This is a genomic window from Paenarthrobacter sp. YAF11_1, assembly GCF_052113445.1.
Taxonomy (GTDB): Bacteria; Actinomycetota; Actinomycetes; order Actinomycetales; family Micrococcaceae; genus Arthrobacter.
The window spans coordinates 56529-114199 of sequence record NZ_JBFRDF010000005.1; the positions used below are offsets into that span (position 1 = coordinate 56529).

Below are 57671 nucleotides of genomic sequence, written 5' to 3' on the forward strand. Positions count from 1 at the left end.
TCTCGCCGATATCCACTACCGGAACCCTTCTTTCCATCCGTATCCGCCGCGAGAACGTGTTCACCTTGCAGGAGTTGCGGCAAAGCGGCATGTTTTCCGAGCAAGGCGAGTGGGTTCTCAGGGCCATCATGAGCCAAAGACTGAGTTTTCTGATCAGCGGCGCTACCGGCTCGGGAAAGACCACTCTGCTCTCCACCCTGCTCGGCTTGAGCCACCCGACGGAGCGCTTGGTCCTGATCGAGGACGCCGCCGAACTCAACCCTGTCCACCCCCACGTAGTGACGCTTGAATCCCGGCACGGAAACCTTGAGGGCGGGGGTGCGCTGGATCTCGGCGAACTGGTCCGCCAGGCGCTGCGCATGCGGCCGGACCGGCTGATCGTCGGAGAATGCCGTGGTGCTGAGGTCCGTGAACTGTTGACGGCCCTCAACACCGGGCATACAGGCGGCGGAGGGACCATCCACGCCAATGCGGCAGAGGCCGTGCCCGCGCGGCTGGTGGCCCTCGGAGCGTTGGCGGGGTTGAACGCTGAGGCCGTGCGGCTGCAGGTGTCCAGTGCCCTGGACGTCGTCATCCACGTGGATCGGACCCCCAAGGGGCGGAAAGTGGCTTCGATAGGGGTACTGACTGATACTTCCGAGGGACAGAGGGTGGTTTCCGCCCTTCACTGGCATCCGACAGGAATGACCTGTGGGCCCGCTTGGCCTGCCCTCGTTCGCCGGCTTGCTCCGGCGTTGTCTGCCGGGTTCGACTGGTCAGTCTTCGGCGGGGCACCGGGTACGTCAGCTGAGACGTGGTCAGTGGACGGGGTATCAGGATCCACTGTGCCGGACGCCGTGCCGGACGCTGTGCCGGACGCGGTGCCGGACCCACAGCAGGACGCGCAGCCGGACGCGGCGCCGGGCGGGGGCTGGGCGCCCCTGACTGGTTCGCCGAGCCACTGGCCCACGTCGTGATCGGCGCATTCGTCCTCGTTGCAGCACTCGCGGCCTGGCAGCACTTCCGTGGACGTCGTGTTGATGGCCGACGTGTGCGGAAAAGCTTGGGGGAGCCGGGAGGAGGGAGTGGTGCTGCCTTCCGCGTCCGTTCTGGTTCGAGGTTCCGTCACCCATGGCGGCGAAAGCGAACTGAGCCCTTACCGCTAGTGGTGCTGGTGCAACAGCTCGCGGCCTTGCTGCGTGGTGGGCGTGGAACGTCGCGGTTGTGGGACGAGCTTTGGATGGTCCATGGCTCGCGGTTGATCAAAGATGGCGGCCCGGACACGGTGGCAGAACCGGTGACTGCAGCACTCAGCCGGGAGTCGCTGCTGGTTGTGGCCGCAGCCAGGTCGGCATCCAGCCTGGGAAATTCTTCGGCTGAAGCAATTCGGAATGCTGCCGCACGGGCGTATCCCCGGCGCGGAAGCTCTGAGCGACGGGTGTGGATGGAACTGGCGGCATGCTTGGAGGTTGCAGAAACCAGCGGTTGTCCGCTGGCTGACCTCCTCACCCGTTTTGCCGCCCAGTTGGAAGCCGAAGAAGACGCAGAGGCCGCACGGCAAACCGCGCTCGCCGGACCAAAAGCCACAGTCAAGCTGTTGTCGTGGCTTCCCGTATTTGGGCTGGTGCTGGGGATGGCGTTGGGCGTGGACCCGCTGGGAATCCTGCTGGACAACGTTCTGGGAGTTGCCACCTTCGCGGCCGGACTCCTCCTGACGGTGGCAGGCCGCGTTTGGTCCTCACGGCTGGTGGCCTCTGCAGCCGGGAGTGCTTGATGCCCGGGGCGCCGGCGCTGGTGATGATCGTCGTCCTGGGATTGGCGGCTTTCGTGTGGTTCACGGGGCCGACTCGTGCCAGGGCGCGCGTGCTGATCCGGAATGCCGACGCCGCCTCGCTGAGGCGTTCTTCCCGCCGTGGTCCAGCCGGCGCCGCGGACATCTTTCAGGGGTCGGACCTCCGAAGGCAGCCAGATTCCGGGGAAGGGCTGGCCCTCAAGGATCCGCCTGATCCAAAAGGTCCGTCCGACGGTCTCCGAGATACCGCGATGATGCTGGAACTGGTGGCGTCAATGCTCGACGCCGGTGCTGGAATCGGGCGGGCACTCGAACTCATCTCCGCGTGCGCATCGCCACCCATCAGGCGATCGCTCAGGCCAGTGGTAGCCGCGCTGGCCATCGGCGCGGACTGGGAGACGGCGTGGCGGACCCCCACCCAGCACGTGCCTGAGGTGGTCCGCCTTAAGGAGGCACTGGCTTTCGCAGCTTTAACCGGCGCCCCCTCGGCATCGATCCTCTACGCGCAAGCCGCCAGGGAACGGCGTGAACAGTTCCGGTCTGCCGAGAAGCGAGCCGCTGCCTTGGGCGTGAAACTGGTAGTGCCCTTGGGCCTTTGCTCGCTGCCGGCATTCATCTGCTTGGGGATCGTACCTGTCCTGATCGCCATGCTTCCTGCCGGATGAACTGTCCAAGGAGATCGGCGCAGAGTGGGCTGCGAACAGCGCCCACTCTCCCTCCACATCGTGTGATCGCCGGGTTTATCCACTTGGAGGAATCCCCTTCTTACGGGCAGCGCCGAGCCACGGAAGAGTCGAATCAGTCGGCGGACCCGCTGGCTTTTTTGAAAGGAACCCCATTGTGAGAACACTATTCAGGGCCGAAACCGGCCGCCGTCAGGGCCGTCGTGCTGCTGGCCCGGATCGAGCCACGCCGGATCGATCCGCCCTTATCGGGAAGCCTGGAACGAGGATCCTTGGCATTGAGCAGTTTGAACTCGAGGAATTCAAGGATTCAGGGTTCGGCGAAGCCGGCTTCCGGGCCACCGGAACGGACCTTCAACTCACTACGTCGCACGGTGCCCTGGCCGTGCGGAACCGGGAAGACCTCCGGGACAAGAGTTCGCTGCGGAGGCGGCCATGGCGGCATCATGGGAGGAAGCTGTGGGGGAGCCATGAACGCCTCCGCACACGGGGAATGGTTCCGGGCTCGGAGAGCGGAATGGCCACGGCCGAGTACGCCATTGCTACCCTCGCAGCAGTGGGCCTCGCAGGCCTGTTGGTGGTCCTCCTTCGGAGCGAAGAAGTCCGCGGCTTCCTGCTCAACCTGATTCGCACGGCCCTGTCCTTGCCATGACGCACGTGCTGCCTGCCGACGGGAGGTCATCTGCTGCCTGCGCCGGACCACCATCCAGCCAGATGGTCGGGCCACCATCCAGCCAGAAGGCCGGACCATCATCCAGCCGGATGGGCGGATCATCATCCAGCCAGCTGGCAGGACCACCGTCCAGCCAGAAGGCGGGCGAGGAGGAGTCGGGCGCCGTGACTGCGGAGTTCGCCGTTGCCTTGCCGGCCGTGGTCTTGCTCTTGGCATTTCTGCTGGCAGGCGGCGCTGCGGGACTCACACAACTGCGATTGGAGGAAGCCGCTACGGCAGGAGCACGGGCCTCCGCGCGGGGCGAGACGGGTGGTGCCGTGGAAGGAATCGTGAGGCGGCTTGCCGGTGACGGCGTCAGCTCCTCCGTCACCGACGACGCCGGGTGGCTCACGGTGACAGCCACGTCGCGGGTAGGCGGAGGCTTGGGGTCGCTGATCCCCTGGACGTTGTCGGCCACGGCTTCCGCCCGCGCAGAGTCAGCGGGTTCGGGGGCTGGTGCCGAATCAGGCGGTTCAGGGGCTGGCATCCCATGAACCTGTTTCCACGGCCTGTCCATCCTGAGCGCGGGGCGGGAACAGTTCTCGCGCTGACGCTGGGTGCAGTAGTGATGGCATTGCTCGTTGGTGTACTCCTGCTGACCCAGGCGGGGGTCATGGCGTCCAAGGCTGCGTCCGCTGCAGACCTGGCTGCGCTCGCGGCCGCCGATGCTGCCAGGGGCCTCACCTCAGGGGAACCGTGCGCGGTGGCATCCGATGTGGCAGCGCGGCACGATGCAACAGTCACATCCTGCACAATGACCGGAGGGACCGTAGCTGACGTGGTTACCGAGTTGGCGCATCCCTTCGATTGGGGAGTCGCCACGGGACGGGCGCGGGCAGGGCCGCCCCCCGTAGCCGCCAGTGTTCGCAGGGCTGACCTGTGGGGGCCTAGCTGGCGTCCTTCAGCAACACACCCAGCAGCGTGATGGCGGCTGCCTTGTCCAGCGGATTGTTCTTGTTGCCGCACTTGGGGGACTGGACGCAGGACGGGCAGCCGGCCTCACACTCACAGGCCTGGATGGCTTCTTTGGTAGCCGTCAACCAGATCTTGGCTTTTTCAAAGCCCCGCTCAGCGAATCCGGCGCCGCCTGGATGTCCGTCGTAGACGAAAATCGTGGGCACACCGGTGTCGGCGTGCAGGGCAGTGGACACGCCGCCGATGTCCCAGCGGTCACTGGAGGCAACCAGGGGAAGGAGCCCAATGGCAGCGTGTTCTGCCGCATGAAGTGCCCCTGGGAACTCTGCTTCCACCAGACCTGCCCCGTGAAGCGAGCGGTTATCCACTACGAACCAGACGGCCTTGGTAAAGAGGTCCCGGGCACCCAGCTCCAAGGGTTCTTCACCGAGGATCTCGTTGGAAATCAAAGCCTTGCGTTGGAAGGAGACAACTTGTGTAGTCACTTTGACGTCGCCAAAATGCACGGTGATGTCGCCCCATTGGACCGAGCGCGACGTTTCGAGGACCTCGATCTGGGTGACGTCGCGCGCAGTGGTGTAGAAGTCGGGGTTGACCCGGCGCACCATGACGCAGTGGTCGGCCTCGTTGAGGTCCTCCACCAGGTAGCTCTCACCTTGGTGGACGTAGATCGCACCTGTGTGGGCCTGGTAATGGGTTTGCGGAGAATCCATGGTCCCCAGAAGCGATCCTGTTTCAGCATCAACGATGCTCACCGGACCGCCTCCGTCCGCCCGGAGGTTCACCATCCCGGCAGCACTCTCCGGATGGGTCCAGAACCATCCTGCGGGCCGTTTGCGGAGGTACCCCTGGACCACAAGACGGTCAAGCAGCCCTTCGGAGGTGGGGCCAAAGAGGTCAAGCTCGGCCGGCCCGATCGGCAGCTCAGCGGCCGCGGCACACAAGTGGGGACCAAGCACGTACGGATTGCCGGGATCAAAGACTGTGGCTTCCACGGACACGTCAAAGATGGCCTCGGGATGGTTCACCAGGTACGTGTCCAAGGGGTCGTCGCTGGCCACAAAAGCGGCGATGGCATCCTGCCCTGCCCGCCCGGCCCGTCCAATCTGTTGGAAAAGCGAAGCCCGCGTGCCCGGCCATCCAGCCACGAGCACAGCATCGAGCCCCGAAATGTCGATGCCCAGTTCCAAGGCCGAGGTACTGGAAACGCCCAGCAGTTGACCGGACCTCAGGGCTTGCTCCAAGGCCCGCCGCTCTTCGGGCAGATACCCGGACCTGTAGGCAGCAACCCGCCCTGGCAAGCTGGGGTCCACCTCGTCCAGGAGTCGCTTGGTGATGGAGGCAATGGACTCGGCCCCGCGGCGCGACTTGATGAACGCGATGGTCCGCACTCGCGAGGAAACGAGGTTTGCCAGGATGTCCGCTGTTTCGGCAACGGCGGTCCGCCGCTGTTTAGCTCCGTTCTCCCCCTTGACGTCTGTGAGCGCCGGCTCCCAAAAAGCAACCGTGGTGGAACCATGAGGCGAGCAGTCCTCGGAAACCTCCCGGACGGGGGCGCCGATGAGCCGCCCAAAGGAAACCCCGGGGTCAGATGCCGTGGCAGATGCCGCAATGAATACCGGCTCGGGGAACGTGTTTCCTGCACCGTAGTAGGCACAGATCCGTCGGAGGCGCCGCATCAGGTTGGCCACGTGGGAGCCGAAGACACCACGGTAGCTGTGGGCTTCGTCCACAATCACGTAGCGCAGCCGCCGGAAAAACTTTGCCCACCAGGTGTGGTTGGGCAGAATTCCGAAGTGCAGCATGTCCGGGTTGGCCAGGATGAAGTTCGCGTGATCGCGGATCCAACGGCGCGATGCAACGTCGGTGTCGCCGTCGTATGTCTCTGCCCGTACTGTGGGCAGTTTCAGCGCGCGGATCGCCGCGAGCTGGTCGGCCGCCAGTGCCTTGGTGGGGGACAAATACAGGGTGACGGCACCGTCGTCGTGGATCTTCCCGGGGTCGGCCAGGACCCGCAACTCGGAACGGTGTATCGCGTCCAAAGCCGGCAGTTGGTAGGCGAGCGACTTTCCGGAGGCGGTTCCAGTGGCGATAACCACGTGCTGTCCGGAGTGGGCGAGGTCCGCGGCCTGGACCTGGTGCCGGTACGGTTCGTGGATACCCAGGGCCTCATAGGCCCCCACGACGTCGGGGTGGGCCCAGTCCGGCCAAGGCTCGTTGACGGCCTTCCTTGCGGGGATGGTGTGGACATGGCGCAGCTGCTCCGGGTCCGGCGTCCGGCCCAGCAAGGAGATCAATGAATGAGGTGCAGCCACCGAATCATTCTGTCACTGCGCGGGCAGGCCGACGGCGGCACCCGGGGGCGCCGCCGTCGAACCTGGCTCAATCAGCCGTCGGACCGGGAAGTTACGCCCCTGAAAGGTCGGACCCTTCAGTGCCGCTGGAGGACATCATGAGCACATGGCACACCACGTCCCAGCCAAGATGGGAGTAAAGCTTCTGGCCGTCAAGGGATGCCAGCAAAAGCCCGTTCTCCACATCATGCGAGAACGCTTGGGCGGCGAGGGCCTTCATGATGAAGCTTCCCAGCCCACGGCGCTGGAAGTCCGGTTCGGTGACGATCTTGTCGAAGACGGCGGTACGGTCCACCACGAAGACCCGTCCGCTGGCAGCCACCTGCTCGCCGGAATGGACCACGGCGTAGTGGACTCCGTTGGATTCGGAGGTGGCGAGTTCAAGGTCGTCGTCGGGCAGCCACGGATCCTCGGAATCCTGGGTTTCCATGTCCACGATCATCATGGTTTGCGATGCCGACGTCACGGTCAGCCCGTGCTGTTCAGCCAGGTACTTGTAGCGTTGGACGTCGTTGGTGAGGACCGTCAGGATCCGAGTGGGAGCCTCTGCGGTCTTGCCCGCCAGGGCAGTGAACTCTTCGTCCGAAGGATCATGGGCAAAATACTCCCAGTCACCGGTTTTGTCGGCACGAAGTGCAGCTGGGAAGCGGCCCTCCAGACGTGATTCATAGCCGCGGCAGCCGGACCAGCCGGCTACCCAGACTTCCAAAAGATGCGCAATATCTTCAACCAAGGCGTCTGGACTCATGTAGAGAGAGTATGCCAGCGCACCATGAAGCAACAGAGCCGGATCAGCCCCGGAATGCTTGCTTATGGAATTGTGACTTCTCCTACCGGCAGGCGCTCCGCCGGCCGGTCAGGAAGTTGTGTCCGGCCGGCGATTTTACTGCACCAAGTACCCTTGAATAGTGGCTTTGAACCGAATTGTGCTCTTCTATGGCTTTACTCCGATCGCCGACCCCGACGCCGTGCGTCTGTGGCAGCGCGCCCTCTGCGAAAAACTGGGCCTCACCGGCCGGATCCTCATATCGAAGGACGGCATCAATGCCACGGTGGGCGGCGAGCTGAACAACATGAAGCAGTACGTGAAGACCACGCGTGAATATAAGGGCTTCCATGGGATCGACTTCAAGTGGTCCGAGGGCGGCGCCGCAGATTTCCCGCGCCTCAGCGTCAAGGTCCGCGATGAAATCGTGTCGTTCGGCGCTCCCGGGGAACTGAAGGTTGACGACAACGGCGTGGTGGGCGGCGGCAAGCACCTGCAGCCGGAGGAACTCCACGCGCTGGTGGAGGCCAGGAAGTCCAGTGGCGAGGACGTGGTGTTCTTTGACGGCCGCAACGCCTTCGAGGCACAGATTGGCAAGTTCAAGGATGCGGTCGTTCCGGACGTAGACACCACGCACGACTTCATCAAGGAACTTGACTCGGGCAAGTACGACGACCTCAAGGATAAACCGGTGGTCACCTATTGCACCGGTGGAATCCGTTGCGAGGTCTTGTCCAGCCTGATGGTCAACAGGGGCTTCAAAGAGGTGTACCAGCTGGATGGCGGGATTGTCCGCTATGGAGAAACGTTCAAGGACAAGGGGCTCTGGGAAGGTTCCCTTTATGTCTTCGACAAGCGCATGCACGTCGAGTTCAGCGAGGACGCCAAAACCATCGGCGAATGCGTCCGCTGCGCGGCTCCCACCAACAAGTTCGAGAATTGCTCCAACCTCAGCTGCCGTACCCTGACGCTGTACTGTGCCGAATGTGCCTCAAGCCCGGAAACGCTGCGCTGCCCCGGAGGCTGCGAAGCCGCGTAGTGCGGCCTCAAAGCCTGCTTACCCGGTAGGCAAAATTGGCATCGGACCTGGAACCGACGGTGATGGACAGGACGGCGTCCTTGTCCAGCTGAACCACGCTTACCCGCGCGTTGGCACACCCCAACGTCAGGTCCACCAGGGCCACATCGTTCAACGTCACGGCGAACGTCACCCGGCGGGTACCACGGCATGCCAGAGTCACGGCGTATGTTCCTCCGGGCAGCTGCACCGTTTGCTCGGACTTGGACTCACCGGGGTTAAGGTAGCCGCTGCTCGAGTAGAACGACTGACCTTGCGACTCAGGCAACGCAGCCTTCGCCCATTCTTCAAGGGCTTCGCCGGTGACCGTTTCTTCCAGGGCCGGATCGGGCGGAAGTGCGACGTTTCCTGCAGTGGAGGTGGGGGTGGCCTCCGGCCTGCCACCGTCCTCGTAGGTATATTCGCAACCGGCTATGCCGCCGCACAGGACAACGAGAAGCACGACGGCGGCCCTCGCCAGCCGCTGTGAGATCACCGAGCAAGCTGCCTTGCTGCCCATGGACTGACTTTACGCCCGGGCGGCCATTGTCTGAAGACTTGTCGGTGGAAGAATCCGGGGCCTTCTAGACTGCCGTCGGAGCCAGGTGATATGCGTAGATCAGTGGGGCATCGACGCTGTTTGTCGAGATGTTGAGAGGGCCGGCGGCAGGTACTTTGATTTTCACCACATCGAGGCTGCCGTTGCATGCTGCAGCCGCATCGGCGATTTTGTTTCCGCTCAAGGAGACTGCGAAGTAGGCCTTGCCGCCGCCGTCGCACGCCATGGTGAGGGTATAGGTCCCGGCGGGCACGCTGGGCGATTCCTTGACCAGGGGGTCCCGGTTGAGGATCTTGCCGGAGTCCTCAAGGACCGCACCGCTTGCTGCCGGGAGGACCTTTTCCTTCCAGGCGGGAACGTCTGCGTCTGCGATGTTGACCGGCGCCTGGCAGGCGCTGACCCCCAGCAGGACAGCAGCGGCCAGGGCACCAAGGCCCGCGCGGCGCCTTGTGGAGGAGAAGTTGAGCATGATTCCACGCTACCGGGTTCCAGCGGCGTCCTTTGTCCACATAGCCCGGAACGGCACCGCCCGGCCCAGCGGGCCGCACCTACACTTGCAGGGTGACTGACACAGCATTCTTGTTTACCGCCGGCAACACTGACGATGCTCCCCGCAGCGACCAACCCGGGCTGCTCCAGGTGCTTGCCGGGGACCTTCGCGCCCTCTCCTACACCGTGGACGGCGTGGCTGCCCTGCTGGGGGAGCCGGCCTCAGCAGCGCTCAGCAGGGACCAAGTGGTTCCGGCACTCCTTGCCACAGAGCGGCTGCTGGACTCGCCGGATCCTGCTGTCCGGTCACTGACTGTGATTGTCCGTCTCTGGTTGCTCGCCATCCCGCAGTCCGTGGCTGACGTCGACTCCGCCCTGCCCGGAATCCGTACCCAAGGACTCGTGGAACTCGGCCTGGCCGCCGTGGATGCTGGGGTCGTCCGGGTCACGGTGGACTTGCGCCCCTACGGTTGGGATGCGAACGCAGACGGCAGTGGCGGTGCCGAGCTCTGGGTTGCCAGTGACCTCGCAGCCCACCAGCAGCCGGGAGTCCTGCGTCATGACCACGTCCTGGGCATCGGGCGTGCCTCCACAACGCTGGTCCAAACCACCTTCAGGCAACACACCAAACGCGCCCTGGACCTGGGGACCGGGTGCGGGATCCAGACCTTCCACCTCCTGCACCATTGCGAGCACGTTACAGCTACGGACATCTCCGCGAGGGCTCTGGCCTTTACCCGGTTCAACCTGCTGCTGAACGCGGCGGAGCTTGAGCTGGATCCCCAGGATTTGGAAAGCCGGGTGAGCCTGCGCCTGGGATCGCTCCTGGAACCTGTGGAGGGCGAACAGTTCGGCTTGGTGGTGTCCAACCCTCCCTTCGTGATCACACCCAGGACGGGAGGGGAATCATCGTCGGACCAGTTCACCTACCGTGACGGCGGACTTCCCGGTGACGGGATCGTGGCGGCGCTGGTGCAATCCCTCGCCAACGTCCTGGAACCTGGGGGCACAGCGCAAATGCTGGGCAACTGGGAGGTTTCCGAGGGGTCGGACTGGAACGACCGTCCCACTGCGTGGCTTAAGGACTCGGGGCTTGACGTGTGGTTCATCCAGCGCGAGCAAGTGGATCCGGAACAGTATGCCGAGACCTGGCTGCAGGATGCCTCGCAGAACCGTGACCGTGAGCAGTACAAGGAGTCGTACGCCGCCTACCTTGATGACTTTGCCTCCAGGAATGTCGAGGGGGTTGGCTTCGGCATGATCTGGCTGCGCCGTCCCGAGCCCGGACACCGACCCGTCATCAACCGCTTCGAAGAGATCACCTATCCCCTTGAACAACCCATCGGGCCACATCTGGGCGCGGCCGTGGAACGGGCCGATTGGGTGGCCGCCAACCCGGTGGCCGAAGCACATCTGGTAGTGGCGGAGGACGTGACCGAAGAACGCCACCAGCGACCTGGAGCTGCCCACCCCGGTGTCATTCTCCTGAGGCAGGGGGCAGGCCTCCGAAGGACCAATCTGCTCAGCACGGAGCTCGCGGGTTTCGCCTCTGCCTGCGACGGACAGTTGTCGGTCCGCCAAATCGTCGCGGCCCTGGTGTCGCTGTTGGGCGGGGGCGAGGACTTTGACGAGGATGCTTTCAGGGAGGGCCTTTACCGGGACGTGACCAACCTCGTCCTTGAGGGTTTCCTGCTCCCGGACCCAGCGCAGACCCACGAATGAGCAGCGAATGAGCAGCGACGCGACGCCGCCGGAGACGAACTCCGATGGTCCCGCAAGTGACCCTGACTACACTGATCAAGTGATTGCGAACAACGAGACATCCCAAACGTCAGGCGACGTTCCGCGGCGGAAGCGGGCCGAGACGACGGTTGAGATCACCGATCCCAAGGCCATCCGTGCCTTGGCGCACGCTGCCCGCATCGAGGTCATCTCAGAGCTTTACGCCACCCAGGTGAGCCACACAGCAACCGAACTCGCTGCCCGGACCGGCCTCACCCCCAGCGCCATGAGCTACCACCTCCGCGCCCTCCAGAAATGGGGAATCGTGGCACCGGCAGAAAATGCCGGCGATGCACGTGAGCGGCGTTGGAAAGCGGCCGGAACGGACTTCACCATTTCGGGAGGCAGCGTCGCCAGCCCCGAGATTGCCGTGGTTGACCTGGAGCTCGATGCATTCCGTCGACGCGCTTCGGCCTTCGCCAAAGCCCGGGGGGAACGCCGCCAGCGCGGTGAAGGGGGAGACGAGCCGGTATCGGTGGTCCTCTCCAGCAACCTGCTTTATCTCACCAACCCGCAACGGAAGGAACTGGCGGACAGAATCCGCGAGGTAGTAAGGGAGTACGAGCTCGAGGATCCCACGCAGATTCCCGAAGGTGCCGAACGTGTGGCAACCTTGTGGTCAATGATCCCGGATGACCGCGTGGCACCCGGGCAATAACCCTCCGGCCCGGTCACCGAATGACCGCCCTGGTTTCCGTACCAAAACGCAGGATTCTGCAAACTATGGTGAACTAGGCCAATATGGGCAGCAGCCCAATTACACATTTTTTCTGTAGGAGCACCGTGCCCAGCAAGGCAAAAACCGGCAAGAAACTCGTGATCGTGGAGTCTCCCGCCAAGAGTAAGACCATCGCCAAGTACCTTGGCGAAGGCTTCATCGTCGAGGCTTCCATCGGCCACATCCGGGACCTCCCGCAGCCGTCTGATCTCCCTGCAGAACTGAAGAAGACCTCGCTGGGCAAGTTCGCCGTCGACATCGAAAACGACTTCAAGCCGTACTACGTTGTCTCCCCGGACAAGAAGAAAAAGGTTGCCGAGCTCAAGGCCCAGCTGAAAGACGCTGATGCGCTCTACCTCGCAACCGATGGGGACCGCGAAGGCGAGGCCATCGCGTGGCACCTCCTGGAGGTCCTGAAGCCCAAGGTTCCCGTCTATCGCATGACCTTTGGTGAAATCACCAAGGAAGCCATCCACCGTGCCATGGATAACCTGCGCGATGTAGACACCGCTTTGGTGGATGCCCAGGAAACCCGCCGCATCCTCGACCGCCTGTACGGCTATGAGATCTCTCCTGTCCTGTGGCGCAAGGTTGCCCGCGGGCTCTCGGCTGGCCGTGTGCAGTCCGTGGTGACCCGCATGGTGGTGGACCGCGAACGTGAACGCATGGCCTTCCGGGCAGCGTCCTATTGGGACCTGACGGGCCAGTTCGGTGCCGACTCGGGTTCCTTCAAGGCCAAGCTTGCAGCTGTGGACGGTTCCAAGGTTGCCAGCGGCCGTGATTTCAATGACAACGGCCAGCTCACCTCCTCTACCGTGGTGCACCTCAACGAGGAACTCGCCACGTCCTTGGCCTCGGGCCTGGAAAACGCCGAATTCCGCGTACGCTCCGTAGATACCAAGCCGTACACCCGCCGTCCGGCTGCACCGTTCACCACGTCGACGCTGCAGCAGGAAGCCGGCCGCAAGCTCCGCTTCTCCTCCAAGAGCACCATGCAGGTAGCCCAGCGCCTGTATGAAAACGGCTACATCACTTATATGCGTACCGACTCGTCGGCGTTGAGCGATGAGGCCCTGACGGCATCCCGCCGCCAGGCGGCAGAGCTCTACGGCCCCGAGTACGTGCCCCAGAGCCCGCGCGTTTACGCCAACAAGGCCGCCAACGCCCAGGAAGCGCACGAGGCCATCCGTCCCGCAGGAGACTCCTTCCGCACCCCGGCACAGGTGGCCAAGCAGTTGAGCGGCGATGAGTTCCGGCTGTACGAGCTCATCTGGAAGCGCACCGTCGCCTCGCAGATGGCCGACGCCAAGGGCTCCACCGCCACCATCCGCCTCGGTGCGGTGGCCGCTGACGGACGCGACGCCGAATTCTCGGCTTCCGGTACTGTCATCACCTTCCCCGGCTTCCTGGCCGCCTACGAAGAGGGCAAGGACGAGAGCCGTGGGGACGAGGAATCGGACGAAGCACGGCGCCTGCCGAACGTTGCCAAGGGCGATTCCCTGAAAGCGTCGGACATCCTGGCTGTTGGCCACGAAACGTCACCTCCGCCGCGGTACACCGAAGCATCGCTGACTGCTGAACTGGAAAAGCGTGGCATTGGCCGTCCGTCCACCTATGCCTCCACGATCTCCACCATCCAGGACCGCGGTTATGTCCGGAAACAGGGTTCCGCCCTGGTACCGAGCTGGATCGCTTTCTCGGTGATCCGTTTGCTGGAACAGCACTTCACGGACTACGTGGACTACGAGTTCACCGCGGACATGGAAGGCGACCTGGACAAGATCGCCAATGGCCAGGCCGCAGGCGCTGCCTGGCTCAAGCACTTCTACTACGGTGAAGACGCCGATCCCGGCCTGTTGAGCATCGTGAACAACCTCGGCGAAATCGACGCCCGCGAGATCAACTCCGTGCCCATCGCCGAAGGCATCACACTGCGCGTCGGCAAGTTCGGGCCCTACCTGGAAAGCTCGATCCCGACCATCGACGAGAAGACCGGCGAGGTAGTTGAGTCCTCCCGGGCCAACGTCCCCGAGGAACTTGCTCCCGATGAGCTCACGGCCGCCAAGGCCATTGAGCTCATGGAGACTGCTGCCCCGGAGGAACGCGTCCTGGGCGCTGATCCGCACACCGGGCACACCGTGGTGGCGAAGAACGGCCGCTACGGAGCCTACGTCACCGAGATCATCCCGGAGATGACCGAGGAACAGTTGGCCAACCAGCCCGTTGAGTACTACAAGAACGGCAAGCCGAAGCCGCCCAAGAAGCCCGTCAAGGCCAAGCCGCGCACAGGTTCGCTGTTCGCGTCGATGAGCGTGGACTCGGTCACCTTGGACGAGGCGCTGCAGCTCATGAGCCTGCCGCGCGTCCTCGGTGAGGATGCTGAAGGCAACCCCATCACGGTGCAGAACGGGCGGTTTGGTCCGTACCTGAAGAAGGGCACGGATTCCCGCTCCATCGGATCGGAAGAGGAAATCTTCACGATCACCCTGGAACAGGCACTGGAGATCTATTCGCAGCCCAAGCAGCGGGGCGCCCGTGCGGCTGTACCGCCGCTTGCCGAGTTCGGCCCGGACCCTGTTTCGGAAAAGAACATCGTGGTGAAGGAAGGCCGCTTCGGCCCCTACATCACAGACGGCATCACCAACATCACGGTCCCGCGCACCACCTCGCTGGAGGAACTGACCCGGGAACGCGCCGTCGAACTTTTGGCAGAAAAGCGGGCCAAGGGCCCGGTCAAGCGGACCACCACCCGCAAAGCACCGGCGAGGAAGACCGCAGCCAAGAAGTAGCTTCACCGAAGGCCGGGACAGCATGCGCGAATTGCGTCCCGGCCGGCATCGTGGTCGAGTAGAACCATGACTGAACAGACCGTTTCACCGGACAACGAACCCTTGAACGACCTCGAGGCGAAGCTCGCCTCGGCCGAACAGCCGGACGCCAACCCGGTGGATGTCATCCTCGCTTTCCTCAACAACGAGGTCTACCTGGTCAGCTCCGAAGCCGTGGACGGCCCGGACTCGTCGGTGGAGCCGCTGGTGCTTTCCAACGCCGACGGCCAACCCGTCCTTGCAGTCTTCAGCCACCCGAGCCGCGTCGATGAGCGCTTCCTCGAAGCAGCCCCGCACGTCCTGGGCACCATGGGCTCGGCGATCCTGGGCAACATCGGTGATGAACTGGGCATGGTCATCAACCCGGGCAGCGAGTTTGGCTTCGAAATTGATCCCGAAGGCATCGCCAATATCCGCCGTGACTTCAAGCGTGCTGACGAAGCAGGGCAGCCCGCGGAATAGGGCCGGCCCCACCGTTCGGCCACCCTTCCGTCGACGAAACGTCGTCGCCAAGTTGCTTCGCGGGCTTCGAATCGGTGAATAATGGCAGAATGCGTCTTGGCGTTCTAGACATCGGTTCCAACACCGTCCATCTGCTTCTTGTGGATGCTCATCCGGGCGCGCGCCCGGTGGCTTTCGCATCCCATAAACGTCCGCTGTCCTTGGTGCAATACCTTGACGGTGACGGCAACATCAACGACGCCGGCCAGCACGAGCTCATCGAGTTCGTGCTGGAAGCCTGGGAGTTCGCGGCCAGCCACAAAGCGGAGGACCTCCTGGCGTTCTGTACGTCGGCCATCCGCGAGGCCACCAACGGCCCGGAAGTCCTGGCCAGGGTGAAACACGAAACCACGGTGACCCTCCAGGAACTGACGGGCAGCGAAGAAGCCTCGATGACCTTCTTCGCCGTCCGCCGTTGGTATGGATGGGGCGCAGGGCCCATCCTGGACCTGGACATCGGAGGCGGCTCGTTTGAAATGGCCTACGGAACGGACGAACTCCCGGAGTTCGCCACCTCCGTTCCCCTGGGTGCCAGCCGCCTGACGCGGGACTGGCTGCACGATGATCCTCCAACAGCCAAAAGCGTCAAGGAACTGCGTCGCTACATCCGTTCCACCCTGAAACCTGTGGTCCGCAATTTCCACGAACTGGGCCGCGCGAACCTGGTAGCGGGCACCTCCAAGACCTTCCGTTCGCTGGCCCGTATCGCCGGTGCCGCTCCCAGCGCAGCCGGACCATACGTGAAGCGCGAACTCCACGCAGCGGACCTCGGTCTTTGGGCCCAGCGCATTTCCGCCATGACGGTGGAGGACAGGCTGTACCTCCCGGGCGTCTCGGATGCCCGTGCCCGCCAACTCTTGGCGGGCGCACTGGTGGCCGAGGCCGCGCTGGAGCTCTTTGAGTTCCCCACCATGGAAATATGTCCGTGGGCGCTGCGGGAAGGCCTGATCCTGCGGCGGCTTGACCAGCTGGTCTTCGAAGAGGCCCTGGATCCCGCTCCCCACGTGGGCAAGCGGAAGAAGGACAAGTCAAAAAAGAAAGCAGCCAAGGACGGTGCCAAGACGGTGGATACTGATGATTCCCACCCCGGAGTCAGGGAATTTCCTGTCCCCGTAAATACCCCGTCCCCTGCACCAATCCCAGCCCCTGTGGCAGGCGGGCTGGCCTCCTGAGATGAGCAACGACGTCGAACCTGAAGTGAATGACCGCCAGATCCCCGTAGCGCTGTCCAGCGCGTCCGTCTACCCCCTGAGCGTCCACGACGCTTTTGCCGTGGCGCAGGACCTGGGTTACGAGGGCGTGGAGGTGATGGTCACCAACAACGCGGTGAGTCAGAACCCGGACGCCCTGATCCAGTTGAGCCACCGCTACCACCAGGAAATCGTCTCCATCCACGCGCCCACCTTGCTGCTGACGCAACAGGTGTGGGGCACTGCGTGGAACAAGATTGAGAAGTCGTGCCAGATGGCCGCGGATGTTGGTTGCGACACCGTAGTGGTCCATCCCCCGTTCCGCTGGCAGTTCAACTACGCAGAGAACTTCGTGGAAGGCGTCCGGGAGATCGCGGCCATGTACCAGGTGCATATCGCCGTGGAGAACATGTACCCATGGCGTGTCCGCGGCCGGGAAGCGGTGGCCTACCTGCCGCACTGGGATCCGCTGGGCCAGGATTACGACGACGTCACGTGGGACTTCTCGCACGCAGCCACTGCCGGGGCCAACAGTTTGGAAGCCATCAAGGCCCTGGGCAGCAAGCTCCGGCACGTCCACCTCACGGACGGGTCGGGGTCAGGCAAGGACGAGCACCTGGTGCCCGGTACCGGTACGCAGCAGTGCGCGGACGCCCTCCAGCACTTGGCATCCACGGGTTTCGACGGCGTGGTGGTGGCGGAGATTTCAACCCGCAAGGCGAAGGTAGCGGGGGAGCGTGAGGAAATGCTGGCGGAAACCCTGCGCTTCGCGCGGCAGCACCTCAGCGTTCCGCTCCTGCGCAGCGTAGACAACTAACGGCGTCGAACGCTGGTCCTGGGGCTTGTTCGCCTGACGCGCCCACACCGGTGTGTCAGGCGGGCAACTGCGGGTTTGGCGCGGCCGCGGCAGTGCTTAAAAGCGAAAGCACCGGCGGCCGAATCGGGAAATGGGGGAAAACCCGCCCGGCCACCGGTGCTTGTGGCGGACATCCCCATGCCCGCCTCATCACTCGCACCCTCAATGAGGTAACTACTAAGTTACGGACCAACCATGAGTGCTGCCTGCAATAACCTTGTGAGCAAGCTGTGAATCTGGAATCCGTTAGACCCCGTCCAAGGCCAACTGCAATGATGGAGCCATGAGCAACCGAATCGCATTCCTTGGCTGTGGATCCATGAACGAGGCAATCCTGGGAGGCCTGCTCGCCGCAGGGACGGACCCTTCAGACATTGTCGCCACCGTCCGCCGCGCTGAGCGGGCCGACGAACTGGCCCAGCGTCATGGCGTCATGGCCATCGCAGGCGAAGAGGAGCCGGACAACAACAAGCTGGCCACCAAGGGCTCGGGCATGGTCATCCTGGGCGTCAAGCCGGTGGGCATCCTGGACCTGGCACGGGAGATCAGCCCGGCCCTGGGGAAGAACACGATTGTTGTCAGCGTAGCCGCAGCGGTTTCCATCGCCCAGCTTGAAGCAGCGCTGCCGGACGGCCAGCCGGTGATCCGGACCATGCCCAATACGCCCTCACGGCTGGGCCGCGGCGTCATTTCTGTCTCCCCGGGAACCCACTGCACGCCTGAGCAGCTCGAAAAAGCCAAGACGGCGCTGGCAGGTGCCGGCACGGTGGTGGAGATTCCCGAAGAACAGGTGGACGCCCTGTCCGCCATCAGTGGTTCCGGCCCGGCCTACGCGTTCTATCTGGCAGAGGCCATGGCTGCTGCCGGCGTCGAACTCGGCCTGGACCAGGAACTGTCCGTCATGCTGGCCCGCGAAACCGTGGCGGGTGCCGGCTTCATGTTGGCCGAACCGGGAGCAGATCCCACCGCACTTCGCGTCGCCGTCACCAGCCCCAAGGGCACCACGGAACGTGCCATTGCCACTTTTGACGACGGCGGGATCCCCAGGATCATCGCCGACGGCGCCCGCGCCGCTGCCGCACGGGCAGCAGAAATCACCAAGCAGCTCGGCTAACCTCGGAGTTTTGTACAGCTGATGCCGCTAAGAGCGCGTCCAAAGGGCGTTAGCTGTACAAAAACTCCATCAGCTAGGGGCGAGCTGCGAAGCGCTCCAGCAGGTCCACGTGTCCGGACACGATCAACATGTCGTGGCCGGACACTTTGGTTTCCGGCCGCGCGTACGTGAAGTCCTCGCCCGGGGTTTTCACGCCGACAATGGTCACGCCGTATTTGGAACGGACCTTGGATTCCTCCAAGGTGAAGCCCACGGTTTCCTTTGGCGGGTACATTTTGACGATCGCGTAGTCGTCGTCGAACTCGATGAAGTCCAGCATGCGCCCGGACACCAGGTGCGCTGCGCGGACTCCAGCGTCTGCCTCGGGATAGATCACGTGGTTGGCGCCGATGCGGGTGAGGATCTTGCCGTGCGAGGGCGTGATGGCCTTGACCCACAAATGCTGGATGCCCAGGTCCACCAGGTTCACGGTGATGAGCACCGAGGACTCGATGGACGTGCCCACGCCTACTACGGCTGAGCTGAACTCCTGGGCGCCGAGTTGTCGGAGGGCGTCGATGTTGGTGGCGTCGGCCTCCACCACGTGAGTCAGCACGGGTGCCCACTTTTGGACGAGCGTGCGGTCACGTTCGATGGCCAGGACTTCACGGCCCTGCTTGACCAGCTGCTCAGCGGTGGCGGATCCGAACCGGCCGAGGCCAATGACCAGCACTGGTGCGTTGTGTGCGGGGCGGTTGCCAGCCCCCGTGGTACTAGCCAATGATTGGCCTCTCTTCCGGGTAGTGGTACAGCTGGCTGCGCTGGCGCAGGGCCAGACCGGCRGCAAGGGTTACGGTGCCGACGCGGCCGGCAAACATCAAAGCGGTGAGGACATAAACGCCCGACGGCGGCAGCTCGGCACTGAGGTTGGTGCTCAGTCCCACGGTGGCGAAGGCGGAAATGGATTCGAAGAGCACCCGGTCCAACGACGCTCCGCTGATGGAGAGCAGCAGGAACGCGGCCACCGACACCAAGGTGGCGCCGGCGACGATCACCGAGATGGCCACGCGCATGGTGCCCTGGGGGATGGTGCGGCCATAGACTTTCACGTCGGCGTCGCCGCGGGCTTCGGCCATGATGGCCAGGAACATGACGGCGATGGTGGTCACCTTGATGCCGCCGGCCGTGGACGCAGAGCCGCCGCCGGCGAACATCAGGGCGTCGGTGAGGAGCATGGTGGTGGATTCCATGTGGTTCTGGTCCACCAGGTTGAAGCCGCCCGATCGCGTCATCACAGACGCGAACAGCGAATGGGTGATCTTGTCGCCGAGGTCCATGGTGCCGATGGTCCGCACGTTGTCCCACTCCATCAAGCCCCACAGGACCGTGCCCGCTGCCAGCAGGATGAACGAGACCTGGATGGTGAGCTTGGTGTGGAGGTTCCACTTCTTCCAGTTGAGCCCGTTCTGCTGGAGCACCATCACCACAGGGAAGCCGAGGCTGCCCAGGAACACGCCCAACATCAGCGGGATGAGGATCCACAGATCGGTCTCGTACGGGACGATGCCATCGGAGTGCGGCGTGAATCCGGCGTTGTTGAACGCGGAAATCGAATAGAAGACGCCGTGCCACACGGATTGCCAGAAGCTCTCACCGAGCACCATGAAACGGGGAATCAGCACGATGGCCAGGGCGGCCTCAATCACCACCGAAGTCACGATCACGATCCGGAGCAGGGTACCCACTTCACCGAGTCGGCCCGCGTTGTTCATGGCTTCCTGGGCGATCAGCTTGCCGCGCACACCCAGCCGTTTGCTGACCATGAGGGCCAACAGCGAGGCCAGCGTCAAGGTGCCGAGACCACCCACGAAGATACCGATCAGAATGACCAGTTGGCCAAAGAACGTCCAGTGCGTGGCGGTGGAAACCACCGTCAACCCGGTGACGCACACGCTGGAAACTGCCGTGAACATGGCTTGGTGCAGGGGCGTGACAGTGCCTGCGGAGGAAGCCGCAGGCAGGGACAACAAACCGGTAAAAACCAGGATCACCACGGCGAAGACGGTCAACGCCAAACGGGCCGGTGACGTGTTGGCAATGTTGTCGATGAAGTCGCGCACGCGGGTAAAGATCCAGAGACCTTCCCGCTCCTGCTGGTTGGGTTGCCAGTTGGCCGGGCTCGTGGACCGCGACTGGCTTTGAGACATGGCGCTCTTCCTCGGTTGAACAAGCTTTCCTGAGTAGTAAACCACTATTCCCGCGGCGTAACCGGGCAGTAGGGTCCGCCAGGCTCAGGTAGCCTGTTCTGGATGAACTCCAGGCTTGGAACAACGGCTTCCAGCATTACGCGCTCCGCACTGCCAACGACGGTGGTGTGGGACCCAGCCATGACTGCCTACAATTTTGGCCCCGGCCACCCCATGGCACCGCAGCGGCTGGAACTGACAGCGCGCCTTGCCGAGTCCCTGGGACTGTTCGGACACAAGCATGTGGCCGTCGAGGCACCCGCTGTGGCATCCGACGTCGAACTTTTAACAGTCCACAGCGCCGGTTACGTCGACGCTGTTCGACGTGTCAGCGAGGATCCGTCCACGCCGGACGAAAGCCGTGGCCTGGGCACGGAGGACGATCCCGCGTTCGCCGGGATGCACGAGGCCAGTGCCCGCCTTGCCGGTGGTTCGCTGCTGGCGGCTGACACCATCCTTTCGGGCCGAGCCGTCCGCGCCGTGAACTTCAGTGGCGGGATGCACCATGCTGCACGCGAGCGGGCAAGCGGCTTCTGCGTCTACAACGACGTCGCGCTGGCCATCCAACGACTGCTCGACGGCGGGGTGCAAAGGATCGTCAGTATCGACGTCGATGCGCACCACGGCGATGGGACGCAGAGTATCTTCTGGAACGATCCCCGCGTCATGACCATCAGCCTCCACGAGACGGGCCTCTCGCTCTTCCCTGGCACCGGCTTTGCCAATGAAACCGGCGGGCCGGACGCACCCGGTACTGCGGTCAATGTTGCGCTGCCTACTTTCACGGGGGACGCGGCCTGGCTCCGGGCCTTCCACGCCGTGGTCCCGCAGCTCGTGGGTGCCTTCCAACCCGAGGTGATCGTGAGCCAACACGGCTGCGATTCCCATCGGGACGATCCTCTGACCCACCTGACCCTCAGCATCGACGGACAGCGCGAGGCCGCGTCCGCCGTCGCGAGCCTTGCCGCCCGCTATTGCGACAACCGCTGGATCGCTACGGGCGGTGGCGGCTATGACGTCACCGGTGTTGTGCCGCGCGCGTGGAGCCACCTGATCGGAATGGTCACCCAACGTCCGGTGCCGCTCAGTATGCCCGTGCCGGAAGCCTGGCGGACGTATGTGCGCGAAACCTACGGCGTGTGGGCTCCGGAGTCCATGGGCGACGACGTGGACGTGTGGTGGCGCTCCTGGGAGGTGGGCTACGACCCCGCGGACGAGGTGGACCGGACGGTCATTGCCACGCGCAAGGAAATCTTCCCCCTGTATGGCCTGGACCCCTGGTTCGACTGACGCTTCGCTCCCAAAAGCTACGCCCCGGTCCTCTCCGTCTGGAAAACCACCCCGGCGGCCCCTACCAGCCAACCGAGCAGCGAGAGCGCGAACGCACCGATGAGGTCCGTGGACGCCTGCCCCTTGAAGAGCCACAGCACCAGGACCAGCATGCCCATGGTCATGTAGACCATGATCGCGAAGATCACCCGCCCGGAAAGCCTCGTGGCCACGTCGGCCGGGCTGACCAACGGACTGGGAGCGCCGGCGTCGGCATTGTCACGTTTGACCTCGGAAATGGTGAAGCCCAGGGCCGACGCCGTCAGTGAACTCAGCGACGTGGCGAGGACTCCCGCGGCGGTCACCAGGGCGCCGTTCAACTCCGGAGACTCGGCCGTTCCCGTGGGCACCCATGTCCCTACCCGCACCAGGACAGTGGTCCACACGAGGACGAACAAGGCGAGGAACACGCCGGCAATGATGTCAAAGATGCGACGCCGGAAAAATTCAGTCATGGCCATGCACCCCGTGCTTGTGGCGGCCGGGGCCTGGGAGCCCGGACGGACCGTGTCTCCGTTGTAGCATCGGCCCACCAAAGGGTCAACGATTTGGTACCCGTCGCGGCAGGAAACAGGGATGCCAATTGGCGTATATGTCGCTAGGGTGGGAGGCATGGTGACTGACGACGTATTTGCCGTCATAGCTGAGGCAACCAGGCGCGACATCCTGGTCTCCCTCCGCTCTGGGGATAAAGCAGTAGGCGAACTGGTGGAAGAACTGGCTGCGAGCCAACCCACAATCTCCAAGCATCTGAAGGTGCTCCGCGAGGCTGACCTCGTCAGCATGCGCGCCCAAGGCCAGAAGCGCTTCTATGCCCTGAATCCCAAGCCGCTTGCCGGCGTCGCGAGCTGGCTTGAAACGTTCGACGTCGGAACCCCGGCTCCCGCCGTCGTCGTGCCCGCTGCTGCGGAGGCTTCTGCCGCTGCCGCAACGGCAGTGACCGTGGCCCCCACAGCGGCCCCCGCGGAGGCCGACGTCGCATCAACCCCCAACCGTGCCGACGCCATTGGGCAGGCCGTGAAGGTCCACGCGAGTGGAATGCCCGTCTCGCTTGACCCCGCCTCCGACGACACCGTTCCCCAGCAGATCGGCCGCACCGTAGGCCGCGCTGCCACGAAGGCTGCTGACCTCCTGGCCAACCTTCCGAATCTGCCCAACCTCCCCAAGTTTGGGCGTAAGCGGTAGCAGACCTCGACTTAACGTGATCCTCATCACAATGTGAGTTGTTGTTCACCCTGTGTTTCCTTGTGTTTTCAACGATTTTCTACAGTTGTGTTAAGTCAGCCGTGAGGGTCACATTGGCTCCGGATGGAGATCCTATGTCCCTCGGTGCAACCATGAGCGGGACTAATCGTCTCGCCGCGGGTCGGCGCACTGAGGATAGGAACACGCATGGATTCAAGGCTCGAAGCTGTCCGCGACACCGTGTTGGCACGGAACCCGGGGGAGAAGGAATTCCACCAGGCCGTCACTGAGGTCTTCGAAAGCCTCGGCCCTGTGCATGATCGCCATCCTGAATTCCTTGAAGGCGCCGTCCTGGAGCGTCTTTGCGAACCGGAGCGCCAGATCATCTTCCGCGTCCCGTGGACCGACGACGCCGGCCGCGTCCACGTGAACCGCGGCTTCCGGGTGGAGTTCAACTCCGCGCTCGGACCCTACAAGGGCGGGCTCCGCTTCCACCCCTCGGTGTACCTGGGAATCGTGAAGTTCCTCGGCTTTGAGCAGATCTTCAAGAACGCGCTCACCGGCATGCCCATCGGTGGCGGCAAGGGCGGCTCGGACTTCGATCCCCGCGGACGTTCCGATGCCGAAATCATGCGCTTCTGCCAGTCCTTCATGACTGAGCTGTACCGCCACATCGGTGAATATACCGACGTTCCCGCCGGTGATATCGGTGTGGGCGGACGCGAGATCGGCTACCTCTTCGGCCAGTACAAGCGCATCACCAACCGCTATGAATCCGGCGTCCTTACGGGCAAGGGCATTTCGTGGGGCGGCTCCCTGGTTCGCCCCGAGGCCACCGGTTATGGCACGGTGATCTTCGCCCAGGAGATGCTCAAAACCCGCGGCCAGTCCTTCGATGGCCAGCGCGTCGTGGTCTCCGGTTCCGGCAACGTGGCCATCCATGCGATCGCCAAGGCCCAGTCCCTCGGCGCCACCGTAGTGGCCTGTTCCGACTCCGCCGGTTACATCGTGGACGAGGCGGGGATCGACGTCGCGCTTCTGAGCCAGATCAAGGAAGTGGAGCGCGGCCGCCTGACGGAGTACGCCGCGCGCCGCAGCGGGGCAAGCCATGTTGCCGGCGGTTCGGTGTGGGACGTGAACGGCACCGTCGCGCTTCCGTGCGCCACCCAGAACGAGCTCGACGGCGATGCTGCCGCCAAGCTGGTCAGCAACGGTCTGATCGCGTTGGCCGAGGGTGCCAACATGCCCTCCACGCGGTCCGCTGTCTCCGTGTTCCAGGAGGCCGGGATCCTGTTCGGACCTGGCAAGGCCGCCAACGCCGGTGGTGTGGCGACGTCCGCGCTGGAGATGCAGCAGAACGCCAGCCGCGATTCGTGGTCCTTCGAGCACACCGAGCAGCGCCTCACCGAGATCATGGTGGGCATCCACGATCGCTGCGCCGAGACTGCCGAGCAATACGGTGCGCCCGGAAATTATGTGGTGGGCGCCAACATCGGCGGCTTCGTCAAGGTAGCCGATGCAATGCTGGCCCAGGGCCTGATCTAGCGCCGCCTACCCAACTGGGTAGCAGTAGAGGCCGTTTTGAGCGTTCAAAACGGCCTCTACTGCTACCTACATGGGGGCGGTTTAGCGCTGGAGCAGCCGCACGTGGTCCGGGTTCAGGTCCGCTAGCTTGCTGACGCCCAGCAGCGCCATGGTGCGGGTCATGTCCTTCTCCAGGATCTGGATGGTGCGGTCCACGCCTTCGCGTCCACCGGCCATGAGGCCGTAGAGGTACGCGCGGCCGATCAGGGCAAAGTCTGCGCCCAAGGCCAGGGCTGCAACGATGTCCGCGCCGCTCATGATGCCCGTGTCCAGCATGACCGCGGCCTTGCTGTTGTCCGCCTTCAGTGCCGTGGTGACCTCCGGCAGCAGGTGGAACGGGATGGGTGCGCGGTCCAGCTGGCGGCCGCCGTGGTTGGACAGGATGATGCCATCGGCGCCGTGGTCCACTACCTTGCGGGCGTCTTCGACGGTCTGGATGCCCTTGACCACCAGCTTGCCCTTCCAGGTTTCGCGGAGCCAGTCCAGGTCCTCGTAGGTCAGGGTGGGGTCGAACATCGAGTTGATGAGGTCGGCCACGGTGCCGGTGTAACGCGAAAGCGAAGCGAAGGTCAGGGGCTCGTGGGTGAGGAAGTTGAACCACCAGGCCGGACGGTAGGACGCGTCCAGGACGGTCTTGATGGTCAGCGCCGGCGGGATGGTCATGCCGTTGCGGACATCGCGCAAGCGGGCGCCGGCAACCGCGGTGTCCACGGTGACCATGAGGGTGTCGTTGCCCGCTTTGGCGGCGCGTTCGATCAGTTCCAGGGAGCGGTCGCGGTCCGTCCACAGGTACAGCTGGAACCAGTTCCGGCCGTTCGGTGCAGCAGCGGCAACGTCCTCGATGGACGCAGTGCCCATGGTGGACAGGGTGTAGGGAATGCCCGCAGCTTCAGCGGCCTGCGAGCCGGCGTACTCGCCCTCGGACTGCATCATGCGCGTGAAGCCCGTGGGTGCGATGCCGAATGGCAGGCGTGATTCCTTGCCCAGGATGTCGGTGCGGAGATCGATCTTCGAGACATCGCGCAGGATGCCGGGACGGAATTCGATGTCCTGGAACGCCTGGCGGGCGCGGCGCAGGGTGATCTCTTCCTCGGCGGCGCCGTCGGTGTAGTCGAAGGGTGCCTGCGGGGTGCGGCGCTTGGCGATGTCCCGCAGTTCCCAAATGGTGCTGGCGCGCTTGAGCCGCGCGGTCTTGCTGAATTCGGGCTTCTTGAACTGCATCAGCGGCGCCAGGTCCGAAACCTTGGGGATGCGGCGCTTCAGTGCCGGCGGAAGCCCGACGGCGGGACGCGGCTGGGGCGGACGTGTCACGTTTTCGTCGCTCCCGGCGTTGGCGGGCGCGGCCGTGATCTTGGGATCGAGGGTGTCGGTCATGCGGTTCTCCCTTGAATTCTGTGGTCTTACCACTGTGGTCTAACCACACTGTAATCCATGTGGTTGGACCACATCAACTAGTATTCCGTTATGCGTACCCACGAGTTGGTCCTGCAATGGATCGAGAAGCAGCTGTCCGATGGAGACCTTGCCCTCGGCGGCAGGCTGCCGGGTGAACGCGCCATGGCTGAGCAATTGAAGGTTTCCCGGACCTCCGTGCGCGAGGCAGTCCGTATCCTCGAGGCGATGGGCGTGGTCCGTGCCGGCGTGGGTTCGGGCAAGGATGCCGGCACTGTGGTGATTGCCGAGCCGGGCTCCGCGCTGGGTTCCACGCTGAGGCTGCACGTGGCAACACGCCATCTTCCCGTGGCGGACATCGTGGAGACCCGCGTCCTGCTGGAATCGTGGGCGGCTCAACGGGCTCATGTGGGAGTGCCGGAGCTGGAGGAAGCTGCGGAGCTGCTGGATCAGATGGACACCGCCCCGGACATCGATACGTTCCTTGCCCTGGACGCCCGCTTCCATGTGGCACTCGCGCAGGCTGCCGGCAACGCGGTGGTCAGCGCCATGATGGCTTCGCTCCGCGGCGCGATCGAGAACTACGCAGGTGAGCTGACGGGGAACCTGCCGGACTGGAACGCGACCTCAGCCAGGCTCCGGGCCGAGCACCGTGCCATCCTCACCGCGGTGAACAACCACGACGGCGGCAAGGCAGCTGAGCTGGTGGCCGCCCACATCCAGGGCTTCTACACGGAGGCCGGAGTGGGCGCAAACCCCTCGCCCAAGTGACACTTAATGCCAATGTTCGCGCCGAACATTGGCATTAAGTGTCAACTCGCGGGCGTGAGGGCGGGTGCCGCGGTGCTCTTGCGGATCTCCACCCTGGGGGAGAACTCGTCTTGCGCCTGGGTGGTGGCTTCGCCGGCTTGCTGGATCTGTTCCCGCATTCTCCGCCAGGCAAGGCTTCCGAGCTCGTTGATGGGCACGGCAGCGGTGGTCAGCGGGGGAGTGGTGTATTTGGCGAACGGGATGTCATCGAAGCCCGTCACGGAGATGTCCTCCGGAACGCGCACCCCACGCTCGTGCAGGCCGCTGAGCAGCCCCATGGCCACGAGGTCGTTGAAGGCCAGGATTCCGGTGGCACCACTGGCAATGATGGCTTCGGTGGACTCATGGCCGGAATCGAAGTTGGATCCTCCGTGGAGCATCTGCAGCTCGATCTCCGGGTGCTCGGCACGGAACTGGTCCAGGCCCACCAGGCGTTGGCGGTTGGAGGCGCTATGCTCGGGGCCGGAGAGAAACGCCAGGCGGCGGTGCCCCAGGGAGACCAGATGCTGCGCCAGTTCCTGGATGCCCTGCCCGTAGTCCACGCTCAGGCTCGGAGTGTTGGTGGCAATGGTGGTGCGGTTGATGAGCACCAGCGGGTGCAGGGTGGGCGCCAGCTCTTCAAGTTCGGCGTCGGCCATGCGGGGTGCGCAGAGGACCACGCCATCGCAGCGACGGCGGGCTTCCCCGGCCAGGATGGCTTCCTCGCTGGTGACTTCTGAGGAGTCGGCAATCAGGACGCGGTAACCATCCTGGGCGGCGGCGATGCTGAGCCCGCGAAGGATGGCCTGGAAGGTTGGATTGGCCAGATCCGGGACCACGATGCCGATGGTGTCCGTCTTGCCCAGGGCAAGGCTGCGCCCCACCGGATTGGGCTGGTACTTCAATTCCGCGGCGGCTGCCCGAACCCGCGCTGCGATCCCGGGATCCACTGCGGCGTTACCGTTCATGACGCGTGAGACGGTGGCGTGCGAGACGCCGGCCTTCTCCGCGACATCAGCTATCCCGACGCGCCTGTTGGTGTTCCTGCGTGCCATGTGGCCCCTTCCCATTGGTCGTCTCCCGAATGCACCGTCGTTGGAGCAGTGGTTGACGTGACCACCAGAGTCTTGATACAAAGCTTATAACGCTCTGAGAAAACGCTTTCTCATGATTCTTCCCATACGAAGCCGGGCCGTCAAGCGGTTCACTCCTGCCTTTTGAAAGGGGCATCCCACATGGTCACCGTCGACTCAGCCGAGACCCAGACCGAAACGGCCACACCCACAGCCCAGGCCGAAGGCGGCAAGCGGACACGCATCGCCCTCATCGGCACCGGTGGCCGCTCGGAAATGTACATCCGGGCCATCTACGGGCAGCACTCGGACGTTGCAGAACTTATTGCGCTCTCCGACGTCAACCAGGGCCGGGTGGACTTCTACCAGGAGCTCATCAAGGAGCTTGGCGGAACGGAGCCCGTTGCATCCTTCGAGCCGGGCCAGCTCACCAGCTTCATCCAGTCCAACGACATCGAGCGCGTCATCGTCACGACGCCCGACTACACCCACGCGGACTACATCGTTGAGGCGCTCGAGGCCGGTGCCGACGTCGTGGTTGAAAAGCCGCTGACGATCGACGTCGACGGCTGCCGCCGCATCACCGAAGCCGTGGCGAAAACCGGCAAAAACGTGGTGGTGACGTTCAACTACCGCTACTCGCCCCGCAACACGGCACTGAAGGAAGTCATCCAGAACGGCGTGATTGGCAAGGTCACCTCCATCGACTTCAGCTGGGTCCTGGACACTGTGCACGGCGCCGACTACTTCCGCCGCTGGCACCGTGAAAAGAAGAACTCCGGCGGCCTGCTCATCCACAAGGCCTCCCACCACTTCGACCTGGTCAACTGGTGGATCAACGATGTTCCGGAGCGAGTCTTTGCCTCCGGCGGCCTGCGCTTTTACGGCGACAAGAACGCTGCAGAGCGCGGCCTGGGAGCCCGGCCGGAGCGCGGCACCGTTGATGGCCTCGAGCACGATCCCTTCCGCCTGGACATGCGCGACGACGAGCGACTGAAGGCCCTGTACTACGACAACGAAAAGTTTGACGGCTACATCCGTGACCAGGACGTCTTCACCGAGGGCATCACCATCGAGGACAACCTGGCCCTCGTGGTGGACTACCAGGGCGGCCCGACGCTGAGCTACTCCCTTAACGCCCACAGCCCGTGGGAAGGCTACCGCGTCACCGTCAACGGCACCGAAGGCCGGGCCGAACTCGAAGTGGTGGAACGCGCCGCCGTCGAGTCCAGCACCGACAAGAAGACCGTGGTGGACCCGAGCGCCACTCCCATCGAGGAAGAGGACGCCGTACGCCGCAACGGTGAACGCCTGGTGGTCCAGCGCCACTGGGAGGCTGCCTACGAAGTTCCGATCGTCAACGGCGAAGGCGGCCACGGCGGCGGTGACAACCTGCTGCTCTCGGACCTCTTCAACGGTCCCGGCATTGATCCTCTGGGCCGTCCATCCGGTTACATCGACGGACTCCGTTCCGTGTCGGTGGGCATCGCCGGCAACCAGTCCCTGGAGACCGACCAGCCCGTCCGTATCAGCGAACTTGGCCTCGGCGCCGACCTCAGCCGCAGCCAGGCCTGACCGGTTCACTACCAAACAAGGACAAGACCATGAGCAGGATTTTCGTCACCGGAGGTTCCGGTCGCCTCGGACGCAGCGTTGTGGCTGGACTGGCAGACGCCGGCCACAAGGTGATCTCGGTGGACCGGGACGCCATTCCCGCGGAGCAGCTGCCCGCCGGAGCCGAGCAGTACACCGCTGATCTTTTGGCACCGGGGGAAGCGGAGCGGCTCATCCGCGAAACAGCGCCCGACGCCGTCATCCACCTCGCTGCTATTGCCGTACCTTTCAGCGCACCCGAGGACGTCATTTTCAGCACGAACACCCGGCTCGCCTACGCGGTGGTCAGTGCGGCCACCGACGCGGGCGTCCCGAAGATCGTGACGGCGTCCAGCCCCACCGCCCTGGGCTATGGCTCACCGGCCGGGTGGCTGCCGCCGTCGTTCCCCCTGAACGAGCAGACGCCGCCCAAGCCGTGGAACGCCTACGCGCTGTCCAAGCTGATCGCCGAGCAAACCGTGCAGATGTTCGCCGCAGCACAGGGCGACAAGATCCGGTATGCGGCTTTCCGCCCGTGCTACGTCCTGTCCCCGGAAGAATGGGAAGGCGCCCTGACGCAACAGGGGCACACCATCCGGCAGCGCCTGGACGATCCCGCACTGTCCGCACCGGCCTTGTTCAACTACGTGGACGCACGGGATGTGGCCGACTTCCTGGACGTGCTGTTGGAGAAGATGGACAGCATCCCCAACGGCCAGGTCTTCTTTGTGGGCGCCAAGGATGCCTTGGCTACAGCGCCCTTGGCGGAATTGTTCCCGCGCTTCCTGCCGGGCAGCGGGCCCCTCACCGAACAGCTGACCGGCACCAGCCCGGCGTTCTCCATCGACAAAGCCCGCGAGCTCCTTGGCTGGGAACCCAAACGTTCGTGGCGCACTGAACTCACCCCGCCGTACGAAGGCGCGGATACCGCATCCGGCCAAGAGAACCACCAAGCAGCACTCAAACCCGCAGCACTCAATGACGAGAACCACGCCGGCCTGGTCCCGGCGGGAGCAACCAAGGAGACCCCATGAATTTCGACGGCGTACTGTTCTTCCCCGTCACTCCCTTCGCTGAAGACGGCACCGTGGATGTGGCGTTGCTGAAGGAGCACATCACCTCCCGCCTGCCGTTCGGCCCGGGCGGGGTCTTCCCCGCCTGCGGCACCGGTGAATTCCATGCGCTCTCCATCGATGAGATCCGCACCGTGGTGACCGCCGCCGTCGAGGCTGTTGCTGGAGCTGTTCCCGTGGTCTCCGGTGCCGGTGGACCACTGGGTCACGCCATCGCGGCAGCCAAGGTGGCCGAGGAAGCCGGCGCGGATGCCCTCCTGGTGCTCCCGCCCTACCTCGTTACCGGTCCCACGGACGGTGTTGTGGCCTACGTCGAGGCCATCGCCGCCGCGAGCAGCCTGCCGGTGATCGTGTACCACCGCGGCACGGCCAAGTTCACCGCCGAGGCGATCACGCGCCTCACCGCCAACCCGAAGGTTGTGGGCTTCAAGGACGGAATCGGCGACGTCGGCCTGGCCCAGGAAATCGTCTCCGCGATCAATGCCAGCGGCCGCACTGACTTCGCCCTGTTCAACGGCCTGTTGACCGCAGAGCTGACCCAGGGTGCCTACCGTGGCCTTGGCATCCCGCTCTACTCCTCGGCAGCGTTCGCCATGGCACCGGAAATCGCCAAGGCTTACTACGACGCCTACGTCTCCGGTGATGAAGAGCGCCGTCACGCGTTGCTCGAAGGTTTCTACGCTCCGCTGGTTCGGCTCCGCGACCAGACCCCGGGCTTTGGCGTTTCCCTCATCAAGGCAGGCCTGCGGCTTGCCGGGCTGCCCGTTGGCCCGGTCCGTCCTCCGCTGGTGGACCCCAGCGAAGAACAACTGCTGGAGCTCAAGTCCATCCTGGCCAAGGGCCACGAGCTGGCCGGCAGCTGATGCCGGCCCGCATCACGGGCCTCACCACCCGGCTGATCACGGTCCCGCTGCTGCGCAGCTGGGGTGCCGAGGCGCCCGAGAACCATGTGATCGTCACCGAACTGACCACGGACGACGGCGGCACGGGCCACGGATTCTCGTGGACACCCACCGTTGGTCCCCAGGCGGTCAAAGCCCTTCTGGATTACGACATTGCACCGTTCATCCTTGGCCTCGAAGCCAACCCGGAGATCGTGTGGGACCAGCTCTGGAAGCGGCTGCATGAGGCCGGCGGGGGAGGCCTCACCACCATCGCGATGGCCGGCGTGGACCTGGCCCTGTGGGACCTGAAAGCACGGCAGGCCGGCACCTCGGTCACGGGGCTGTTGGGCCAGCGCCGGGAATCGGTGGAGGTTTACGGCTCTGGCGTGAACCTGCATTACACCTTGGAGCAGCTCGTGGAGCAGGCGCAGCGATGGGTTGCTGCCGGGCATAATGCCGTGAAGATCAAGGTGGGCAAGCCCGAACTCCGGGAAGATGCCGAACGCGTCGCCGCGGTCCGGCAGGTCATCGGTCCGGACCGGTTGCTCATGATCGACGCCAACCAGCGTTGGGACCTGGCCCATACCTTCCGTGCCTTGGACGTTTTGGGGGAGTACGGACTGGAATGGCTGGAAGAACCGATCCGGGCCGACGACCTCTGGGCCTACCGGCGTTTGCGCAAGCACTCTCCGGTACCCATTGCCTTGGGGGAAAACGTGCACACCATCTACCGTTTCCGCGATTTCATCGAAGCCGAAGCCGTGGACATCATCCAGCCCAACATCGTCCGGGTGGGCGGCATTACGCCGTTCCGCAGGATCGTTGAGCTGGCCCGGGCCAACAGCATCAGGGTGGCGCCGCACCTGCTTCCGGAGCTCTCCGGGCAGCTGGCGCTCACCCTTGCCGAAGCCGTGAGCGTGGAGGACGTGGAAGACGCGTCCTTCGAGCAACTCGGACTATTGGCCGGGCCTTCGCCGGTACGGATCACCAACAGCAACGGCCAGAGCACCCTAAGCAGCACAGGCCGGCCCGGGCTGGGCTTTGAGTTCACCGTGAAACAGCCCGCCCCTGAGACCGCCGCCCCTGAGAGTAAAGGAAACCGCATTGAGTACAGCAACTCTTGACCTGACAGCCATCACCGCCGCAGCCACCGAAGCCGCAAAGGTGACCGCAGCAGCAACCGATGCCGAGCGCGCGGCCTGGCTGACCGCTGTCGCCGATGCCCTGGACGCCAACGTGACCGAACTGGTGGCCATCGCCGATTCCGAGACGAGCCTGGGGACCGTCCGGCTCACCGGCGAGGTGGCCAGGACCAGCGGTCAGCTGAGGCTGTTCGCCAACGTGATCACCGAGGGCTCCTACCTTGAGGCCGTCATTGACCACGCCGATCCGACGTCCACCCCGCCGAAGCCCGACCTGCGCCGCATCCTGCGACCCATCGGCCCTGTGGCGGTGTTCTCGGCGTCGAACTTCCCATTCGCTTTCTCCGTGGCCGGCGGCGACACCGCCTCCGCGCTGGCCGTGGGTTGCCCGGTGATCGTCAAGGCGCACTCCGGCCACATCCGGCTCTCTGAGCGGACCGCCGAGGTTGTCAGCGAAGCTCTGGCCAAGGCCGGAGCGCCGGAAGGGATCTTCGCCCTGGTCAGCGGCCGCGAGGCAGGCACAGCCCTGGTCCAGGATCCAGCCATCAAGGCCGTTGGCTTCACCGGCTCCATTCCCGGTGGGCGAGCCCTGTTTGATCTCGCGGCCTCCCGTCCGGAGCCGATTCCGTTCTATGGTGAGCTCGGCAGCCTGAACCCCGTGGTTATCACTGCGGATGCCTTGGCCGAACGTGGCCAGCAGCTCGCCGCGGGCTTGGCGGGCTCGTTCACGATGGGCGCCGGCCAGTTCTGCACCAAGCCGGGCCTGGTCTTCATCCCGGCCGGCACGGACTTTGCCTCACACCTGGCCGAGGCCAGCAAGGACAAGCCCACCGCTGCCATGCTCACCGAGCGCATCGCCGAGGCCTACCCGGACGGGCTCCGTAACGTCGCAGACCAGCCAGGGGTCGCCGTCGTCAGTGGCACTGTGAAGCAGAACAGCCTGGCCGACGGCGCCGCACCCGTGGTGTTCTCCACCAGTGCAGCCAACGTGCTGGAGCGCCCGGAAGAGCTGTTGGAGGAGTGCTTCGGCCCCACCACGCTGCTTATCGAGTACGCCAACCAGGAGGAACTGTCCGCAGCCCTTGCAAAGGTTCCGGGCAGCCTCACGGGCACCGTTCACGCGGAACCGGGTGAAGACGTATCCGCACTTGTGGAGCAGCTCAGCGGTTTGGCTGGCAGGGTCCTGTTCGATGGCTGGCCCACGGGTGTTGCCGTGAACTGGGCCCAGCAGCACGGCGGTCCGTACCCGGCCACCACATCGCTGTTCACCTCCGTGGGAGCTACCGCCGTACGCCGCTTCCAGCGTCCGGTGGCCTACCAGGATGCTCCGGAGACGGTCCTGCACCCGGCCTTGCACGACGCCAACCCGCTGGGCATCCCGCGCCGCGTGGACGGCGTGCTGACGCTCAGCTAACCCAGCCGCCCGCACCCAACTGAGTCGCAATTAAGCGCGTTTTGAGCCCTCAAAACGCCCTTAATTGCGACTTACTTGGGTAGGCGCACACGATAAAGGGGCGGGGTCACCATCACGGTGACCCCGCCCCTTTTGCGTTGGGTGCAGGTGCTACGGGCGCAGCGTCAGCGGACGACGGCGGCCGTCCACGTCGGTGGTCGGCCACCGGTCGTCGGTGGTCAGGACGCGCACGCGGGAATCCGTGAGCAGGACAGTGTCCTCGATCTTCACACCAGGGCCGGACGGGTTCCACGTGAAGGGCTGGTTGAGCACCACCGCGTCCGTCACATCTGCCGTGACCCGGGGATCGCGGCCTGCGTAACCTGCCGGCCCGCCCTGGTGGTGCAGCGTCCACTGATCCTCGCCGAAACCATGCCGTGCATAAGCCAGCTTGATCTCGGCGAAGATCTCATTGAGCCGGGCTCCGGGGACAGTGGCACGGAAGATGTCGGCCTCCACGGCAGCAATCCGGGCCTCGGCGTCGAGCTCCTCGGGAGTGCCGGCGTCGAACGCCACCCACCGGGTCACGTTGGCAACCAAGCCATTCCGGCGGGCGCACACCACGGCCATGGCACGCCGTCCGATGGGCGAGTGCGTGGCCAGGGGATGACGGAAGTCGCTGCGGGAAGCGCCGTTGCAGAGCAGGACCAGCGGTTCGGCTCCCACCGCCACAATCCGCGCGGCCAGGTCCGAAACGAGCTGGAACTCCGTGGTCTCCGGGGTTGCCGCGGTGAGGACATCGGTCATGGCCGTGGCGGCATCAGCGGACAGTTCGGCATAACGGGCAGCCTCGGCCGGGAGCAGTTCCTGGCGGGCCGCGCGCAGTTCCGCGGTGACGGCTGCTTCCACCAAGGGGTCACCATCAACGGCCAGCCCGGCCGCGACCGCATGCAGTTGGCCATGCCACGGCACAGTGTGAAGGCTGACGCCACTGGGCAATTCCTCGGCAGCGATGCGCCCGGCCTCGTTGTTGAACGTCACCAGGTGGTCGCCGTCGCGGTCCACCAGAAGGGCTGCGATGGGGTCGCCGGCCAGGCTGATGTGGACCCGGCTCCCGTCCAGGTACCAGGTGAGCGCTGTGTTGGACGTCAGAAGGAGCGAATCCCGGCCGGCAGCGTCGAGGATGTCCAACACGCGGCGGCGCTTCACTGCGCGGTCTGAGGTGTTGCCGGGTACGGTGTTGCCGGGGACCGTGCGGGCTGGCGCCGCTGCGCTCACCGTCGTTGGTGCCTGCGTTGGCGCTTGGCCGGTGAACGGCGTGGATTGAGTAGGCGTGGTCATGCCGGTTCCCCCAAAGTTGAGATGAGTTGTTCAATGTCTTGTGTTGCCAGGAAGCCATCCGTGACGAGCACGGTGACGGTCCTGTGGACAGGGTGGCCGGGTTCGGCCGATACCGGGCGGTCCCAGGCCAGGGAAAGGCCGACGCCGGGATAGCCCGAGTGCCGCACGAACCACGGGTCCGGCGCTTGCGGTGAGGCAAGGAACACCAGCGTTGCCGGGTGCCCCAGCCCGGGGTCGCCGGTGACGTGCGCGGCGCCGGCTGTTCCGGCGTCGAACGTTCCCGACCACGCCAACCACGGCGCCGCGGTGCCGTGAACAGCATCCTCGCCGCGTGAATCCGGGGTCCAGATGGTGGCGTCGCTGACTTTCGGCAGCCGCCAGAAGAAGCCTCCGTAACCACCCTGCTGCCGCCCGTTGGAACCCGGGCTGCCCAGCAGCACCGGGCGTCCGGTGGCGGACTCCAGCGTGAAGTCCAGCGTCAGTTTCCACGCTGAAGGCCCGACGGCGGCCCAGCGCCATTCGCGCTGTTCGCGGAGTACTGGTGATCCGTCGGGACCGAGCCAGCTCAACTGTTCACGCCGCTGCCCCTCGGAGTGGTCAACGGACTCCGTGACGATGCGGCCGTGGTCCTTCCGCCAGACGTAGGCGCCGGCATCCCGGGTGTAGGTGCGCCCGCCCCAGAAGTTGATGCCGTCCACGTCCTGGATGGCGACGCCCGCGCCCAGATGCCACACGTGGTCTTCCGGGACATGATCCGTCACCACGGTCCCCGCAAGTGTTCGCACTGGGTGCAGGTAGGGGCGCGGTGACGACGTGGGGCGGATACGGGTTCCGTCCTGGAGCGTGGCGACCTGCGTGCCATCGACGCGGAATTCCGGCAGGCTTGAGGGGGCGGCCCCGGAGCCGGCCGCGGCGCCCGTCCAGGGTGCTCCGAGCTCAGCGAACGTGGCTTGCCCCAGCGCTGCCCGGCGGATCAACGATTCGATGCCGTGCACCACGGGGTGGGCGTCGTCGCCCTCGCCTTCCCACGTGACAAAGTCCGGGTGGATCAGCCGGGGAGCCTCCGCAGTGCGGATCGCCTCGAGCACCGACACATACGCGCCGACGCCACTGAGGGGGCTGAGGAGATCCTCCTCGCTGCCGGCGGACAGCAGGTTCTCCAGCAGGTCGGTCCGTCCGAAGGTCTTGGTCCTGACCCCCTGGGGCGTGGTGATCTCCACGCGGTCCTCGGTATAGAAGAGCGTCAGCTGCCCCACCGTGCCGTAGACGGTGACTGCAGGTGCCGATTGCACCGGTGCGCACAACGTCAAGGCGCACGTCAGCACAGGTCCTCCCGCCAACCCAGTGCCTTTGGTGGTTCGGACCCTCACTACTGAGGTGTCGTCGCTCTCGGTGTCATTGGCCCGGTAGAGGTCCGTCTCCACGGAGGCAACGTCGGAGACCGTTCGTGCCCCGGCAAGCCGCAGCCCCGTAGCCACAGCGTGTGCCAAGGCATTGGTGACCACACCGTCCACCACGTCGGTCCCGTTCAGGCTGCGCCTGCCGGCCCATCGGGAACGCTTGAAGTAAGACTGGGTCCTCAGCCACAAACCTGTTGCGCTGAGCCCGCGGACCTCTCCAATCTCACCGGCGGCCACCAGCGCTTCAATGGCGGGGAGGGCCTCGGAGCCCAGGCTTTGGAAGCCCACCTGCACCAGGCGGCCGGCGCTCGCGGCTGCTGCCATGACCTGTTGGTATTGCTCCATGGAGGCCACCGGGGGCTTTTCAAGGTACACGTTGGCGCCGGCCTTGAGCGCCGCCAGGGCCAGGGGAGCGTGCGTTTGGATCGGCGTGGAAATGATCACGACATCCGGCTCGACTCCTGCCGCCAACAGCTCATCCAGGGAAGGGAAGACCTCAACGCCGGGGCCAAGTTTTCCGTCGGCGGGAGGACGCGGATCGGCGACGGCCACCAGATCCAGCGTGCCGGTCGAGGCCAGCCGATCCAGGTTGGCGAGGTGCCGTTCGCCGAAGCCGTGGACACCCACCAGTGCGACACGGGGGAGCCGGGAGTGAACCTCCGCAGCGGAGGCTGTTAAGGGCTGGGTCATGAGGCTGTCCTAGTGAGGTCAGGTGCGGGGGAATTGCCGGATTGGGTGGGTTTCAGGGCTGCGGCAAGGAAGACCGCGGCCTCGTCCTGCATGGCCTGGGTGAAGACGTGGGGTTCGGGCCAAAGGCTGCCGGTGTACCGGGCGGGCAGGTGCTCCATCAGGTGCTGGTGGGCATCGCGCATTCCCTGTTCCGGGAAAAGCTGGTCAGCCATGCCGTATTGGACCAGGACCGTGGCGTTGGAGCGCACGGCCAGGTCCGGCCAGTCTCCCAGCTTCGAGAGACCGGGGGAGTGGAGCAACCACGAGTGGGCATCCAGGTACGCCGGCAGCAGCGAGCCAAAGGTGGTCATCATGCACGTCACCACGTAGCTGCGGATCAGGGGACTCAAGGCAGCGAGTACCATGGCTCGCCCGCCTCCGCCGGAGAACCCGAGGCAGCCGAGCCGTTCGGAATCCACCCCCGGGAGTGTCGCGAGGATGCCCAGCGCGGCAAGGTCGTCGTGCGCCGCGGTTCCGGCGACGCTGCTGCCGAGCAGCGTCGCGGCTTTGGCCACGGTTTCCTCGTGGGCTGCTGCGGCAGCGTTGTATTGTTCCGCTGCGGAGGGTTCGACGCCGGACTCCCGCCAGAGTGCCCGCTGGCCGTTGACGGCGGCGGCGGTCCGCCAGGGCAGGGTGTCCAGGCCAAAGCCACGGCTTCCCCACATGAAGGTGTCGTGGGCCAGCACTGCGAAGCCCTGCTGTGCCATCCATGTGGCGAGTGCGCGGCCGTCATATAGCTTCTTTCGCACTTCGGCCGGGATGGGGCCAAAGGGGAGCAGCGCCTGGCCGGAGCCGCCCGCGTTGGAGGCGCCGCCGTCGTGATCTTCTTTGTCGGCCGGAAGTGAGTTGCCCGGAAGGGACACGAGCCGCTCCGCGCCGTAGGCCTTGACTCCACCATGGCAGTGCAGGGCGAGGATGCCCGGCAGCGGGCCGGTTTCCCCGGTGGGCCGAACGAACCAGGCCGATGTCCTCGGCCCAAAGCCCAACTGCCAGGACAAGTGGGAGGTGGTGACGTCGTCGTGCGCTGTTTCGGAGTGCACCGTGTACTCAAGGTCCGGTGTTACGGAAGGTACGCCAAGTGTGTCGGCCAGTTGCTGCGCGGCCGGAGAAGCCGCGGTGAAGCGATGGCGGAGGGCGTAGTCCGGCCAGTCTTCGTAGCGCGCCAATGCGCTTGGACGGGTGGGTGTATCTGCCATGTCAGCAGCGCTCACGGCAGTCGCAGTCGGTGGGGAACAATGGTGTCCTGACTTTTCGATGCGTCGAGGGTGTGCGGGGGCGCACGCCGGGCGTCTTCAGCGTGGGGAAATCGGATGGGGCGGCTTCATCAGAAAACGCTTTCTCAAAAATTAGCAAAAGGCTGTACATGGGTCAAGAAAACGTTTACTTTGGTACGGAGCCGCTGAAGCCCGGGACCTGAATCCCGGCTCCTCAGGGGAAGCGCCGGAACATCGGCGCCCCGGAAGGCAAGCACCAACCAGACTCGAAGTGCGTGGATGGCCACGATGACCAAAGGAGACCACATGGCCGCTGTATTACACACGGGGACGCCGCAAGGCGTTCGCGGGCCGGCGAGGGGGAAACGATGAGCGCTATTGGCGAACTCTCGACAATGACCCGCCGCAAGGGCCCCATGACCAAGGAGGAAAAGAAGGCGAACGGCCGCGACAACAAGGCCGCGTACATCTTCCTTTCGCCGTGGCTGGTGGGTTTGGTGGCCATCACTGTTGGCCCCATGTTGATGTCGTTGTACTTGTCCTTCACGGACTACAACCTTCTGCAGCCGCCTGAGTGGGTAGGCCTGGATAACTTCGTCCGCATGTTCGGCGATGCCCGTCTTCACAACTCGCTGGGTGTGACCTTCACGTACGTGCTGGTGGGTGTTCCGCTCCAGTTGGCGGTGGCACTGATCATCGCGCTGGTCCTGGACAAAGGTCTCCGCGGACTTCCGTTCTACCGTTCCATCTTCTACTTGCCGTCCCTGCTGGGCGGCTCCGTTGCCGTTGCGATCCTGTGGAAGCAGATCTTCGGCACCACCGGCCTGGTCAACCAGGTCCTGGCGATGGTGGGCATCGAAGGCCCCGGCTGGATCTCAGACCCCAACACCGCCCTTGGCTCCATCATCCTGCTGCACGTCTGGACCTTCGGCAGCCCCATGATCATCTTCCTGGCCGGCCTGCGCCAGATCCCTGTGATGTATTACGAGGCAGCCGAAGTTGATGGCGCCACCACATTGCAGAAGTTCTGGCGGATCACCCTTCCGATGCTGAGCCCCATCATCTTCTTCAACCTGGTGCTGCAGATCATCGGTTCGTTCCAGTCGTTCACCCAGGCGTTCATCGTCTCCGGCGGCAACGGCGGCCCGTCCGACTCCACCATGTTCTTCACCCTGTACCTGTACCAAAAGGGCTTCGGCCAGTTCGATATGGGTTACGCCTCAGCGATGGCCTGGTTCCTGCTGGTCATCATCGGTGTCTTCACTGCCATCAACTTCATCGCTTCAAAGTATTGGGTGTTCTACGATGACTAAACTCCAGACCCTCCCCGCAGCTTCCTCCGACGCCAAGGCTGGCAAGTCCGGAAAGAGCCCGCGCCGCCGCGAGTCCCGTGGCAGCCTCGCTTTCAGCCGCAGTGCCCGCATCAAAGGTTTGATCAAGCACGCCATCCTGATCATCGTGGGCGGTGTGATGATCTACCCGCTGCTGTGGATGGTGGTTTCCTCCCTGCGGCCCAACGATCTCATCTTCCGCGAACCCGGCCTCTGGCTGGAGAACCTGGAAATGAGCAACTACACCGATGGCTGGTCCGCGCTGACCCACCCGTTCGGGCATTACATGATCAACTCGGCGATCGTGGTCCTGGGCTCCATCCTGGGTAACCTGATCTCCTGCTCCATGGCGGCCTACGCTTTCGCCCGGCTGCAGTTCAGCGGCAAGAAGATCTTCTTCGGCATCATGCTGCTGACCATCATGCTCCCGTTCCACGTGGTGATTGTGCCCCAGTACATCCTGTTCTCCCAGATCGGTTGGGTGAACACCTTCTGGCCGCTGATCGTACCCAAGCTCCTGGCCACTGACGCGTTCTTCGTGTTCCTCATGGTCCAGTTCATCCGCGGTATTCCGAAGGACCTCGATGAAGCAGCACGCATCGACGGTGCCGGCCACCCGAGGATCTTCCTGCGCGTGATCCTGCCCCTGATGGTCCCGGCCCTGGCCACCACCACCATTTTTACGTTCATCTGGACCTGGAACGACTTCTTCGGAGCCCTCATTTACCTGACGGACCCGGACATGTTTACCGTCCCTGTGGCACTGCGGGCATTCGTTGACTCACAGTCGGCCACCAGTTGGGGATCGCTCTTCGCGATGTCCATCGTGTCCCTGCTCCCCGTGTTCTTCGTCTTCCTGTTCGGCCAGCGGTTCCTCATCAAGGGCATCGCCACCACCGGCATCAAATAGGCCGGGAGCATCGCCGGAAGGGGGCGGCGGTTGCCGCCCCCTTTTGGCGAGTGACGCCCGGTGCCAGGTGTCGACGGCGGTGCGTACCGCCGTCGACATGCGCGCCGACGACGCCGGTTACCGGCGTCGAGCCTTTGAACAACTAAGACAAGTTTGCATCTTGTAATACAAGATTGTGACTTGTATCATAATCATCAGCAAGAAAACGCTTTCCCAATCGCATCAGGATCAATGAAGATCGGAGACAACAGTGCCGGTACATCCCAAAGGTGAGGCAGTCGCCCCCGTAGCAGGGTCAACAGCTTCGGCTCCCGCAGCCCAGGCTCCCAAAGCCCGGCGTAACAAGCGCAAACTCCGCGCCTCGGCGTTGGTCGCTGCCACGGCGGCAGCCGTGCTCGCCCTCACCGCTTGCGGCGGCGGCGGAGGATCGGACGCCAAGAGCGCCGACGGCAAGGTGGAGCTGCGCTTCGCTTGGTGGGGCGGCGACAAGCGGGCCCAGGTAACCCAGGCGGCCATCGCTGCGTTTGAAGCCGAGAACCCCAACATCAAGATCAAGCCCGAGTACGGCGACTGGAGCGGCTACTGGGACAAGCTGGCCACCCAGGTGGCAGCCAACGACGCTCCTGACATCATCCAGATGGACGAGAAGTACATCACCGAGTACTCCACCCGCGGCGCCCTGTTGGACCTCTCCAAGTACCAGATCGACACCTCCAAGCTCGACGAAGCCGCGCTGGAAGCCGGCAAGGGCGAGAAAGGCCTGACCGGCATCGCTGCAGGCATCAATGCCGCAACCATCCTGGCCAACCCGGCGGTCTTCCAGGCAGCAGGCGTCGCCATTCCGGATGACAAGACCTGGACCTGGGAAGACTTCGAGCGCGTTGCCGCCGAGGTCACCGCCAAGTCGCCCAAGGGCACCTACGGCGCCGCCGCCTACGGCACGGATGAAGCATCCCTCGGAGTATGGCTTCGCCAGAACGGCAAGTCCCTCTACACGGAGGACGGCAAGCTGGGCTTTGAGCCTTCGGACATCGCCGAATGGTGGGGCTTCCTGAAGGAACTCAGCGAGAAGAAGGCTGTTCCGTCGGCATCGGAGGTTGTTGAAGCCGAAGCCGCTCCGCTGGACCAGAGTGGTCTGGCTACCGGCAAGAACGGCCTGGCTTTCTGGTGGTCCAACCAGCTTCCGGCACTCGAGAAGGCTGCCGGCGGCGAACTCCAGATCCTGCGCTTCCCGTCCAAGACGGGCAAGGCTGAAGACGCCAAGCTCTGGTACAAGGCTTCCCAGTTCTGGTCCGCGTCATCGCGTACCAAGCACCCGGAAGAGACTGCCAAGTTCATCGACTTCCTGACCAACAACGTCAAGGCCGGCGAGGCTCTGCTGGCAGACCGCGGCGTGTACCCGAACTCCGAGGTCCGGGAGGCCATCGCTCCCAAGCTGGCCAAGGCCGACGTCAAGGTTGTCAGCTTCATTGACGGCATCAAGGGCGAACTTGGCGAGGCACCTGCAGCACCGCCGAAGGGTGCTGGTTCCATCCAGGAAATCGTCAAGCGGTACACCTCGGAGGTCCTGTTCAACAGGCTCTCCACTGAAGAGGCCGGCAAGAAGGCTGTGGACGAAATGAAGTCCGCCATCAGCTAGCTTTTCCTCAGAAAACAACCGCGCCCCGGACGGATCATTCGTGATCCGGCCGGGGCGCGGTTTTTTCGTGCGCGTCAGCCTTCGTGTGCCGGCCCAACTGGGTAGCAGATCATGTCGTTCTGACGCGTGAGAACGGCATGATCTGCTACTTACTTGGGTTAATCTTCCGCGATGACAGCCACGGCTCCGGCGGGGACGACGCCGGTGAAGCGCAGGCCGCTGAGCAGTTCGGCGCCGTCGGCCTTGACCGTGAGGTCTTCCCTGCTGTGGTTGATGGCGAACAGGAAGCTGCGGCCGTCGTCGGTGCGCCGGCGGGAAAGTTCGACGCCGGCAGTCGCCTCGGCCACGGCCGTCACCCCGGCGTCGTCCACCAGTCGAGCGGTCAGGGCATCGATGCCGGCGGCATCCGGGAGCGTGGCGAGGTACCAGGCTGAACCGTTTCCGACGGATCGACGCGTCAGTGCCGGGACGCCGTCGAGAGGGTAGTCCGTGAAGGTCGCCAGGACCTCGGCCGAAGCGCCGGCGGACCCGGCAACATGCACGTGCTCGCTCCACACGGAGCCGGAAGTTCCATCGCTCAACGCGACCGAGGTGCCGGGGAACAGTGGGTGGAATTCCTCGCTGCGGATGCCCAGCAAGTCACGGAAAGCGCCGGGGTAACCGCCCAAGCGGACATGGTCGCGCTCATCGACGATGCCGCTGAAGTAGCTGATCAGGACCGTGGCGCCATGTTCCGCAGCGGCGGAAATCGAAGCAGCTGCCTGGTCCGTCACGGAGTACAAGGTGCAGACCAGAATGAGGTCGTAGCCTGCGAGGTCCGCGGAGGGATGGACGAAGTCCGCGGTGTTTCCGCGGAGGTACAGGGAGCGGTGGAACGCCCGCATCGTATCGAGGTATTTCAGCGAATTGTTGGGGTGCGAGTCCAGCTCCGACGCCCACCAGGCCTCGTAGTCGAACACGATAGCCACCCGGGACTCCACCCGTGATCCCTTGACGGGTTCCAGCCGGGCCAGTGCCTCGCCGAGGTCCACCACATTGCGCCACACCTGGGTGTCGCGGCCACCGTGGGGAACCATGGCTGAGTGGAATTTCTCCGAGCCTGCCTTGCTCTGCCGCCACTGGAAGAACATCACGGCATCGGCACCGCGCGCCACGTGGGCGAGTGAGTTGCGGAGCATTTCGCCGGGCATCTTGGGCTGGTTGTGCGGCTGCCAGTTGACTGCCGACGTGGAGTGTTCCATCAGGATCCACGGCTGGCCGCCTGCTACGCCACGGGTGAGGTCTGCGCTGAACGCGAGCTCGATTTCGCGTTCCGGGTCCACGGCCACCAGATAGTGGTCGTTGGCAATCACGTCCATGTCCTTGGACCAGTCAAAGTAGTCCAGGGTCTTGGTGGCGCTGGAGACCATGAAGTTGGTGGTAGCCGGGATGGCCGGGGTGACCTCGCGGATCACGGCCAGCAGTTCGCGGTAGTAGTCCATGAACACCCACGAGTTGAAGCGGGCAAAGTCCAGTTGCTGGCCCGGGTTGAGGGTGGTGGGAGCCGCGCCCGGCGGGATGATGTCCGCAAATGAGGCGTAGTGCTGGGACCAGAACGCTGTTCCCCAGGCCTCGTTCAGGGCCTCGATGGAGCCGTAGCGCCGCTCCAGCCAAGCCCGGAAAGCGGCGGCGTCTTCGTCTCCGTGGAACTCGCCAACGTGGCAGCCAAGTTCGTTGTCCACGTGCCACAGCGCCAGGGCGGGGTGGTCCTTGTAGCGTTCGGCGATAACCCGCGTCATGGCGGTGGCGTACTTGCGATAGACAGCCGACGACGGCGTGTAGTGGCGTCGCGAGCCACGTTCCAGCCGCACTCCTTCCGCGGTGACGGGCAGGATCTCGGGGTATGCGCGGGCAAGCCAGGCCGGGGGAGAAGCGGTGGCGGTAGCGAGGGCCACTTTGATTCCGGCTCCATGGAGGTTGTCCAGGACATCGTCCAGCCAGCCGAAGTCGTAGTTGCCTTCGGTGGGTTCCAGAAGTCCCCAGGAGAAGATGGCGACGCTCAGGAAGTTCACGCCGGCTTCCTTCATCAGCTCGATGTCTTCCATCCGGATGTCTTCGGGCCACTGCTCAGGGTTGTAGTCGCCACCGTAGGCGAGTCCGTCGATGCTGTTCCAGACAGGTGTGCTGCTGGTGTTTTCGGGGGAGGTCAAGGTGACTCCTTCGTCATGGTGGCGGTTTCAGTCTCTGCTGTGGCCGGAGCGTATGCAAGCAGCGTACCGATGAAATCACTGCGAAGCAGGTTCTTTGGAAAACGCTTGCCCAGATTGATAATTAGGGATATTGTATCGATTCAGAACGAGTGTAAGCGAGATCACTGCCACGTTGTAGAGAACTCGACCAGCTTGCACCAACTGAGCAAGGAGGCTCTCATGATCGATAGAAGGAAATTCCTGGGTACGGTGGCTCTGGGCACTGCATCTGCCGCGTTCCTGGCCGCGTGTGGCCAGTCTTCGTCACCGGCCCAGACTGGTTCGGCGGAGAACCCCGTCACCATCACGTACACGTGGTGGGGCAATGACGACCGTGCCGAGCGCACCCGTAAGGCCATTGCGTTGTTTGAGTCCAAGAACCCTGACGTGAAGGTCAACGGCAATTTCTCGGACTTCGCGGGGTACTGGCAGAAGCGCGCTACCGAGGCTGCCGGCGGCGGCTTGCCGGACGTGATGCAGTGGGATTTGTCCTACCTGCGTGATTACGGCCAGCGGAACCAGCTCCTTGATCTGGGCACGGTAAAGATCAACACGGATGCGTTCGATAAGTCCCTCCTTCCCTCGGGCCAGATCCGAGGCAAGACCTACGGCATCCCGACCAGCACCAATGCTTTCGCGGTGTATTACGACCCCGCCAAGCTCGCTTCGCTGGGTATCGCGGAGCCGGATGGTTCCTGGAACTACAAGGAGTTCAACACCTTCCTGGCCGAGGTTGGCGCGAAGGGCAACGGCACCTTGTTCGGCGGCACCGACTACACGGGTATTTGGTGGAACTTCAACATCTGGTTGCGGCAGAACAACATCCAGGCCTTCACCGATGAAGGAAAGCTTGGTTTCTCCAAGGATGACCTGAAGAAGTGGTGGAACCTCACCGCGGACCTGCGTGGCACCGGCGTGATTGTGGGCGAGGACAAGGCTACCCAGCTGCTGCCCAAGTCCCCGTTCGGTTCCAACGTCACGGCCACGGAAGTGACCTGGGATAACTTCATGGCCGGTTACCTCGCCGACTCCGGCGCCAAGGAACTCAAGCTCGTCCCCGTTCCCTCGGATGATCCGGATAACCTGGGCCTGTTCCTCAAGCCCTCCATGCTGATGGTGGCCAGCGCGAAGACCAAGAACAAGGACGCTGCTGCCCGGTTCATCGACTTCATGGTCAACGATCCCGAGGTGGGTCAGATCTTCAAGACTTCCCGCGGTGTTCCGGCGTCGAAGACCCAGCGCGACGGCACCACGTTCGAAGGCACCGACAAGCTCGTGGTGGACTACGAGAAGTCCATCGAGAAGTACCTCAAGGATGCCCCGGAGCCGCCCATTGTTGGTTTCGGCACCCTGGAGTCCACGTTCAAGCGGGTCACGCAGGACCTGAACTACGGCAAGTTGACCGTGGACGGCGCAGCTGATGCGTGGTTCAAGGAAGCCGAAGACCTTATCAAGCAGAACGCCTGATCCAGACCTTCTGTGTCTGATCCCGGCCTTCCTAACTGACGGATTATTCTCGTGACGCAAAGCCCAACCCTGAGCAGGCGTGCCGCCTCCGCTCCCACGCCGCCGCGTAAATCGCGGCGGCGTGGGGCGGACACCCGCGCCGGTTACACCTTCCTGTTGCCGTGGCTGCTGGGATTCATCGCCCTGACCGTGGGCCCGATGATTTCCTCGCTGTACCTGTCCTTCACCAACTACAACCTCTTCGATGCCCCCAAATGGATCGGTGTCGATAACTACGTCACCCTCTTCCAGGACGAACGGTTCCTGCAGTCGGTGGGCGTGACCATGCAGTACGTGGTCTTCGGAACCCCGCTCAAGCTCGCGGCGGCGTTGGCGATCGCGATGCTGCTCAACAGCAAACGCAAGGGCCAGGGTTTCTACCGGTCCGCGTTCTACGCCCCCTCGCTGATCGGTGCTTCGGTATCCATCGCGATCGTCTGGAAGGCCATGTTCGGGGACTCCGGCCCGGTGGACCAGGGCTTGTCCTTCTTCGGGATCAACCTCGGTGGCTGGGTGGGCAACCCCAACATGACCATGGGCATGATGATCCTGCTGACCGTCTGGCAGTTCGGCGCCCCCATGGTGATTTTCCTGGCCGGCCTTAAGCAGATCCCCGCGGACCTGTACGAAGCGGCATCGATGGACGGCGCCGGACCGGTCCGCAAGTTCCTGAATATCACCTGGCCCATGCTTTCCCCGGTGATCTTCTTCAACCTGCTGATGGAAACCATCCACGCCTTCCAGATCTTCGCCTCGGCCTACATCATCTCCAACGGTGAAGGCGGCCCTGCCGGATCAACCCTCTTCTACACCCTCTACCTGTACCTGCGCGGTTTCAGCGACTTCCGGATGGGCTACGCCTCGGCCATGGCCTGGCTCCTGGTGATCGTGGTCGGCATCATCACGCTGATCTTCTTCAAGACCTCCAAGTCCTGGGTCCACTACAGCGGTGATTCGAAATGACAACCATGGCAACCCCCACCCAAAACCAACCCACCACGCCCGCCAGCCCGGCGCCGGTTTACAACCCGAAGTCCGAGTCCACCACGGTCAAACGGATCAAGAGCACCATCTTCCACATCGTCGCGTTGGCGCTGGTGGCCATGGTCCTCTACCCCGCCCTGTGGATGATCTCCGCGTCCTTCAAGCCGAACTCCGAGATCGGCGGCGCCAACAACGCGTTGTGGTCGGCCAACTTCAGCGTCAACAACTTCATCACGGCCATGGAAGGCATCGGCGGGGTCTCCACCCTGACGTTCTTCACCAACTCGTTGATCCTGGCTGTCGGCGCCGTCGTCGGAACGGTCCTCTCAGCGTCCATCTCGGCCTACGCGTTCGCCCGGATCAACTTCCCCGGCCGTGGACTGTTCTTCGGCATGATGATCGCCACCCTGCTCCTGCCCTTCCACGTGGTCATCATCCCGCAGTACATCGTGTTCCAGCAGCTCGGCCTGGTGGACACCTACGTGCCCTTGCTGATCGGCAAGTTCCTCGCCGCGGACGCGTTCTTCGTCTTCCTCATGGTCCAATTCATGCGAGGCCTCCCGGCCGAACTGGACGAAGCCGCCCGCATCGACGGTGCAGGACACGTCCGGATCTTCGGGTCCATCATGCTCCCGCTCATGAAACCGGCCCTGATCTCCACCTCGATCTTCTCCTTCATCTGGAGCTGGAACGACTTCCTCGGCCCGCTGCTCTACCTCAACACCCCCGAAAAATACCCGCTCCCACTCGCGCTGCGGCTCTTCGTGGACCAAACCCAGTCCTCGGACTACGGCGCCATGATCGCCATGTCCGTCCTGGCCCTCCTCCCGGTCCTGGTCTTCTTCCTCGTCTTCCAGCGCTACATCGTCGAAGGCGTCTCCACACAAGGCCTCAAAGGCTGACGGACACGGAAGAGAATACTGAAGAATGAGCACTATGAACGCCACTGGCAAGTCCTCGGGGAAGCCCGGAATTCCGGTCAACCGCTTTGCCCTCTTTGCCGAGACCATCCTGGCCGGGGTCATCGTGCTCCTCTTGTCCGTCCCCCTGGTGACGGCGCCGGCTGCCTATGCGGCCGGCGTCGCGCAACTGGAAAGGCACCTCAGCGGCAGGGACGATTCCCTGCGGAGCTTGTGGGGCAATTTCCGTCGTGCGCTTCCCGGCAGTTGGAAGTTTGGCATCACGACGGCGGTAGCCGCCGTCGTGATTGTCCTGAACCTGTTGCTCGCCCTGGTGGGTCAACTGCCCGGCCGTGCAGTCATCCTGCCGGCCACGTTGATTCTGGCTGCGGCCGGGGCGATCCTCCTGCTCCGCACCGCTGCCAACTGGAGCGGTGGCGTGAACTGTGACGGCGACGCCGGCCAGCAGCCTGTTGAGGTGCCGGGCCAGCAACGCTGGGCAACTGCCTACTCAAGCGCCAAGGATGACTCGGTGCGTGACTGGAGCGGTTCCCTGCTGTTGCTCGCCGCCCTCTTCATGACGGTCGTCTTCGTCTGGATGTTGCAGGCGTTGTTCGTGATCGTGCCCGGGACCCTGGTCCTGGCCGCCGCAGCCATTAAGATCCGCTCCAATCGCTGAGTTTTTGTACAGCTAATGCCCTTTAGGAGCCTCCTTAAGGGCGTTATGTGTACAAAAACTCCATAAGAATCCGCACCCAACCCGCTGAATCGAGCAGTCCACCCCGTGTCGCCGCGCCAGTTCCCTCCGCGCCCCAAATCCACCACCTCAACCGAAGCATCCGCCGCACGGACACGCTCCACGGAAACCTGGCACTACCCGCTGCGGCACCACAATTACCGGATCTTCGTGGCACTCTCGCTGGTGGGGAGCGGCGGGGTGTGGATGCAACGGCTGGCGCAGGACTGGCTGGTTCTCCAGCTCACGGGGAGCCCGGCCGCTGTGGGCCTCGCCGTGGCGTTGCAGTTCCTGCCCATGCTGGTGGTGGGCCCCATCAGTGGTGTGCTGGTGGATCTTTTCCCCAAACGACGCATCCTCCTTGTCGGCCAGTCTGTTGCGGTCTTGCTGGCTGCCGGACTTGCGGTGTGGAACGCAACCGGCGGCACCGACGTCTGGGTGGTCTACGCCTCCTGCATCGCCTTGGGCGTCACCAGTGCCATCGATGGACCAGCGCGGCAGGTGTTCGTCAACGAGGTGGTGGGCGATACCGGACTCCCCGCAGCCATCGGCCTGAACAGCGCCGTTAGCCAACTGGGTGCCATGGTTGGACCCGCGCTTGCCGGCGTGGTTATTGCCCAGGCAGGTCCGGCCGCGGCGTTCGCTGCCAATGCCGGCTTGGGAATGGCCGTCCTGGTGATGATCATGTCCATCAGACCAGGCGAGCTCCACCACTCACCCGAGGTCAGTGGGCAGGAGCCGCGGCGCGGGCGGATCCTGGCAGGTTTCCGCTTTGTCCGGGCGCGCCCGCCGTTGCTCCTGACCATGCTGCTGGCAGGCTTGCTGGGCGCTTTCGGCATGAACGGACCCGTGGTCCTGGCGGCCTTCGCGGATCAGGTGTGGCACAGCGGTCCAGCTGGATTCGGCCTCTTCAACACAGTCAGCGCCTTGGGGGCCTTGGCGGGTGCTTTGGTGGCCACGCGGATCAAGCGCTTTGGCCGCAAGGGGATTGTTGCCAGTGCCGGGCTTTTTGGCCTGACGCAATTGCTGGCCGCCGTGATGCCTACGCAGGAATGGTTTGTGGTGATGCTCATTGTGGTGGGCTTCATGACGCTGCTGTTCCTCACAAGTGCTGCCACCGCCGTCCAGTTGGAGGCCGGCGCCAGCGTTCGCGGCAGGGTCCTGGCCCTCTATTTCCCGTTGCTTCTGGGTGGGCACGCGCTGGGTGGATTGTTGGCGGGATGGCTGACGGAGGATTTTGGCGTCCGTACTGGGTTGGTGGTCACCGGTGCGCTGGGTATGGCCTCGGCTGCTGTGATTGGTTTCCTGCTGTGGAGCTTCTCAAGACGCCGGCGCTGAGCCCGTACATCTCGATGAGCGGTTTTGTGAAAGTTTGGGAGGAAACAAACAAAGTTTCCTTGACGGGTGACGTAGAGCACACCTAGGCTGAGAAAGCGTTTTCTCCGACGTGCATCTGCAAGACTCACCCTGCCCAGACAAGGACCCCAGATGTCGATCCGTGCAACAAAGAAGTTCGCGCTCAAAGCTGCAGCCGCCGCGGCCGTTGTAGCCATCACCATGACAGGCTGCGGCAGCTCGCCGCAGGCCGCCTCCGACGGCACAGTCACCCTGCGCTTCAGCTGGTGGGGCTCGGATGTCCGCCACAAGATGACCCAAAAACTTATTGACGCCTTCGAAGCCGAGAATCCCACCATTAAGGTCAAGGGCGAATACGGCGACTGGTCCGGCTATTGGGACAAACTCGCTACGCAGGTTGCCTCGCAGGACGCTCCTGACATCATTCAAATGGATGCCGCTTACCTGGGCGAGTACGCCGAGCGCGGTGCCCTCCTGGAACTTAAGGACGTAGACCTTGGCAAGTTCGATTCTGCCGTTGCAGATGCAGGCAAGGTTGAAGGTAAGCAGTATGCCGTCACTGCCGGTGTGAACGCGCAGGTAGTTCTGGCCAACCCATCGCTCCTGTCGGCCAGCGGTGTCACGTTGCCCGATGACAAGACCTGGACCTGGGACGAATACAACAAGACGGCGGCCGCCATCACCGAAGGCAGCAAGAGCGGCGTCTATGGCTCAGGAGCCGTCAGCGGCGACGCTCCCATGAATCTCTGGTTCCGCCAGCACGGCAAGTCGCTGTTTACCTCGGACGGCAAGTTCGGCTTTGACGAGGGCGACCTCACGGGCTGGTACGAATACCAGGCCGAACTCCGCGATTCCAAGGCCGTGCCGCCCGCCTCGGTGATGACAGAGGACGCCACCGCTTCTGTAGACCAACAGGGCCTGGCTACCAACAGGTTCGGGCTCGCGTGGTACTGGTCCAACCAGCTGAGTGCCCTGACCAAAGCGTCCGGCCAGCCCTTGGAGATCCACCGTCCGCCGAGCACTGACGGCAGCGCCGCCAGTGCCAAGCAGTTCTACAAGTCTTCACAGTTCTGGTCGGCGAGTTCCCGCACCAAGCACCCGGCGGAGGTGCAGAAGTTCATCGACTTCCTGGCCAACAATGTGGAGGCCGGCGAGATTGCCCTCGCAGACCGCGGAATCCCGGGCAACTCGGAGGTCCGCGCCGCAGTCCTTCCCAAGCTGACACCGGAGGACGCAGCCACGGCAAAGTTCATTGACGAGATCTCCTCCGAGTTGGGAGACGCAGTGCCGGTACCCCCGGCAGGTTCCAGTTCCGCCGTCGAGGCTTTTGGCCGATACGGCCTGGAGGTGCACTTCAACCGGATGTCACCCGGGGACGCTGCCAAGAAGGCCATGGACGAAGCCAAGAGCGCGCTGGGTTAGGTTCACTGAGGCCCCGCGAGGTGGCATTTAATGACAGTTCAGACGAGGAACATTGTCATTAAATGCCGTCTCGCGGGCCGAAAGTCCACGTGCCAGGTCCGGCCGGAACTGTACGGTCCGGGAGCACCACTTGGGCTGTCACGCCTGCGGGAATGCTGCACTCCAACTCCATGCCGTCGGCCGTCCGTTGCCAGGAAACAGCAACCACTCCGCGCTGGGTGGGCACGCTGCCCTCGGCACGTTCCAGCCGGCACACCGGCGGTTGAATCACGACGGCGGACGCCCCCGGCGCTGTCACCCGGACACCGAGGAGGTACTCAAGGATCTCCCGGACTACGGAAGCAGACCAAGCGTGGGACTGGCTGTAGTCGCTGCCCTCATCGAGTTCCCAGGCCTCCCAGGTGAAGGAGCCACCGGCTTCCAGCAAACGTGCCCAGCCAGGCTGGCCTGGCTCCGTCAGGAGATCCAGGACAGCGTCCACGCGCCCCTGCGACAGCAGCGCCCGGAACAGTCGGTGCACCGTCATGGGGCCCTGCCGCATCCCCATTCCGGCGATGCGTTCGGCGTCCTTGGCCGCGTGCACGGAGGGGGTAATGCCCAGCGACAACGGGAACGACGTCGCATGCTGTGAGGCATTCAGGCTCGGCCGGGCGTCGGCGTACAAACCATCCACCATCACGCCGTCCACGCGCAGCCGGGTGTTGATGTGCCCCGCCAGCTCCTCGGCCGCTTCCCTGTACCGGGTGGCCTCGGGCGCAAGGCCTGCAGACCCGCAGAGCCGGCTGACGGCGTCGAGCACCGACCAGGACTGGGCGTTCACCGTGGTGCGGGCCGCACAGTCCATGTCGTAGCCGAAGCGGCCCGGCGCCGGCCAATCCACGATGCCGTGGAGGTACGGGCCCGCACCGCCGCCAAGGTCGGTGACCAGCCCGGCGGTGGGACCGTTGCCGGGGATGTGCCGGAGCACGTACCCGGCCGTGTCCTGAAGGCAGGGGAGGAGTTCCTGGACCAGTGCGTCATCCCCACTGAGCCGGTGGTAGTCCTCCACCCATTCGGGCATCATGAGCGAGAAGTCGGGGATGTCGCGCTTGCCGTCGCCGTTGGGATACACCGCGTTGTAGCGACCCCGCTGATCGGGTGAATCCCAGTAGCGCTTGGCTGATCCCGCGAATTCGCGCAGTGCCTTGGCCGTGAAATGACGCTCGCCGAACAAAGCCATGGTGGCGTAGGAGATGTTCACGGCGTCGCCCAGGAACTGGCCCTTCTCGCGGGTGGGCGTGTCCACGAACTGTTCCTGCACACCGAGCAACGCAGAGTCCCGAAGGAGCGCGAAGACCCTGTTCAGGGTGTCGTCGGAGCTGTGGAAGCTGCCTTCGGCCGGGTGTTCAGCATGGATGACCGTTGCCCCCACCGCACCGAGGTCAGCGATGCCCACGCCGGGAAATTCGAGGTAGCGGAACCCCAAGTGCACCGCTGCCTCGTAGCGCTGCGGACCGTCCTTCTGCGTATACGGGAACGCCATGTCCGTGTTCTGGCTGGGTGTCTTTCCTGGGTCCACCCGACCATCGGCCCGCAGGTTGTACCCTGCCCGAACCATCACGGTCCGTCCGTGCCGGCCCCGGAGGAACTCCACCACCGGGCGCCCGGGGATCACTGCGCCGAAGTCCGCCACCGGTGTGCCGTCGTCGGCCGTGAAAATGTCGACGGCGGGAGCATGGTTCCGCGCGACGCTGGCGTGATGTGGGTTGAGGACCGGGAAATCGGGGACGGGATGGGCTCCGATGGAAAGCGCAGGCTGCCAGGCTTCCGGCTGGGCTCCGGCGTCGAAATGCTCGATCGGGTCGCCCTCATCGTTGCGGTACCCGCTCTGGCGGTAGGGACCCTCGGCCACCAGCCAAGCGGGCCCGGATCCGAACACGTCCCGGGTGCCGTCGTCGTACTCCACCGTCAACTGGGCCAGCAGACCAGGGCGGCCGGCCGCGCGGCCCTGGCCCGGACCGTACCAATGCGCGACGGCGGTCAGGCTGGCGGTACCGCTCGACTGCAGTGTGTCAGTGACGTCGGCGGCGTTGTAGAAGTGTTCGCCCGGGTAGCCGAAGTTGGTGGTCTCCAGGCAGGGACTGCCGTTGAGGGTGAACGCGGCGTGGTGGCTTGCCGCAGCGTAGAGACGGGCGCGGACCACGGGCCGCTTGAGGCTGAAGGTTGCCTTGGCAAGGGTCCACTCGTCGGGCTGGCGGAGGGGAGTGGTGGTGGTCCAGTCTGCCAGCGAGCCGGGGTCGGTAAAGTCGCTGCTGTGGAGGGTCTTCCCGTCGCTTCGGACATCAACGGAGAGGTATTCGGCCTGGCTCCGTGGCCCTTGGTGGAAGGCGATGCCCGTGCCGCCGGTGTTTGCGACGTCCGAGTCCAAGGCCGTGGTGCCGTCAATGGTGACGGTGATGCGCTGCCCGTCGTCGGTGACCACCAGATTCTGCCAGCCGTCGTGGGGAGTGGCACCCGCCCGCGAAACAGCGGTTGCCTCAAAGGCCGGGGTTTCGGCCAGTGCCTCCGTGGCGGGCGCAGCCATGGCTCCGATCTCCCAATCGGGAGCCTGCCGGAGGACGGCTGTACGGTTGGGTTTCATTTCCAGCAGCAGCCCGGTTCCGGGTCCCTCGCTGCGAAGGAGAATTCCGGCAGTACCCAGACGCAAGCGGAAGCGGGCATTGATGACCGTGTTGCCGCTGGCTGGCACGGGCCAAGGAAGATGTGGCGAGCCGCTCACACGCAGCAAACCCTCCACCAGTTCCAGCGGAGCGCGGCCTCCCGGGGCGCGATGAATCCACTCGGCGTTCCAGCCGCTTGTTCCCGACTCGTAGAGCCCTGTGCTGAAGGGGGCCGGCGCGCTCGGCGCGCCCACAGCGCCGGTGGCGTCCGTGACCTGCACGGTCCACTGGTAGTCACTGTCAGGGCTGAGGTTGGGGCTGTTTTCGGGGCTTGTGGAGGACTGGTGGTGCTGCTGGTCCGTGACAACAGTGCCCGAATCCCACACTTCTGTTCCGGCGCGGTCCATCACCTGGAGGCGGTACGCACCTTGGAACGATTGCCCCGTGTCAGCGGAAGGACCGGCATCCAGCTGCCAAGCGAACCCAGGCAGTGCCGGGGCCATCAGGCACTGCGTTCGGCCCTCCACCGTGAGGTTCGTCGCGAGGAGTGGTGATGCCGGGGCGTTGGAACTCATCGAGCTGACACCAATTCCTCGATGTCAGGGGTGCCGAGTATTCCGTCACTGATCCACACCGTGACGGAACGGGTCAGCGAATCGCCCGCAGCCAACTCGACTGCGGTGTCCCAGGCCAGCGCCGAACCCACGGCCGGGTAGCCGCTGCATCGCACAAACCATGGGTCCGGGGACTCGGAAGGTGCGCCAAACACCAACGTGGCCGGCCCGCCGTCGAACTCTCCGGTCCACGCCAGCCACGGCGTCACGGAACCATGTACGGCGGGTTCGCCCTCGGCTGTGGAGGAGAACACTCGCGGAGAGGCATTGACAGGAAGCCTCCAGAAGAAGCCGCCGTAGCCACTTCCCGCGGCACCGTGCGAGCCAGGACTGCCCAGCGAGGCATCCACGACGGCGGTGAGTTCCGTTGTGATGTCCAGCCGCCACGTTCGCGGGGTGACGAGCGAACGACGGAAAGTGCGACGCTCCTCCAAGAGCAAGCCGCCATCGGCGGCCAGCCAGTGGAGGTCCGCCGTGGAGTGGTCCGGTCCGTGGGTGACTCCGGCGATCCCGATGCTGCCGTGGTCGTTCAGGTCCACGTATTTTCCTGCCGACCGGCGATAACTGCGCCCACCCCAGAAATTGCTGCCGTTGACGTCCTGCAGCGCGAAACCGGCGCCGAGATGCCACACGTGGTCCGAAGCAAGGTGGTCTGTCACCACAATGCCGCCGCGGGTGGTCACCGGATGAAGGTAAGGGCGCGGCGACAACGCCGTGGCAAGGTCACTTCCCTTGCGGAAGATGGCTGTGGGAGCTTCCTCACTGGGATCGCCGGCACCTTCAGATTCCGCATCGGGGGCGAAGAGAGCTTCGGATCCCGTTGCGTCTGGTCGCGCCCACGGCAGGCTGAGTTCGGAGAACGTGGCATGGGACAGTGTGGCCCGTTCCAGGATGTCCTCGATGCGGGGGATCACTGCATGGGCTTGATCGCCGGATCCCACCCACGTCACGAATTCCGAGGGAATCAGGGCAGGAGCCTCGGCTGTCCGGATGGCTTCCAGGACGCGCATGAAGGCGCCGCTGTGATCCAAGGGGCTGAGCAAGGCGGTGCCGTCGGAAAGGTGTTGGAGCAGGTTCTCCGTGAGATCGTCCCGCCCGAAGACGTGGGTGGTTTCGCCGGCTTCGGTGCGGACCGTGACACGGTCTTCGGTGTAATGGAACACCGCTGTTCCCTCGGTGCCGTGAAGCGTGACATACGGTTCCACGGATTCGGTGGCACACAGCGTGAGGGCGCAGGTGATGGGCAGTCCGTTGACGGTCTTCATACGGATCACGGAGGTATCGTCCGCTTCAATGTCGTTGGCGCGGTAGAGGTCTGTCTCCACGAAGGACAGGTCTTCTGCCTGGCGTGCTCCGGCGATGCGGAGGGCAGTGGCAATCGCGTGGGCCAAGGGGTTGGTTGCGACGCCGTCCACTACGTCCACGCCGTCGAGGCTGCGTTTGCCCGCCCAGCGCGAGCGTTTGTAGTAGGCGCGGTCGCGGACCCAACGGCCGGTAGCGGAGATGCCCTTGAGCGTGCCGATGCCTGGAAGTTCTTCCGTGGCATCGCCGTTGGCCAGCTGTTCCAAAGCGGCCAGTGCATGGGAACCCAGGCTCTGGAAACCGATCTGTACGCTGCGTCCGGCTGCGGTTGCGGCCTCCTTGAGTCGGAGGAAGTCCTTCATGGAGGCTACCGGGGGCTTTTCCAGGTAGAGGTGGGAATGGGACGCCAGGACGGACAAAGCCAGCGGGGCGTGGGTCTGAATCGGAGTAGCCACGATGATCACGTCCGGGTGGTGATCGCCGGCCAGCAGGGCATCCAGATCTTCGTGGACAGCAGTTGTCCCGGGCAACGCTCCAGCGGACGGTGGATTGGGGTCCGCCACGGCAACGAGTTCCACCACACCCAGTGCGCTCAGCCGATGGAGGTTGTGGAGGTGGTGTGTTCCGAAGCCGTGGACTCCTACCAGGGCAATCCTGGCGGCTGAGGTACGGAGTACGGGCGCGGGCGCCTTTTGGGGTGTGGGTGCCGTGCGGGATCCGGGTGTCGTCCGGGGTGCCGGTGCAGCCCGGTGCGGGTCGGGGCTGGTGATGGACTCGATGGAAGGGGTGTCCATGGCTCTCCTCTGCTGGCGCTGCAACGAAGGCGGTGACGCCGTCGTCAGGGTATTCACGTAAGTATCCGGCGGGTTCAGGCTATACCCAGCAAGCGATTTCCCATTTCCGGCTCCGCCCAGTGTAGCGCGGGCTCCCAGTAAATGTAACGATTCAAGAATCATCTTGACTCCAACCTTGCCCGGCGTCTAAGTTGACGGGAAAGCGTTTACTTAGTGACATGGCCCACTTGGGTCGACCCCAACTGGCTGGCATTAGCGGTCGTTCTGAGCGTCCAGAACACCACTACTGGCAGTTACTTGGGCCTGTTCTGCAACGATGGAGAAAGGGGGAGCGCCATGGCCTCTGGTGGATTTGGCTTCCGTGCCTACACGCTCTTCGACACACTCGTCTGGATAGCTTGCCTGAACGTGTTGTGGATTGCCTTCACTGTCCTCGGCGGAGTTGTCCTGGGAATAGGGCCCAGTACCGCAGCGGCCCACGTCCTGGTCCGCGACAAGGTGCGGGGAAATGCCACGCCGTTGATGCGGCGCTTTGCAAAGGAGTACTTCAAGAACTTCGGCAAGGGCAATGCTTTGGGTTTGCCCATAATCGCCGTGGGTGTCGCCCTGAGCCTGAACTGGGGCTACTTCTCTGCAGGGTGGGACTTTGGCTCGCAGATCGCTTCCGCCG

At 64.2% G+C, this 57671-nt stretch carries 47 protein-coding genes and 1 pseudogene (2 of these 48 cut by a window edge); 33 read left to right on the forward strand and 15 right to left on the reverse strand.

Annotated elements, in window-relative coordinates:
- The 6 genes and pseudogenes from AB4Y77_RS10115 to AB4Y77_RS10140 form a co-directional block, all read left to right on the forward strand.
- Positions 1-956: the 3' portion of a TadA family conjugal transfer-associated ATPase gene (locus AB4Y77_RS10115; RefSeq protein ID WP_311214062.1), read on the forward strand. 445 nt of this gene lie to the left of the window's left edge; the window shows 956 of its 1401 coding nt (coding positions 446-1401); the start codon falls outside the window, past its left edge; its stop codon occupies positions 954-956.
- Between the two features lie 197 nt (positions 957-1153).
- Positions 1154-1753, forward strand: a complete 600-nt coding sequence (locus AB4Y77_RS10120) for a type II secretion system F family protein (protein ID WP_311214061.1) — start codon at positions 1154-1156, stop codon at positions 1751-1753.
- Positions 1753-2436, forward strand: a complete 684-nt coding sequence (locus AB4Y77_RS10125) for a type II secretion system F family protein (RefSeq protein WP_311214060.1) — start codon at positions 1753-1755, stop codon at positions 2434-2436. Before AB4Y77_RS10120 ends, AB4Y77_RS10125 begins: the two co-directional genes overlap by 1 nt.
- 517 nt (positions 2437-2953) lie before the next feature.
- Positions 2954-3106 (forward strand): annotated as a pseudogene (locus tag AB4Y77_RS10130) (DUF4244 domain-containing protein); the annotation flags it as partial.
- Between the two features lie 110 nt (positions 3107-3216).
- Positions 3217-3660: a TadE family type IV pilus minor pilin gene (locus AB4Y77_RS10135; RefSeq protein WP_442013821.1), complete on the forward strand. Its 444-nt coding sequence runs from the start codon at positions 3217-3219 to the stop codon at positions 3658-3660.
- Entirely contained in the window at positions 3657-4091 is a 435-nt protein-coding gene (locus AB4Y77_RS10140; RefSeq protein ID WP_442013822.1) for an Rv3654c family TadE-like protein, read from the forward strand. The genes AB4Y77_RS10135 and AB4Y77_RS10140 overlap by 4 nt, the downstream gene beginning before the upstream one ends.
- On the opposite strand, the gene AB4Y77_RS10145 is transcribed toward AB4Y77_RS10140, so the two are convergent.
- The gene (locus tag AB4Y77_RS10145) at positions 4054-6396 is read right to left on the reverse strand and encodes a DEAD/DEAH box helicase (RefSeq protein WP_442013823.1); all 2343 of its coding nucleotides are present in this window, start codon (positions 6394-6396) and stop codon (positions 4054-4056) included. The two genes, AB4Y77_RS10140 and AB4Y77_RS10145, sit on opposite strands and share 38 nt — an antisense overlap.
- Positions 6397-6487: 91 nt before the next feature.
- Complete coding sequence (locus AB4Y77_RS10150) at positions 6488-7183, reverse strand: GNAT family N-acetyltransferase (protein WP_442013824.1); 696 nt, start codon at positions 7181-7183, stop codon at positions 6488-6490.
- 160 nt (positions 7184-7343) lie between these two features.
- Here AB4Y77_RS10150 and trhO point away from each other — a divergent pair, with 160 nt between their 5' ends.
- Entirely contained in the window at positions 7344-8240 is an 897-nt protein-coding gene (gene trhO / locus AB4Y77_RS10155) for an oxygen-dependent tRNA uridine(34) hydroxylase TrhO (protein WP_442013825.1), read from the forward strand.
- Between the two features lie 7 nt (positions 8241-8247).
- On the opposite strand, the gene AB4Y77_RS10160 is transcribed toward trhO, so the two are convergent.
- Both AB4Y77_RS10160 and AB4Y77_RS10165 read right to left on the reverse strand, forming a co-directional pair.
- Positions 8248-8778 carry a hypothetical protein gene (locus AB4Y77_RS10160; protein ID WP_442013826.1) on the reverse strand — a complete coding sequence of 177 codons (531 nt, stop codon included), beginning with the start codon at positions 8776-8778 and terminating at the stop codon, positions 8248-8250.
- Positions 8779-8842: 64 nt separating this feature from the next.
- Positions 8843-9286 (reverse strand): hypothetical protein, encoded by a 444-nt coding sequence (locus AB4Y77_RS10165; RefSeq protein ID WP_442013827.1) that lies wholly within the window; start codon positions 9284-9286, stop codon positions 8843-8845.
- A gap of 92 nt (positions 9287-9378) precedes the next feature.
- On the opposite strand from AB4Y77_RS10165, the gene AB4Y77_RS10170 reads away from it, so the two are divergent.
- The 7 genes from AB4Y77_RS10170 (at position 9379) to proC (ending at position 18295) form a co-directional block, all read left to right on the forward strand.
- Positions 9379-11028, forward strand: coding sequence for a DUF7059 domain-containing protein (locus AB4Y77_RS10170; protein ID WP_442013828.1), 1650 nt, complete (start codon positions 9379-9381; stop codon positions 11026-11028).
- Between the two features lie 7 nt (positions 11029-11035).
- A complete protein-coding gene (locus tag AB4Y77_RS10175) occupies positions 11036-11746 on the forward strand; it encodes an ArsR/SmtB family transcription factor (RefSeq protein ID WP_311214051.1) in 711 nt (236 codons plus the stop codon).
- A 125-nt stretch (positions 11747-11871) separates the two neighbouring features.
- Positions 11872-14595: a type I DNA topoisomerase gene (topA, locus tag AB4Y77_RS10180; protein WP_311214050.1), complete on the forward strand. Its 2724-nt coding sequence runs from the start codon at positions 11872-11874 to the stop codon at positions 14593-14595.
- 66 nt (positions 14596-14661) lie between these two features.
- Entirely contained in the window at positions 14662-15096 is a 435-nt protein-coding gene (locus AB4Y77_RS10185) for an SseB family protein (RefSeq protein WP_311214049.1), read from the forward strand.
- A gap of 89 nt (positions 15097-15185) precedes the next feature.
- Positions 15186-16307, forward strand: a complete 1122-nt coding sequence (locus AB4Y77_RS10190) for a Ppx/GppA phosphatase family protein (protein WP_311214048.1) — start codon at positions 15186-15188, stop codon at positions 16305-16307.
- Between the two features lies 1 nt (position 16308).
- Positions 16309-17142 (forward strand): sugar phosphate isomerase/epimerase family protein, encoded by an 834-nt coding sequence (locus AB4Y77_RS10195; protein ID WP_442013829.1) that lies wholly within the window; start codon positions 16309-16311, stop codon positions 17140-17142.
- 322 nt (positions 17143-17464) lie between these two features.
- Complete coding sequence (gene proC / locus AB4Y77_RS10200) at positions 17465-18295, forward strand: pyrroline-5-carboxylate reductase (protein ID WP_442013830.1); 831 nt, start codon at positions 17465-17467, stop codon at positions 18293-18295.
- Positions 18296-18368: 73 nt separating this feature from the next.
- Here proC and AB4Y77_RS10205 read toward each other — a convergent pair whose 3' ends face one another.
- Entirely contained in the window at positions 18369-19007 is a 639-nt protein-coding gene (locus AB4Y77_RS10205; RefSeq protein ID WP_011775951.1) for a potassium channel family protein, read from the reverse strand.
- Positions 19008-19047: 40 nt separating this feature from the next.
- Positions 19048-20481, reverse strand: coding sequence for a TrkH family potassium uptake protein (locus AB4Y77_RS10210; protein WP_311214044.1), 1434 nt, complete (start codon positions 20479-20481; stop codon positions 19048-19050).
- Positions 20482-20583: 102 nt separating this feature from the next.
- Here AB4Y77_RS10210 and AB4Y77_RS10215 point away from each other — a divergent pair, with 102 nt between their 5' ends.
- Complete coding sequence (locus AB4Y77_RS10215) at positions 20584-21810, forward strand: acetoin utilization protein AcuC (protein ID WP_442013831.1); 1227 nt, start codon at positions 20584-20586, stop codon at positions 21808-21810.
- A gap of 17 nt (positions 21811-21827) precedes the next feature.
- Here the strand turns inward: AB4Y77_RS10215 and AB4Y77_RS10220 are convergent, their stop codons facing one another.
- The gene (locus AB4Y77_RS10220; protein ID WP_311214042.1) at positions 21828-22304 is read right to left on the reverse strand and encodes a hypothetical protein; all 477 of its coding nucleotides are present in this window, start codon (positions 22302-22304) and stop codon (positions 21828-21830) included.
- Between the two features lie 157 nt (positions 22305-22461).
- On the opposite strand from AB4Y77_RS10220, the gene AB4Y77_RS10225 reads away from it, so the two are divergent.
- Both AB4Y77_RS10225 and gdhA read left to right on the forward strand, forming a co-directional pair.
- Positions 22462-23034, forward strand: coding sequence for an ArsR/SmtB family transcription factor (locus AB4Y77_RS10225; protein WP_442013832.1), 573 nt, complete (start codon positions 22462-22464; stop codon positions 23032-23034).
- A gap of 207 nt (positions 23035-23241) precedes the next feature.
- Positions 23242-24579 (forward strand): NADP-specific glutamate dehydrogenase, encoded by a 1338-nt coding sequence (gene gdhA, locus AB4Y77_RS10230; RefSeq protein ID WP_311214040.1) that lies wholly within the window; start codon positions 23242-23244, stop codon positions 24577-24579.
- 81 nt (positions 24580-24660) lie between these two features.
- Here gdhA and AB4Y77_RS10235 read toward each other — a convergent pair whose 3' ends face one another.
- Positions 24661-25992, reverse strand: coding sequence for an alpha-hydroxy acid oxidase (locus tag AB4Y77_RS10235; RefSeq protein ID WP_442013833.1), 1332 nt, complete (start codon positions 25990-25992; stop codon positions 24661-24663).
- Between the two features lie 90 nt (positions 25993-26082).
- Here AB4Y77_RS10235 and AB4Y77_RS10240 point away from each other — a divergent pair, with 90 nt between their 5' ends.
- The gene (locus AB4Y77_RS10240; protein ID WP_311214038.1) at positions 26083-26781 is read left to right on the forward strand and encodes a FadR/GntR family transcriptional regulator; all 699 of its coding nucleotides are present in this window, start codon (positions 26083-26085) and stop codon (positions 26779-26781) included.
- A gap of 41 nt (positions 26782-26822) precedes the next feature.
- Here the strand turns inward: AB4Y77_RS10240 and AB4Y77_RS10245 are convergent, their stop codons facing one another.
- The gene (locus tag AB4Y77_RS10245) at positions 26823-27854 is read right to left on the reverse strand and encodes a LacI family DNA-binding transcriptional regulator (protein WP_311214037.1); all 1032 of its coding nucleotides are present in this window, start codon (positions 27852-27854) and stop codon (positions 26823-26825) included.
- Positions 27855-28034: 180 nt separating this feature from the next.
- Here AB4Y77_RS10245 and AB4Y77_RS10250 point away from each other — a divergent pair, with 180 nt between their 5' ends.
- Genes AB4Y77_RS10250 through AB4Y77_RS10270 form a run of 5 tightly spaced genes read left to right on the forward strand, consistent with a single transcriptional unit; the run spans position 28035 to position 33978 of the window.
- On the forward strand, positions 28035-29447 hold the full coding sequence (locus AB4Y77_RS10250; RefSeq protein WP_442013834.1) for a Gfo/Idh/MocA family protein: 1413 nt from the start codon (positions 28035-28037) through the stop codon (positions 29445-29447).
- A 29-nt stretch (positions 29448-29476) separates the two neighbouring features.
- Entirely contained in the window at positions 29477-30499 is a 1023-nt protein-coding gene (locus AB4Y77_RS10255; RefSeq protein WP_442013835.1) for an NAD-dependent epimerase/dehydratase family protein, read from the forward strand.
- Entirely contained in the window at positions 30496-31401 is a 906-nt protein-coding gene (locus AB4Y77_RS10260) for a 5-dehydro-4-deoxyglucarate dehydratase (protein WP_311214034.1), read from the forward strand. Before AB4Y77_RS10255 ends, AB4Y77_RS10260 begins: the two co-directional genes overlap by 4 nt.
- Positions 31401-32546: a mandelate racemase/muconate lactonizing enzyme family protein gene (locus AB4Y77_RS10265; RefSeq protein ID WP_442013836.1), complete on the forward strand. Its 1146-nt coding sequence runs from the start codon at positions 31401-31403 to the stop codon at positions 32544-32546. Before AB4Y77_RS10260 ends, AB4Y77_RS10265 begins: the two co-directional genes overlap by 1 nt.
- On the forward strand, positions 32527-33978 hold the full coding sequence (locus AB4Y77_RS10270) for an aldehyde dehydrogenase (NADP(+)) (RefSeq protein ID WP_442013837.1): 1452 nt from the start codon (positions 32527-32529) through the stop codon (positions 33976-33978). Before AB4Y77_RS10265 ends, AB4Y77_RS10270 begins: the two co-directional genes overlap by 20 nt.
- Before the next feature lie 150 nt (positions 33979-34128).
- Here the strand turns inward: AB4Y77_RS10270 and AB4Y77_RS10275 are convergent, their stop codons facing one another.
- From AB4Y77_RS10275 to AB4Y77_RS10285, 3 genes are read right to left on the reverse strand one after another with little or no spacing between them, the layout of a single operon-like run.
- Complete coding sequence (locus tag AB4Y77_RS10275) at positions 34129-35298, reverse strand: M24 family metallopeptidase (RefSeq protein WP_442013838.1); 1170 nt, start codon at positions 35296-35298, stop codon at positions 34129-34131.
- Positions 35295-37388: a DUF6807 family protein gene (locus AB4Y77_RS10280; protein WP_442013839.1), complete on the reverse strand. Its 2094-nt coding sequence runs from the start codon at positions 37386-37388 to the stop codon at positions 35295-35297. The genes AB4Y77_RS10275 and AB4Y77_RS10280 overlap by 4 nt, the downstream gene beginning before the upstream one ends.
- Entirely contained in the window at positions 37385-38623 is a 1239-nt protein-coding gene (locus AB4Y77_RS10285) for a dienelactone hydrolase family protein (RefSeq protein ID WP_442013840.1), read from the reverse strand. The genes AB4Y77_RS10280 and AB4Y77_RS10285 overlap by 4 nt, the downstream gene beginning before the upstream one ends.
- Positions 38624-39009: 386 nt before the next feature.
- Between AB4Y77_RS10285 and AB4Y77_RS10290 the strand changes: the two genes are divergently transcribed.
- The 3 genes from AB4Y77_RS10290 to AB4Y77_RS10300 all read left to right on the forward strand — a co-directional run bounded on the left by AB4Y77_RS10290 (position 39010) and on the right by AB4Y77_RS10300 (position 42521).
- Positions 39010-39954, forward strand: coding sequence for a carbohydrate ABC transporter permease (locus tag AB4Y77_RS10290; protein ID WP_311214028.1), 945 nt, complete (start codon positions 39010-39012; stop codon positions 39952-39954).
- Positions 39947-40882, forward strand: a complete 936-nt coding sequence (locus tag AB4Y77_RS10295) for a carbohydrate ABC transporter permease (RefSeq protein WP_442013841.1) — start codon at positions 39947-39949, stop codon at positions 40880-40882. The genes AB4Y77_RS10290 and AB4Y77_RS10295 overlap by 8 nt, the downstream gene beginning before the upstream one ends.
- A gap of 250 nt (positions 40883-41132) precedes the next feature.
- Positions 41133-42521 (forward strand): ABC transporter substrate-binding protein, encoded by a 1389-nt coding sequence (locus tag AB4Y77_RS10300; RefSeq protein WP_442013842.1) that lies wholly within the window; start codon positions 41133-41135, stop codon positions 42519-42521.
- 158 nt (positions 42522-42679) lie between these two features.
- On the opposite strand, the gene AB4Y77_RS10305 is transcribed toward AB4Y77_RS10300, so the two are convergent.
- Positions 42680-44710, reverse strand: coding sequence for a beta-galactosidase (locus AB4Y77_RS10305; RefSeq protein ID WP_442013843.1), 2031 nt, complete (start codon positions 44708-44710; stop codon positions 42680-42682).
- A 219-nt stretch (positions 44711-44929) separates the two neighbouring features.
- On the opposite strand from AB4Y77_RS10305, the gene AB4Y77_RS10310 reads away from it, so the two are divergent.
- From AB4Y77_RS10310 to AB4Y77_RS10335, 6 genes are all read left to right on the forward strand, one after another.
- Positions 44930-46216: an ABC transporter substrate-binding protein gene (locus tag AB4Y77_RS10310; RefSeq protein ID WP_442013844.1), complete on the forward strand. Its 1287-nt coding sequence runs from the start codon at positions 44930-44932 to the stop codon at positions 46214-46216.
- Between the two features lie 51 nt (positions 46217-46267).
- The gene (locus AB4Y77_RS10315) at positions 46268-47218 is read left to right on the forward strand and encodes a carbohydrate ABC transporter permease (protein WP_442013845.1); all 951 of its coding nucleotides are present in this window, start codon (positions 46268-46270) and stop codon (positions 47216-47218) included.
- Complete coding sequence (locus AB4Y77_RS10320) at positions 47215-48141, forward strand: carbohydrate ABC transporter permease (protein WP_442013846.1); 927 nt, start codon at positions 47215-47217, stop codon at positions 48139-48141. Before AB4Y77_RS10315 ends, AB4Y77_RS10320 begins: the two co-directional genes overlap by 4 nt.
- Before the next feature lie 34 nt (positions 48142-48175).
- The gene (locus AB4Y77_RS10325; protein WP_442013967.1) at positions 48176-48817 is read left to right on the forward strand and encodes a Poxvirus protein I5; all 642 of its coding nucleotides are present in this window, start codon (positions 48176-48178) and stop codon (positions 48815-48817) included.
- 105 nt (positions 48818-48922) lie between these two features.
- Positions 48923-50212 (forward strand): MFS transporter, encoded by a 1290-nt coding sequence (locus AB4Y77_RS10330; RefSeq protein WP_442013847.1) that lies wholly within the window; start codon positions 48923-48925, stop codon positions 50210-50212.
- Positions 50213-50362: 150 nt separating this feature from the next.
- Positions 50363-51652: an ABC transporter substrate-binding protein gene (locus tag AB4Y77_RS10335; RefSeq protein WP_442013848.1), complete on the forward strand. Its 1290-nt coding sequence runs from the start codon at positions 50363-50365 to the stop codon at positions 51650-51652.
- 58 nt (positions 51653-51710) lie between these two features.
- Here AB4Y77_RS10335 and AB4Y77_RS10340 read toward each other — a convergent pair whose 3' ends face one another.
- Positions 51711-54866: a family 78 glycoside hydrolase catalytic domain gene (locus AB4Y77_RS10340; protein WP_442013849.1), complete on the reverse strand. Its 3156-nt coding sequence runs from the start codon at positions 54864-54866 to the stop codon at positions 51711-51713.
- Positions 54863-57001, reverse strand: a complete 2139-nt coding sequence (locus AB4Y77_RS10345) for a DUF6807 family protein (protein WP_442013850.1) — start codon at positions 56999-57001, stop codon at positions 54863-54865. Before AB4Y77_RS10345 ends, AB4Y77_RS10340 begins: the two co-directional genes overlap by 4 nt.
- A 336-nt stretch (positions 57002-57337) precedes the next feature.
- Here AB4Y77_RS10345 and AB4Y77_RS10350 point away from each other — a divergent pair, with 336 nt between their 5' ends.
- A protein-coding gene (locus AB4Y77_RS10350; RefSeq protein ID WP_442013851.1) for a YesL family protein crosses the window boundary here: on the forward strand, positions 57338-57671 show its 5' end (the start). The gene runs 377 nt beyond the window's last position; the window shows 334 of its 711 coding nt (coding positions 1-334); its start codon is at positions 57338-57340; its stop codon lies off the right edge, out of view.

Bases quoted from the DNA above. Each gene is read 5' to 3' on its own strand.
- AB4Y77_RS10125 (WP_311214060.1), top strand. From the start codon at position 1,753: ATGCCCGGGGCGCCGGCGCTGGTGATGATCGTCGTCCTGGGATTGGCG.
- AB4Y77_RS10135 (WP_442013821.1), top strand. From the start codon at position 3,217: ATGGGCGGATCATCATCCAGCCAGCTGGCAGGACCACCGTCCAGCCAG.
- AB4Y77_RS10140 (WP_442013822.1), top strand. From the start codon at position 3,657: ATGAACCTGTTTCCACGGCCTGTCCATCCTGAGCGCGGGGCGGGAACA.
- AB4Y77_RS10150 (WP_442013824.1), bottom strand. From the start codon at position 7,183: ATGAGTCCAGACGCCTTGGTTGAAGATATTGCGCATCTTTTGGAAGTC.
- AB4Y77_RS10160 (WP_442013826.1), bottom strand. From the start codon at position 8,778: ATGGGCAGCAAGGCAGCTTGCTCGGTGATCTCACAGCGGCTGGCGAGG.
- AB4Y77_RS10165 (WP_442013827.1), bottom strand. From the start codon at position 9,286: ATGCTCAACTTCTCCTCCACAAGGCGCCGCGCGGGCCTTGGTGCCCTG.
- AB4Y77_RS10175 (WP_311214051.1), top strand. From the start codon at position 11,036: ATGAGCAGCGACGCGACGCCGCCGGAGACGAACTCCGATGGTCCCGCA.
- AB4Y77_RS10185 (WP_311214049.1), top strand. From the start codon at position 14,662: ATGACTGAACAGACCGTTTCACCGGACAACGAACCCTTGAACGACCTC.
- AB4Y77_RS10190 (WP_311214048.1), top strand. From the start codon at position 15,186: ATGCGTCTTGGCGTTCTAGACATCGGTTCCAACACCGTCCATCTGCTT.
- AB4Y77_RS10195 (WP_442013829.1), top strand. From the start codon at position 16,309: ATGAGCAACGACGTCGAACCTGAAGTGAATGACCGCCAGATCCCCGTA.
- proC (WP_442013830.1), top strand. From the start codon at position 17,465: ATGAGCAACCGAATCGCATTCCTTGGCTGTGGATCCATGAACGAGGCA.
- AB4Y77_RS10215 (WP_442013831.1), top strand. From the start codon at position 20,584: ATGAACTCCAGGCTTGGAACAACGGCTTCCAGCATTACGCGCTCCGCA.
- AB4Y77_RS10220 (WP_311214042.1), bottom strand. From the start codon at position 22,304: ATGACTGAATTTTTCCGGCGTCGCATCTTTGACATCATTGCCGGCGTG.
- AB4Y77_RS10225 (WP_442013832.1), top strand. From the start codon at position 22,462: ATGGTGACTGACGACGTATTTGCCGTCATAGCTGAGGCAACCAGGCGC.
- gdhA (WP_311214040.1), top strand. From the start codon at position 23,242: ATGGATTCAAGGCTCGAAGCTGTCCGCGACACCGTGTTGGCACGGAAC.
- AB4Y77_RS10235 (WP_442013833.1), bottom strand. From the start codon at position 25,992: ATGACCGACACCCTCGATCCCAAGATCACGGCCGCGCCCGCCAACGCC.
- AB4Y77_RS10240 (WP_311214038.1), top strand. From the start codon at position 26,083: ATGCGTACCCACGAGTTGGTCCTGCAATGGATCGAGAAGCAGCTGTCC.
- AB4Y77_RS10245 (WP_311214037.1), bottom strand. From the start codon at position 27,854: ATGGCACGCAGGAACACCAACAGGCGCGTCGGGATAGCTGATGTCGCG.
- AB4Y77_RS10250 (WP_442013834.1), top strand. From the start codon at position 28,035: ATGGTCACCGTCGACTCAGCCGAGACCCAGACCGAAACGGCCACACCC.
- AB4Y77_RS10255 (WP_442013835.1), top strand. From the start codon at position 29,477: ATGAGCAGGATTTTCGTCACCGGAGGTTCCGGTCGCCTCGGACGCAGC.
- AB4Y77_RS10260 (WP_311214034.1), top strand. From the start codon at position 30,496: ATGAATTTCGACGGCGTACTGTTCTTCCCCGTCACTCCCTTCGCTGAA.
- AB4Y77_RS10265 (WP_442013836.1), top strand. From the start codon at position 31,401: ATGCCGGCCCGCATCACGGGCCTCACCACCCGGCTGATCACGGTCCCG.
- AB4Y77_RS10275 (WP_442013838.1), bottom strand. From the start codon at position 35,298: ATGACCACGCCTACTCAATCCACGCCGTTCACCGGCCAAGCGCCAACG.
- AB4Y77_RS10280 (WP_442013839.1), bottom strand. From the start codon at position 37,388: ATGACCCAGCCCTTAACAGCCTCCGCTGCGGAGGTTCACTCCCGGCTC.
- AB4Y77_RS10285 (WP_442013840.1), bottom strand. From the start codon at position 38,623: ATGGCAGATACACCCACCCGTCCAAGCGCATTGGCGCGCTACGAAGAC.
- AB4Y77_RS10290 (WP_311214028.1), top strand. From the start codon at position 39,010: ATGAGCGCTATTGGCGAACTCTCGACAATGACCCGCCGCAAGGGCCCC.
- AB4Y77_RS10295 (WP_442013841.1), top strand. From the start codon at position 39,947: ATGACTAAACTCCAGACCCTCCCCGCAGCTTCCTCCGACGCCAAGGCT.
- AB4Y77_RS10310 (WP_442013844.1), top strand. From the start codon at position 44,930: ATGATCGATAGAAGGAAATTCCTGGGTACGGTGGCTCTGGGCACTGCA.
- AB4Y77_RS10320 (WP_442013846.1), top strand. From the start codon at position 47,215: ATGACAACCATGGCAACCCCCACCCAAAACCAACCCACCACGCCCGCC.
- AB4Y77_RS10325 (WP_442013967.1), top strand. From the start codon at position 48,176: ATGAACGCCACTGGCAAGTCCTCGGGGAAGCCCGGAATTCCGGTCAAC.
- AB4Y77_RS10335 (WP_442013848.1), top strand. From the start codon at position 50,363: ATGTCGATCCGTGCAACAAAGAAGTTCGCGCTCAAAGCTGCAGCCGCC.
- AB4Y77_RS10340 (WP_442013849.1), bottom strand. From the start codon at position 54,866: ATGAGTTCCAACGCCCCGGCATCACCACTCCTCGCGACGAACCTCACG.
- AB4Y77_RS10345 (WP_442013850.1), bottom strand. From the start codon at position 57,001: ATGGACACCCCTTCCATCGAGTCCATCACCAGCCCCGACCCGCACCGG.